Origin of the sequence: Helicobacter cetorum MIT 00-7128, assembly GCF_000259255.1 — a bacterium.
In the GTDB taxonomy this organism is placed as follows: domain Bacteria; phylum Campylobacterota; class Campylobacteria; order Campylobacterales; family Helicobacteraceae; genus Helicobacter; species Helicobacter cetorum_B.
Genome location: NC_017737.1, coordinates 863432 through 921102 on the forward strand (window position 1 = coordinate 863432; position 57671 = coordinate 921102).

General features: G+C 33.3%; 42 protein-coding genes and 2 pseudogenes (2 of these 44 running past the window's edge). 12 read left to right on the plus strand and 32 right to left on the minus strand.

Translation table 11 applies throughout. The features are described 5' to 3' along the window. On the minus strand, window positions 1-160 hold the 5' portion of the coding sequence (murJ, locus tag HCW_RS04055; RefSeq protein ID WP_014660952.1) for a murein biosynthesis integral membrane protein MurJ. Its footprint begins 1301 nt before the window's first position; 160 of the gene's 1461 nt are visible here — the first part of the coding sequence; it begins with the start codon at window positions 158-160; its stop codon lies beyond the left edge, outside the window. Between the two features lie 118 nt (window positions 161-278). Here murJ and HCW_RS04060 point away from each other — a divergent pair, with 118 nt between their 5' ends. The 6 genes from HCW_RS04060 to HCW_RS04085 all read left to right on the plus strand — a co-directional run bounded on the left by HCW_RS04060 (window position 279) and on the right by HCW_RS04085 (window position 6419). Next, on the plus strand, window positions 279-2144 hold the full coding sequence (locus HCW_RS04060; protein WP_014660953.1) for a FapA family protein: 1866 nt from the start codon (window positions 279-281) through the stop codon (window positions 2142-2144). After that, window positions 2141-2692: a Holliday junction branch migration protein RuvA gene (gene ruvA / locus HCW_RS04065; protein ID WP_014660954.1), complete on the plus strand. Its 552-nt coding sequence runs from the start codon at window positions 2141-2143 to the stop codon at window positions 2690-2692. Before HCW_RS04060 ends, ruvA begins: the two co-directional genes overlap by 4 nt. Before the next feature lie 33 nt (window positions 2693-2725). Then, complete coding sequence (gene ruvC / locus HCW_RS04070; RefSeq protein ID WP_014660955.1) at window positions 2726-3205, plus strand: crossover junction endodeoxyribonuclease RuvC; 480 nt, start codon at window positions 2726-2728, stop codon at window positions 3203-3205. A gap of 382 nt (window positions 3206-3587) precedes the next feature. Next, entirely contained in the window at window positions 3588-5075 is a 1488-nt protein-coding gene (locus tag HCW_RS04075; RefSeq protein ID WP_014660956.1) for a catalase, read from the plus strand. Window positions 5076-5239: 164 nt separating this feature from the next. Continuing rightward, complete coding sequence (locus tag HCW_RS04080) at window positions 5240-6115, plus strand: hypothetical protein (RefSeq protein WP_014660957.1); 876 nt, start codon at window positions 5240-5242, stop codon at window positions 6113-6115. 76 nt (window positions 6116-6191) lie between these two features. Beyond that, window positions 6192-6419 (plus strand): hypothetical protein, encoded by a 228-nt coding sequence (locus HCW_RS04085; RefSeq protein ID WP_014660958.1) that lies wholly within the window; start codon window positions 6192-6194, stop codon window positions 6417-6419. Window positions 6420-7236: 817 nt separating this feature from the next. Here HCW_RS04085 and HCW_RS04090 read toward each other — a convergent pair. The 6 genes and pseudogenes from HCW_RS04090 to HCW_RS09995 all read right to left on the minus strand — a co-directional run bounded on the left by HCW_RS04090 (window position 7237) and on the right by HCW_RS09995 (window position 15514). Beyond that, the gene (locus HCW_RS04090) at window positions 7237-7569 is read right to left on the minus strand and encodes a zinc ribbon domain-containing protein YjdM (protein ID WP_014660959.1); all 333 of its coding nucleotides are present in this window, start codon (window positions 7567-7569) and stop codon (window positions 7237-7239) included. Between the two features lie 156 nt (window positions 7570-7725). Continuing rightward, window positions 7726-8382, minus strand: coding sequence for a hypothetical protein (locus tag HCW_RS04095; RefSeq protein ID WP_014660960.1), 657 nt, complete (start codon window positions 8380-8382; stop codon window positions 7726-7728). Window positions 8383-8397: 15 nt separating this feature from the next. Next, window positions 8398-9471 carry an AAA family ATPase gene (locus HCW_RS04100; RefSeq protein WP_014660961.1) on the minus strand — a complete coding sequence of 358 codons (1074 nt, stop codon included), beginning with the start codon at window positions 9469-9471 and terminating at the stop codon, window positions 8398-8400. Between the two features lie 106 nt (window positions 9472-9577). After that, window positions 9578-10836, minus strand: a pseudogene (locus tag HCW_RS04105) (restriction endonuclease subunit S). Further along, window positions 10829-12451, minus strand: a complete 1623-nt coding sequence (locus HCW_RS04115) for an N-6 DNA methylase (protein ID WP_014660962.1) — start codon at window positions 12449-12451, stop codon at window positions 10829-10831. The pseudogene HCW_RS04105 and the gene HCW_RS04115 overlap by 8 nt, the downstream one beginning before the upstream one ends. Beyond that, window positions 12444-15514, minus strand: a pseudogene (locus HCW_RS09995) (type I restriction endonuclease). The gene HCW_RS04115 and the pseudogene HCW_RS09995 overlap by 8 nt, the downstream one beginning before the upstream one ends. Window positions 15515-15668: 154 nt before the next feature. Between HCW_RS09995 and HCW_RS04130 the strand changes: the two are divergent. After that, the gene (locus tag HCW_RS04130) at window positions 15669-16184 is read left to right on the plus strand and encodes a CopD family protein (protein WP_014660964.1); all 516 of its coding nucleotides are present in this window, start codon (window positions 15669-15671) and stop codon (window positions 16182-16184) included. A gap of 15 nt (window positions 16185-16199) precedes the next feature. Here HCW_RS04130 and HCW_RS04135 read toward each other — a convergent pair whose 3' ends face one another. From HCW_RS04135 to HCW_RS04170, 8 genes are all read right to left on the minus strand, one after another. Further along, complete coding sequence (locus HCW_RS04135) at window positions 16200-18320, minus strand: hypothetical protein (protein WP_014660965.1); 2121 nt, start codon at window positions 18318-18320, stop codon at window positions 16200-16202. A gap of 367 nt (window positions 18321-18687) precedes the next feature. Next, window positions 18688-19428 carry an HpaA family protein gene (locus tag HCW_RS04140; RefSeq protein ID WP_014660966.1) on the minus strand — a complete coding sequence of 247 codons (741 nt, stop codon included), beginning with the start codon at window positions 19426-19428 and terminating at the stop codon, window positions 18688-18690. Window positions 19429-19701: 273 nt separating this feature from the next. Continuing rightward, a complete protein-coding gene (lepA, locus tag HCW_RS04145) occupies window positions 19702-21492 on the minus strand; it encodes a translation elongation factor 4 (RefSeq protein WP_014660967.1) in 1791 nt (596 codons plus the stop codon). Window positions 21493-21524: 32 nt separating this feature from the next. Then, window positions 21525-23378, minus strand: coding sequence for a 1-deoxy-D-xylulose-5-phosphate synthase (gene dxs, locus HCW_RS04150; protein WP_014660968.1), 1854 nt, complete (start codon window positions 23376-23378; stop codon window positions 21525-21527). Between the two features lie 2 nt (window positions 23379-23380). Continuing rightward, the gene (fliH, locus tag HCW_RS04155; RefSeq protein ID WP_014660969.1) at window positions 23381-24154 is read right to left on the minus strand and encodes a flagellar assembly protein FliH; all 774 of its coding nucleotides are present in this window, start codon (window positions 24152-24154) and stop codon (window positions 23381-23383) included. Further along, window positions 24147-25178 carry a flagellar motor switch protein FliG gene (fliG, locus tag HCW_RS04160; RefSeq protein WP_014660970.1) on the minus strand — a complete coding sequence of 344 codons (1032 nt, stop codon included), beginning with the start codon at window positions 25176-25178 and terminating at the stop codon, window positions 24147-24149. The genes fliH and fliG overlap by 8 nt, the downstream gene beginning before the upstream one ends. Before the next feature lie 3 nt (window positions 25179-25181). Further along, entirely contained in the window at window positions 25182-26882 is a 1701-nt protein-coding gene (fliF, locus tag HCW_RS04165; protein ID WP_014660971.1) for a flagellar basal-body MS-ring/collar protein FliF, read from the minus strand. 80 nt (window positions 26883-26962) lie between these two features. Further along, a complete protein-coding gene (locus tag HCW_RS04170) occupies window positions 26963-27661 on the minus strand; it encodes a phosphatase PAP2 family protein (protein ID WP_014660972.1) in 699 nt (232 codons plus the stop codon). 254 nt (window positions 27662-27915) lie between these two features. On the opposite strand from HCW_RS04170, the gene pyrG reads away from it, so the two are divergent. The 3 genes from pyrG to HCW_RS04185 are packed head-to-tail and all read left to right on the plus strand — an operon-like array spanning window position 27916 to window position 31970. Beyond that, window positions 27916-29532, plus strand: a complete 1617-nt coding sequence (gene pyrG, locus HCW_RS04175; protein ID WP_014660973.1) for a glutamine hydrolyzing CTP synthase — start codon at window positions 27916-27918, stop codon at window positions 29530-29532. A 12-nt stretch (window positions 29533-29544) separates the two neighbouring features. Further along, window positions 29545-31095 carry a single-stranded-DNA-specific exonuclease RecJ gene (recJ, locus tag HCW_RS04180; protein WP_014660974.1) on the plus strand — a complete coding sequence of 517 codons (1551 nt, stop codon included), beginning with the start codon at window positions 29545-29547 and terminating at the stop codon, window positions 31093-31095. Next, window positions 31095-31970 carry an RluA family pseudouridine synthase gene (locus tag HCW_RS04185; protein ID WP_014660975.1) on the plus strand — a complete coding sequence of 292 codons (876 nt, stop codon included), beginning with the start codon at window positions 31095-31097 and terminating at the stop codon, window positions 31968-31970. Before recJ ends, HCW_RS04185 begins: the two co-directional genes overlap by 1 nt. A gap of 639 nt (window positions 31971-32609) precedes the next feature. Here HCW_RS04185 and HCW_RS04190 read toward each other — a convergent pair. Further along, complete coding sequence (locus HCW_RS04190; RefSeq protein ID WP_014660976.1) at window positions 32610-32936, minus strand: TRL domain-containing protein; 327 nt, start codon at window positions 32934-32936, stop codon at window positions 32610-32612. 79 nt (window positions 32937-33015) lie between these two features. Further along, window positions 33016-34809: a relaxase/mobilization nuclease domain-containing protein gene (locus tag HCW_RS04195; RefSeq protein ID WP_014660977.1), complete on the minus strand. Its 1794-nt coding sequence runs from the start codon at window positions 34807-34809 to the stop codon at window positions 33016-33018. A gap of 849 nt (window positions 34810-35658) precedes the next feature. Here HCW_RS04195 and HCW_RS04200 point away from each other — a divergent pair. Then, on the plus strand, window positions 35659-36612 hold the full coding sequence (locus HCW_RS04200) for a hypothetical protein (protein WP_014660978.1): 954 nt from the start codon (window positions 35659-35661) through the stop codon (window positions 36610-36612). A 134-nt stretch (window positions 36613-36746) separates the two neighbouring features. On the opposite strand, the gene HCW_RS04210 is transcribed toward HCW_RS04200, so the two are convergent. From HCW_RS04210 to HCW_RS04270, 13 genes are all read right to left on the minus strand, one after another. Continuing rightward, on the minus strand, window positions 36747-37076 hold the full coding sequence (locus HCW_RS04210) for a hypothetical protein (protein WP_043902785.1): 330 nt from the start codon (window positions 37074-37076) through the stop codon (window positions 36747-36749). Window positions 37077-37093: 17 nt separating this feature from the next. Continuing rightward, window positions 37094-38119, minus strand: coding sequence for a hypothetical protein (locus tag HCW_RS04215; protein ID WP_014660980.1), 1026 nt, complete (start codon window positions 38117-38119; stop codon window positions 37094-37096). Between the two features lie 48 nt (window positions 38120-38167). After that, complete coding sequence (locus tag HCW_RS04220) at window positions 38168-38560, minus strand: hypothetical protein (RefSeq protein WP_014660981.1); 393 nt, start codon at window positions 38558-38560, stop codon at window positions 38168-38170. Between the two features lie 14 nt (window positions 38561-38574). Beyond that, a complete protein-coding gene (locus tag HCW_RS04225; RefSeq protein WP_014660982.1) occupies window positions 38575-39015 on the minus strand; it encodes a hypothetical protein in 441 nt (146 codons plus the stop codon). Next, window positions 39012-39479 (minus strand): hypothetical protein, encoded by a 468-nt coding sequence (locus tag HCW_RS04230; RefSeq protein WP_014660983.1) that lies wholly within the window; start codon window positions 39477-39479, stop codon window positions 39012-39014. The genes HCW_RS04225 and HCW_RS04230 overlap by 4 nt, the downstream gene beginning before the upstream one ends. A 181-nt stretch (window positions 39480-39660) precedes the next feature. After that, window positions 39661-40203, minus strand: a complete 543-nt coding sequence (locus tag HCW_RS04235; protein ID WP_155802233.1) for a hypothetical protein — start codon at window positions 40201-40203, stop codon at window positions 39661-39663. Window positions 40204-40246: 43 nt separating this feature from the next. Then, window positions 40247-40447, minus strand: a complete 201-nt coding sequence (locus tag HCW_RS04240) for a hypothetical protein (protein ID WP_014660985.1) — start codon at window positions 40445-40447, stop codon at window positions 40247-40249. Between the two features lie 27 nt (window positions 40448-40474). Next, window positions 40475-40777, minus strand: a complete 303-nt coding sequence (locus HCW_RS04245; RefSeq protein WP_014660986.1) for a hypothetical protein — start codon at window positions 40775-40777, stop codon at window positions 40475-40477. Next, window positions 40777-41448, minus strand: a complete 672-nt coding sequence (locus HCW_RS04250; RefSeq protein WP_014660987.1) for a ParA family protein — start codon at window positions 41446-41448, stop codon at window positions 40777-40779. The genes HCW_RS04245 and HCW_RS04250 overlap by 1 nt, the downstream gene beginning before the upstream one ends. Before the next feature lie 15 nt (window positions 41449-41463). After that, the gene (locus HCW_RS04255; RefSeq protein WP_014660988.1) at window positions 41464-41688 is read right to left on the minus strand and encodes a hypothetical protein; all 225 of its coding nucleotides are present in this window, start codon (window positions 41686-41688) and stop codon (window positions 41464-41466) included. Between the two features lies 1 nt (window position 41689). Further along, window positions 41690-42031: a hypothetical protein gene (locus HCW_RS04260; RefSeq protein WP_014660989.1), complete on the minus strand. Its 342-nt coding sequence runs from the start codon at window positions 42029-42031 to the stop codon at window positions 41690-41692. 180 nt (window positions 42032-42211) lie between these two features. After that, window positions 42212-43210, minus strand: coding sequence for a tyrosine-type recombinase/integrase (locus HCW_RS04265; protein ID WP_014660990.1), 999 nt, complete (start codon window positions 43208-43210; stop codon window positions 42212-42214). A gap of 241 nt (window positions 43211-43451) precedes the next feature. Then, a complete protein-coding gene (locus HCW_RS04270) occupies window positions 43452-54476 on the minus strand; it encodes an SNF2-related protein (RefSeq protein ID WP_419470988.1) in 11025 nt (3674 codons plus the stop codon). Between the two features lie 1218 nt (window positions 54477-55694). Between HCW_RS04270 and HCW_RS04275 the strand changes: the two genes are divergently transcribed. Continuing rightward, the gene (locus HCW_RS04275) at window positions 55695-56993 is read left to right on the plus strand and encodes a hypothetical protein (RefSeq protein ID WP_014660992.1); all 1299 of its coding nucleotides are present in this window, start codon (window positions 55695-55697) and stop codon (window positions 56991-56993) included. A 106-nt stretch (window positions 56994-57099) separates the two neighbouring features. On the opposite strand, the gene HCW_RS04280 is transcribed toward HCW_RS04275, so the two are convergent. Next, the gene (locus HCW_RS04280) at window positions 57100-57495 is read right to left on the minus strand and encodes a type II toxin-antitoxin system PemK/MazF family toxin (protein WP_014660993.1); all 396 of its coding nucleotides are present in this window, start codon (window positions 57493-57495) and stop codon (window positions 57100-57102) included. A 5-nt stretch (window positions 57496-57500) separates the two neighbouring features. Next, window positions 57501-57671 carry the end of a type IV secretion system protein gene (locus HCW_RS04285; protein WP_014660994.1) on the minus strand. 1065 nt of this gene lie beyond the right edge of the window, so 171 of the gene's 1236 nt are visible here — the last part of the coding sequence; its start codon lies beyond the right edge, outside the window; it ends in the stop codon at window positions 57501-57503.

Sequence of the window (57671 nt, forward strand, 5' to 3'; positions counted from 1 at the left end):
AAATACGCCTGAATAGATTAGGCAATTTGAAAGCCACAAAGAAAATATCGCTATACACCCCTGCCCCTAGAATGCTAGCCATCATCAAATCTCGTAAAAAGCCTAAAATTCTGGAGCATAAAATCCCTAAGCTGTTGGTTAAAAACAATCTTTTTATCATGTCAGTTTTAACTATTACCTAATTTTTAGCTAATTTTTGTTAGGATTCACCCTTACTTTTTCATAATTTTGTAGTATACCATTAAGAATTAAAAATGCTTGAAAGAGGAGTTTAAGAGATGAGTTTGGAGCATTTTGCCCCAAAAACCATTGCGCAGTGCAAGGATATAAAAAAAGAGCTGGAAAAAGTCGCTAATGAAAATCAATTAGATATTCAAGAAGTATGGTTTGAGATTTTAAAGACTTCTATTTTTGTTAAACCAAGCGCTAAAGATGAATTTAGCGAGGCTTTGAGTGGGGAGTTACAACAGCTAGAAGAAGATGAATATTATGAAAAAAAGGAGCTCTTGATTTATCAAGCGCATGATATTAGGGTTAAGGCATTACCATTTGAGCGCTTTTTTAAAGTGGAGGTGAGTGCTGAGGCAGACAGCCTAGATATTGTGCTAGATGATTGTTTTATTGTATTAGATAATGAAGAGTATTTTCAAGAAATATTTGGCTATATCAAAGAGTGCATGGCATTTGAGGGGGTTATTATGCGCCAACTCCCAAAAATGTATGAGCGCCTAAAAACCTTATTAAGACAATATAAAGATAAAAAAATCACTTCTAAGCGTTTGAATTTGCAAACTTCATCGCATTTTATTCCTAATGTTGAAGAAAAGCCTGTTTTTTTGTTAGAAGAAGAATACATTCCTACCCATAAAGCTCCTTTAAATGAAGAAGAAAGCGCTCCAAGGGAATGCTACTATGCCTCTAAAGAAAATCAAGTGGTCGCTAGAGTCGCTTACCCTAAGCAAGGGGTTAATGGGCGCAATTTAAAAGGGTTTTATATTGAAGTGCCAAAAGCCCCTAATACACCTACGCCTATAGGCTATGACAAGAACTTTTTTGAAGAGAAAAATCAAGCCGGAGCGCTTATTTATTGCTCTAGGGCCTTACAATATGTCAAAATGGAAAAAGGGCGTTTAGTTGCTAAAAGAGATTTTGAATTTGAGGAAATGAAATCCACTAACACGCCTAATCTTTTAGGGGGTGTAGAAAGTGGCATTACTTTAGAGATTAAGGCTAAAGATGCCTTAAGCGATGCAATAGATTCTAATGTGATTTTAGAGGCTAGCACTATTAATGTAAGGGGGAATGTGGGTAAAGATGTCATTCTTGTAGCTGATGAAATTATGATTGAGGGGCAAGTCCATCATGAAAGTTATATTTATGCTAACAAGGTGCATATAAGCAATCATAAGGGTGTGTGCTATGCCAAAGAATTTGAATGTAAGTATTTAGAGCGTGGGAAAGTCTATGCGGATAATGTCAAAATGCAAGTGAGTGCAGGAAGTGTCATCTATGCCAAGCATATTGAATTAGAAAAACTCAAATCAGATAATAAATTGTATTTTTCAGAACAATGCTTAATAGATGAGGTAGATGGCAATGGTAATCGTTTCATTTTCTATGCTTTTGGAGGGCATGAAAACCAAGAAAAATTAAAAGAGGCAAAAATTTTATTGAATCAATTTGGCTTAAAATCTAAAAAGATTATTTCCCAACACCAAGTATTAAGCCGTTTAGTCCAAAATAACCAAGAGACTATGCAAAAGCTTAAAAACGCCACTGAAGAAATTAGGCGTTCTTTAATGCAACAAGCAAGCGTAAAAGAGGCTTATAATGAATTTATGATAGCTTTAAGGCGTTTAAAGATTTTAAAAGCTCAAATGCTAGAGTTACAAAAACTCCATAACGAATGCTATGCTAAGCTTGTTAGCATTGAAAATAGCATGCCAAAAGCAAGCATTCTTACCAAAAGCCCTTTTAAACAAGAAAATATTGTGATTTATCATCGCAACTACCCTAAAGTAAGCAATTTAACCACCATGCTTAATCACAATGAAAATGTAAATATTGTCTATGAGCCCAAAGAAAATAAAATCAAAAAACTCTTTAAGGGCAATATAGCACCTAGAATGGGAGGTTCTAAGTGATTGTAGGTTTAAAAGGCATTGTAGAAAAAATTTCAGCCCTAGAAGTGCATATGGAAGTGCATGGGGTTATTTATGGGGTGCAAGTTTCTATGCGCACAAGTGCCGCATTAAAACTCAATCAAGAAACACATTTAAAAATCTTGCAAGTGATTAAAGAAGACGCTCATCTTTTATACGGATTTTTAGAAGAGGCAGAAAAAATTCTTTTTGAAAGGCTTTTAAAAATTAATGGGGTAGGGGGGCGAATCGCACTAGCTATTCTTTCAAGCTTTGCGCCTAGTGAATTTGAAAATATTATTGCCTCTAAAGAGGTTAAAGCCCTCCAGCAAGTTCCCGGAATTGGCAAGAAACTTGCTGATAAGATTATGGTAGATTTAATTGGCTTTTTTATTCAAGATGAGACTAAGCCTACTTATAATGAGGCATTTTTGGCTTTAGAGAGTTTAGGGTTTAAAAACACAGAGATTAATAAGGTTTTAAAAACTCTTCAGCCAAATCTTAGCACTGAAATGGCAATCAAAGAGGCTTTACAGCGCTTACGCTCCTAAAAATCCAACAAAAGTATTTTATAAGGAAAGTTTATGCAAATTTTAGGGATAGACCCGGGCAGTAGGAAATGTGGCTATGCGATACTTGATTATACGCCTAGCAAGCTTTCTTTGGTTAGTGCAGGGTTTATTAATATCACTACACGCAGTTTGCAAGAACAAATTTTAGACTTAGTAGAGGCATTAGACCATATCTTAGATACGCATGCGATTAAAGAGGTTGCCATTGAAGACATTTTCTTTGGATACAACCCAAAGAGCGTGATTAAGCTCGCACAATTTAGAGGGGCATTAAGCTTAAAGATTTTAGAAAAAATAGGCAATTTTAGCGAATACACCCCCTTGCAAGTCAAAAAGGCACTCACAGGAAATGGCAAGGCGAGTAAGGAGCAAGTGGCGTTTATGGTTAAGCGTTTGTTGAATATTGCAAGCGAGATTAAGCCTTTAGACATTACTGATGCAATGGCAATTGCTATAACGCATGCACAGCGCTTGAAACTTCAGCGCCAATAACTTGCAAGGTGAAAAACCATAAGTATTAGACTTAGTCTTTTATATTTTATAAATTTTCTTTTGATTTATTTTTATAAAAATATTTTTTAATATTTTTGTATAAAAACTTCAAAGATTTTGCAAACTAAAGAAAATAAAACTATATTATTAGATGTATCTATGGCTAATATTAAAAAATTATAAAATTAAATTAATTGTTTTAGTTTTTATTAATTAAACTTATTGTTACGAATAGAAATATTTAAGGGCATTTTTTATCGCAAAGGGAGTGATTTTGCAAAAGAGCTTGTCGTTGTTTATGCTTAAGAAACTATAATTTCAAGTAAGTAAGTTGGCCGGCAACAATTTACGAAAATGAATTTTAGATTTAAAAGGATAGAAAATGACTCACAAAGATTTCAAACAAACTAGCCCTTTTGGTGCTCCAATTGGCGATGATAACAATGTATTTACGGCTGGTCCTAGAGGTCCTGTTCTTTTACAAAGCACTTGGTTTTTAGAAAAATTAGCGGCTTTTGATAGAGAGAGAATCCCAGAAAGAGTGGTGCATGCCAAAGGAAGTGGCGCTTATGGCACATTCACAGTAACTAAAGATATTACCAAATACACTAAAGCAAAGATTTTTTCTAAAGTAGGCAAGAAAACTGAATGCTTTTTTAGATTTTCTACCGTAGCTGGTGAGAGAGGAAGTGCGGATGCTGTAAGAGACCCTAGAGGTTTTGCAATGAAGTATTATACTGAAGAGGGTAACTGGGATTTAGTAGGAAATAACACGCCAATCTTTTTTATCCGTGATGCAATTAAATTCCCTGATTTTATCCACACTCAAAAGAGAGACCCTCAAACTAACTTGCCTAATGGCACTATGGTATGGGATTTTTGGAGCAATGTGCCTGAGAGCTTACACCAAGTAACATGGCTTATGGGTGATAGAGGTATTCCTAAGACTTTCCGTCATATGGATGGTTTTGGTAGCCATACTTTTAGCCTAATTAATGCGAAAAATGAGCGCTTTTGGGTGAAGTTCCACTTTAAAACCATGCAAGGCATTAAATGCCTAACTAGCGAAGAGGCAGCTAAAATCAGAATGCATGATATGGATTCGCACCAACGAGATTTATTTGAGGCGATTGAGAGAAAAGAGTTTCCTAAATGGCGCATGAGCATTCAAGTAATGCCAGAAGCAGATGCCAAAAAATATCGTTTCCACCCATTTGATGTTACTAAGACTTGGAGTCAAAAGGATTATCCATTAATGGAAGTGGGCATTGTAGAGTTAAACAAAAATCCAGAAAACTACTTCGCTGAAGTAGAGCAAGCAGCGTTTAACCCCGCTAATATTGTTCCCGGAATTGGTTATAGTCCAGATAGAATGCTACAAGGACGCTTATTTTCTTATGGAGATACCCAACGCTATCGCTTAGGAATCAACCATTCTCAATTACCGGTTAATAAGCCTCGCTGTCCATTCCACTCTACCACTAGAGATGGCTTTATGCAAAATGGTCATTATGGCTCTTTGAAAAACTATACTCCTAGCTCACTACCGGGTTATAAGGAAGATAAGAATGCTAGAGAGCCTAAGCTCAACTTAAGCTATCTTGAAAAAGAGTATGAAGTATGGAATTGGGATTATAGAGCTGAAGATAGCGACTATTATACCCAAGCAGGTGATTTATATCGCTTGATGAAAGCTGATGAAAAAGAAAGATTGTATAACAATATTGCGGGTTCTATGATGGGTGTTCCTAAAGAAATTATTGAAAAACAAATGGAGCATTTCAAAAAAGCTGACCCAGCTTATGCAGAAGGCGTTAAAAAAGCCCTTGAAAAGCATGCAAAAATGATGAAAGACATGAAAAAAATGTAAGCCATTCTTTAAAATACCTTTTTGAGCGAAGACTTAAAAAGGTATTGATACCTTAGAATTTGGATTTTTGAAACTTGCTAGTTTTTGTTATTTTTAAGGCTTGTGAGAGTCTTTTAGCACTAAACGAATTATATAAATAAGATTAAATTATAAAAGAGATAGTTATGAAACGAAGAGATTTTATTAAAACGACTGCCTTAAGTGCTACGGGTGTTGTTCTTGGGGCGCAACTTTTGCAGGCTAAAACAAAGGCAAATAGTAGCACAAAATATCAGCTAGAGGCGCATTATAGCATTGATTTTAACTCTGCTGAAAAGACCTCACTATTTATCCCTATGCCAAGCGTTATAGCAAGTAATGTGAAGTTAGAGGGGAACTATAGTGCTTATAAGAGTAAATTAGTTGAGGGCTTGCCATATTTGCAAGTAGATTTTGAAAAAAGCACTGCTAAAAAGCAAGCTAAACTCAGCTATGAAGTTTCTCATATGCAATTAAGCGAGCGTTTGTTTGAGCAAGAAGAGTTTGCAAAACTTGGGCGCTATGAAAGAGAAGATTTAAGTGTGCAAAATATTGCTAAGCAACTTAAGGGAATGAATGCCAAAGAAAGCGTGCGCAATATTTATGCGTTTGTTAAGCATGAGATGCCAAAAAGACAAAAGACCTTAGAGGGAAAACAAAATTTATCTAAAAGAGAGAGCTTGCCTTGGTTTGCAGAGATTTCACAAGAGAGTATGTTTGTATCCTTATGCCATGCTTGTGGGATTAGTGGTGCTGAAGTGCAAGGTTTAAAATTGGGTAAAAATAAGGTTGCAAAAAGCTCTTCTATGGTGGAAGTGTATCTTAAAGATTCATTTTTAGCTTTTGATTTCAAAGATAATCATAATGAGGTTTTTATCCCATTAAATCGCCATAAAGATGTGCAATTAGACTCTGCATTATTACCTACTTTTGGTGAGGCGTTTGCGCTTGTAGATGGTAGGAATCTAAACAACTATGAGCCTAGCTTATTTGAAAAGAGAATGCAATATAACACCATTTAATGTTTTTAGATTAAGATTACTTGTAGGCAACATGCCCTTTTTAAGGGTGTGTTAGAATATTCAAAAGGAATATTTAATGCAAGATTTTTTAAAGAAAATAAGCAAGGAATACAAAACTAAGCTCTTTTTGATTTATTGGCTTAGGTGGATGCTAAGTGCAGTGGTGATGTTACCTTTTATGCAAGTATTTGATTATTTTAATTTTCCATTATGGCTTAATCTTTTCTTAGGGCAAACTATTGGAGCGCTTATTTTTTTTAAACTTGATAAGCTGATTTTTTCTAAAAAAGAAAATTCAAAATAGTTTGATTGAGATAGATTTTCTTTCAATTTTTTAAGTAGGCAGTTTTTAATCAAACTGAGAAAGCGTCTATTTGATTAAAAATTATTTTTTACTTTATTCTAAAAAGTTTTGAGTTGTTTTTAGCCTCTTAATAACTCTGTTAAACATTATAGTATTGATATTTTGATACTTTGGTCTTGCAGTATTAATGGTGCAAGCTGTAAAAAATAAGTGTTTTTAAAACAAACTAGAGAAAACTTATTTTTTCAACAAAAAGCTTTAGCTCTACTCTTTATTAAGCAAGGATAATTTCTTTTAATCGTATAAAGCTCATTATTAAATAAAATTCTTCATAAAAAAGCTAGAGAGTGATGACCTTATAATAACTCTTTTTGTGTTTTAATATGTTTTTGTTACATAAGAAATTATTGGATTAGTTTTTGGCATTTGGCATATGAATATTAGGGGATTTTAATAGGGGTGTATAGAATTTACTATAAAAACTTGTTTTTAGTTCAAATAAAATTTAAGAGTCTATTAAAAACATAGCGTTGTTTTTAATGGGGCTAACTACTAAGGAATAAGGTTTTATGCAAAAACAAAAAGAGAAAGTTTTTTTAAATCAAAAACTTAATTATCCTTACAATAAAAAAGGTTTAAACATTGATATTTTGTAAAATAGAATTGAATTTTAATGAGAAAACTAGGGTAAGGGGTTAAAAATAAGTTTAGTGTGTAGAGTAAAGTATAAAATGAGGTTTTAACTAGGGTTTGTTCTATGGCCCGTGCGAATAAAATAACTAGCCTTATAAAGACTAGGTTGCTTAAAGGCTTTAAATCAAGCCTTTTTTAGAAATTCTGATTTTAGTGCTAGGCTTTGTCCCTCAACCTTGCAATCTACATTGTGGTCGCTATCTACAAGCTTGATATTTTTAATTTTTGTGCCTTTTTTCAATACAAGCGATGAGCCCTTAACTTTCAAATCCTTAATAAGAATCACCGAATCGCCATTTTGCAAGATATTGTTGTTGCTATCTTTGACAATAAAATCTTCATCATTAGAAGTATCGCTTTCGCTCCATTCATGCGCACAGCTAGGGCAAACTAATTGCGTGCCGTCATGGTAGGTGTATTCATCTTTGCACTTAGGGCATGGGGGGAAATCTTGCATGATTTTTTCCTTAAATAATTTTTGATTATTGTAATGTGTTAGGGCTTAAAATGAAATTTAAAAAACTCCATTAAGGAGTTAAAAATAATTTCTGTTAAAAAATATTTTTTTCAATAGCTCTTTAGGGCTTGTTAGATAAAAATCTTTGTTCAATGATTATTCCTCTTGATTTGGCAAAGTTTCATCTTTTAAAAATTCAATGAGTTTTTCAAGCTCAGTATTTTTTGAAGTAAAGTTAAAAATATTTTCAAAATTTTTATCATAAATAATGTTATTAGACTTATTTTTGAGTTTTTTGCAATCAAAAATCTCACAATAAACATAAAGCCATTTCTTTTTAAAATCTTTTTCTGTATTTTCATATATGGATTGATTGTTTTTGGCTACCTCAAAATAAAAATCACGAAATAATTTTTGAAAATCTGCATGAACCGCTATACTTTGCAAAAATGTTTCTATTTCATCTTCAAAACAAAAGATTATGTCTTCAATACTCTTATTTTTATTTTGTAGTTGTCGGTCTAATTTTTGTTTTGCATTCTCGTTTAAAATGTTTATATATCTTTTGATAATACCCTCTTTACAATTATCTGTCCCTTTCTTATCGGCATCAACGATAAAATAAACTTCTCTACCCTCATTAGTCTCGCGCTCTATTATTTCAATGGTATTTTTTTGTTCTAATTTTGCAATTTCAAATACATTGATATTATTAATATCTATTTTTAAATAATAATGCAAAATACTTTTTATAATAATAACATCACTATTACCTTCTACAAAGTAGGTTTTTTTAGTAATTTCTGTATTCATAGCTTTGTTTGTTTCTTAAGAATTTCTTAGTTCTATATTGTTTTCAAGCATTATTTTTGACAACCCATAATCATATCTATTAGCTCTAATCTGATTGTCCCTATTAAATAATTTAAAAATACTCACTTCATTTTGTAGGGTTTCTAGTGCGGATTCTAAAAATTCTTGATTGTGTGTAGTGACAAAAATCTGCACCTGATATTTTTGACTTAACTCCATAATAGCCTTAAGGAATACTTGCATATTTTTATGGTGTAAGCCATTTTCTATTTCATCAACAAAGATGTATTTAATTTTGTTATTAATGATAATACATGCTAATGTCATGAACTTAATGAAACCTAATCCAAACATATTTACACGATATTTTTTCTTATCTTTAAGCTTTAAAAATACAACTCCACCGATTTCTTCTATTCCCATGATATTGTTATCAAATTTTTTAAGACATTCAATCACTTCTTCTTTTTTGTCTCTTAAAAGCGGTCTTAAAAAATCTAACACATTAATGTTTAAACTAGCAGGGATAAATGTGGAACGATTAGGATATATTTGATTGAGTTTAAGGTCAGGCTGAATGATATTTTGTAGATTTGGCAACAAGACATTTTCAATTTTATTTTCTTGTATGGATAGATTAAAGGGAAGTATTTTTTCAAAAGGTTCAAAAAATTCTTTCTTGCTTTGAAAGGCAAATTTTAAATGTATTTGTTTTTCAAAGTTGGGCATAAACTCATTGTTTAAATTTAGGGCATTGAAATTATCAAGGACTAAGTTTGTGCTATCGTTATAAGTGATTTTTAAGTTGATTGTATCATTATCAAATTCTGTATTTAAATGTAACGGTTGTGTTGTATCAAGGTGGCTGAAAAAATCTTGAATGCTTGTGCTATCTATCCTTGTAAGGCGTATATTTGCTAGTTGGATAAGATTATGTATAGGGTTACCAAAGCTATTAATGCAAATTGCCTCCAAAACACTTGTTTTACCGACATTATTTTCGCCAGAAAAGAGATTAAAACTTGTAAAACCTTTGATAGTGAGGTCTTTGAGTGCTTTGTAGTTCTTTATTTCTATGCTTTTTATCATTTTGATATTTCCTAATTAGTGTGAGTTGTAATTCTTTTAGGATTGTAGTATATTTTTTGTTTGGTTTGTGTTAATGATATAGTTAAGAAAAGATAATATTAGGTAATTATCTTGTCTTAACTTGTTGTTTTAAAAGCAAGGGGAGTAAAAAGTCTCTAAGTATGGTTAGGGTTTTTGTTGCTTGCATGTTAGACACAAGTAAATTGATGATATTTTCGCATATTTTTGAATATTGTTTGACTATTTTATGGTTGAAAGGAATTTGAATTTTTAAAGTATCAATAGGGCTTAAATTTTTTTGAGATGAGCCTATGGCATTTCTTTGTAGTAGGGTTGAAAATTGGGAGCTTTTTATCAAAGAGTAATAAAAAGGGTTTAACTCTTTTTCTTTTGGTAAAACCACGCCGACACGCTGATTTAAAATGCAATTTTTTGAATACACTAAGGCACAGCGTCCTACATGCCCTGTTAGTGTGATTAAAATATTAGTTGGCTCTAATAGGCAATATTTAGGGAGCTTTTTGGGTAAAAATGCAAGGTTGGTTGTAACGCTTAAATCAATCAATGAGTGTTGGACATTTTTATTTGTGATTAGAATATAATCATTCTTATTATCGCTATATGTGTTTGATTGAAAAGAATAACCACTGAAAATATCTACTAATTCCCCTAGCGTTTTAACTTCAAAGTGTTCGGGGATAAGGCGGTTTAATTCTTTAGAAAATTTCATTTTTCCGCCGTTAGTTTGGTAAGGCTTGTTATTTTCATCTAAAAAATCAAAACGCACGAAGTATTGCTCATAAAGAAGTTCTAAGATTTTATGTAAAAGCGTGTTGATTTTATGGTTGTTCTCTATTTTTTGGTCTAAGATAGAAAGCGTGTGGGCTATTTTTTGTTGTGTTTCTAGTGGATAGAGTTTAATTTTTACATTAAGAAAATCTAAGGGCGTGATAGAAGGATAACTAGAAGTTCCACATTCTGCAATGCGTTGTAAGTAATGAATAATTTCATCTTGTGTAATATAATAATATAAAAATTAGGGTCTAATTTTTCTAAATCTATAATATCTATTACTATAAAAGCGGTAGAAACTAAAAAATTTTTTGGAATTTCTTTTATAATTCCAAAGTGGCGTTGATTGGGTCTTACGCTAGAATAGATAATACTATTAATAGAACATTTGCATTTAGCTCTTGATGGTAACTTTTCTTTTGCTAAATCAATCTCTAAAAAAGCGTTTATTTTGTTATTAGTAATGTTATCAGTGTCTAAATAATAAACTTTTTTGTAATTATCTTTTTTAGTGTAGTTGTTTTGATTGATGGCGATTATTAAGTTATTTTTTAAATCTAAAAGTTTAATCATAATTAAGATTTCCTAAAGTCTCTAAAATCTCTTGTTGTAAGTTATGGCTTTCATCAAAAAGGCTTGTTAGTTCGCTTGAATATTCTTGCATTAAATCTTCAAATTCTGCTTGGCTTAAAGGCTCAGTAGAATCTTCTATAGTGAAATACTGCCCGGGGTTTAGAGAATAATTTTTTTCTATAATTTCATCAAAAGAGACTAAAGCGCAAAAATCAGCTTTTGGGGTTTTATGATTAAAAGTTTCTAAAATCAAGTTTATATCATTTTCTCTTAGACGAGTTTTCTTATTCTTATTTTCAGTATATTCTTCGCCTAGTTTGGAAGCGTCCATTAAGATGACCTTATCCTTGATAGGGGCTTTTGAAAAAAGGATAATGCTTACATTAGTGCCAGTGTTTGCAAAGACTTGAGCTGGCATACAAATCACACCATAAACTAGTTGATTATTGACTAAATGCTTGATAATCTTATTTTCTACCCCACTTTTAGCGCTGATAAACCCGGTTGGCACTACAATAGCCCCCTTACCCTTTTCATTGAGCATGTTCAAGCAATGCTGGAAAAAGAGCGTATAAATGGGCATTTTGCTTTTATCTTTGTTAGGGATTTTGGGAACACCTAAGAAAAAATCTTGTGTATTAGTAGAAATCTCTTTATGTTCGTTAGAAAAATCTAGTTTGAAAGGGGGGTTACTCACAATGTAATCAAACTTTTCTTTGGAATGATAGGGGTTAGTTAAAGTGTTGCCCTCAATGGCGTTTTTTAAAGAGTGGGTTAAATCGTTTAAAATAAGGTTGAGTTTAAGCATTTTTAAGGATTTTTGCGAAATATCTTGGGCATAAAGGGTGCAAGAATCAGTGCCTATTTGGTGGGCTAACGCCATTAAAAGCGTGCCTGTGCCAGCACTTGGGTCATAAATCTTTTTATTTTGTGTGGGGCAGGGGATTAAAAGCTTTGCCATAATGCTTGCAATGCTTAAGGGGGTGTAGTATTCGGCGTATTTACCCCCGCCGGCGTTATTGTAATCTTTGAGTAAGTATTCAAAAATAGGGGCGAAAAAATCATAGCCTTGTTTTTCTTGCAGGTTTAAAAAAGCCTCTTTAAAATTAAAACCTTTGAGTTTGTCTAATAAAGCTCTTATAAAATTAGCTCTTTTAGTCTCTTCATTAATGTATTGTGAAATGCTTTCAAATAAAGCGATAGTCGTTCTATCGGTGCTTATGGTGTTAAAAAGCTTTGCGTTGGTGCTAGAGATACTACTAAAAATATTATCTAATTGAATGTGTAAGTCATTATCATTAAAATGTTCTTCATAAAGATTGTTTAAAAGCTCGTTATAAGAGAGTTGTGGGAGCTTTTTATCTCTTAGGGTTAAGAAAAAATCTTCTTTTTCTTCAGCATTAAAATCTTTATAATCTTTGATTTCTTTATTGGGATATTCTTGTTTGAAAAGGAATTCAAATTTATCGCATAAGAATTTGTATAAAAAACATTGTGTGATAATCTTGTATTCGTTGCCATCATTCCCTAAACCAAAGCTCGCACAAGTTACTTTCAAATCATCAATAAGCTTGAAAGTGTGGGTTTTAATCTGTTGTAATTTGTCATTAGGCATTTAAATTTCCTTGATAATTTTGTGTGAGTTCGTTAAAAAGAGTTTGAATGATGAAGTCTTTTTTTTCTTGTAGTTCATTGAAATTGGGGTTTTGTTTGAAAGCGTCTCTTAATTCTACTTTTATGGCATCTTTTAGGGTGCTTTCTTCATTTAGGATTTCTTGTCGTCTAGAAATGCGTTTATCAAGAGCTGTTTTTAGAGTGTTTAAAAGCGTGAAAATATCTATTTGATTAGAAATATTTTGTTCCATAAGGCGTTTATGCACGATTACATATGATTTATTCTTGTATTTATTAAATAAGTTAGCGTTTTTCTGCTTGGTCTTTTCTAGTTGCTTGTCTAAAGTGGTGCAACGCCTAGAAACTTCATTAAAATTATCGCTATTTAGGCGTGTTTTAAATAATTCTATAAACTGATTACAGATTTTTTGAATTTCTTTATCTTCTTTATCGGTAATCTTTTCTAAACTCTCTTTAAGTTTCTTGTATTTTGCTGTGATTTCTTCTCTTTCTTTAAAATGCAACTCTTTGCTATCTTTAAACTCTATTTTGAAGTCTAAAAGAGTGATTAAGTCTTCTAAAGCGATTAAATCGTTTGGGCTTTTAGGTTTATTGATGTTGGTTAAAGCATAAAGTTGTTTAGCCTTTGAGCTTAACATAGAAGAAATTTTATTGAGTTTTTGACTATCAATTTTATCTTTTAATTGAAGGATTTTTTCATCATTAGAAGTGCGTATTAGGTTGTAGCTAGTTTTAAGCGTGTTAATAGCATGTGAAATTTCTTGCAATTCTTTAATATCACTAACATTATTAATGGCGCTAGTCATGTCTTCTATATCATTAAGGGGGTAGTCAAAAAGGGCGTTATAAGCATCTTTAATGTCTTGTTTTAAAATCTCAAGACTCACAAAAATTTCTTTAATATTAGAATTATCTTGATTAAAGTCTTTTAATTCTTGCAAGTAATCATTCGTTGTTTTTTCAAAATTTTCTTCAATGCCTGCAAAATCTATAATGTAGCCAAAGGGCATATCTTTATAAGGGCGATTCACTCTTGCTAGGGCTTGTAATAGATTATGAGCGTCTAATTTTCTATGGATATATAGGCGTTTAAGACTTGGCAAATCAAAGCCAGTTAAAAGCATGTTAAACACAAAAACCATATCTATATCTTTATATTTAAAGGCATCAATTTTTTCTTTGACTTCTATTTCGTAATATAAAATAAGGCTAGATTTTAGCTTGTTTAGAATTTGTAGGTTAGGGTTTTCTTGTAAGACTTTTTGTTGGATTTCATCAAAAAGAATATCAGCTAATTTGGCTTGTTCGCTTGAACAACAAACAACCATTGCCTTTAAATTTTCATCATTGTGTAATTGTCTAAAAGTTAGAAAGTCTTTGATGAGATAAGATAGCAATTCTTCAACATATTGTTTGTTTTTGAAAATATCTTCTTTTTTAATCTCTTTGTTATCAATAATTATGCTTTCATCTAGGGCGTGATAGACTTGTTGTAATTTTTCTTTATAGCTGGTTTCAATGCTTTCTAGCATAAGTTTTAGCGTGTGTTTATCATTGATAGATTGCGAATAAGAGTAAGTATGCAAGTAGTTGCCAAAAGTGTTTTTAGTGGCTCTATCTTGCGTGTTTTGTTCTAATAGGGGTGTTCCTGTGAGAGCGATTTTAATGGCTTGTTTGTCGCATTCTATCAAATTAGCATAAAAGCATCCTTTGGGGTTATAGCTTCTATGGGCTTCATCTATAATGAATACTCGTTGTAAGTTGTGGTCATCTTGGATAAAAACTTGTAATTCTTGTTTGGTAGTGTCTTCAGAAGTGCCTTCAAATCGTTGGATATTCACAACAATGATTTCATTATTCCCTTGAGTGCCACTAAAAATATTAGGGCTTTGTAATTCTTTGCTTAACTCTTTTTTATTGCTTGGGGTATGCACTTCAAGCCCTCTTTTTTTTAAACTCGCTTGTGGCTTGTTCTAATAAATCTAATCTATCTACAATAAAATAAAATTTGGTCTTTTTATTTAGGGAGATAAAAAAGTCTTTGATAATTTTAGTTAAATGATAAGTTAAAGCCGTTTTTCCACTTCCTTGTGTGTGCCAAATAACGCCTTTTAGGGGGATTTTATTATTTGAACTAGCTTGATAATGCTTTTTTAATTCTTCTAAAACATTCAAGCTTGCAAACATTTGTGCATAACGCCAAATGTGTTTTTGAAAATGCGATTTTTCTTGTAAAAAACTAATGCCATATTTTAAGATAAAGCATGATCTATCAATAGAACAAAACGAAGTTAAAAAAGAGTTTGTGGGGGTGCTTTTATCTTGTGTGCAATGAGTATCTGTGCTAGGGAGTTTAAATTCTTTTAAGATACTTTTTTGAATGTTTTCAAGCGATTTTGAATCTTGGGTTTTTCTGGGGGGGGGGGGTAGTATTACTTGCTAAAGATTCTTCTTCAAAAAAGCGTTGAAAAATAGGCGAATAAGAAGTGCTATAAAATACGCCTTGATTAAAATTGTTATTGCTATAAGCTAAATTATCGCTAAATATCCAAATTTGTGTGAGATTATAAAACATTCTATTAGTAGAATTTGAATAGCGTTTAATGTGGCGTTCTTTTTCATCTTGAATATTTTTTTGTGCTAAAGGCTGTTTGACTTCTATGCACACTAAAGGTAAGCCATTGATAAAAAGGGTTATATCAGGTCTTAAAGATTTATAACTTAGTTCAGTCATCATCTCATAAATATTATTTGTAGGGTTATCAAAATCTATGATTTTATACTCGCTTGTTAACAAGTATTCATAAAAACTCTTGCCTAAATCATCGTTATTTAAATACTTTTTGATGTCCTTAAGCACTTCTTTAGTGCTTTTAGTAGGGTTAGGGTTTAATTGATTAAAGGCTTTTTCAAAACTATCTGTTAATATGTTTGTGCTTTCATCTAGTATGTAACTATCATTTTTAGAAATAAAATGATAACCAAGCGTAGCTAAATGCATTAAAGCTGGAACTTGAACCCTTGTTGTTTCATTGCATAGCATTTCTTAGTAGTGCTCCCTTTTTAATTGTGGTTATTATAGTATAAATTTTCTTATGTGATTTGTTTCTGAAAATAGGTCTAGTGATGTTAGAAACGATAGAATGCAAAAAAGATTATCATAACAAAGAATAATAAAAGGTTTTTGGAGATAACTTATGCGTGAGATTATTGGTGCTTATTATTTATGGGTGTTGAGTTTTCATATTATAGGTTTTGTGCTATGGTCTGCAATGTTACTTATCTTACCACGATTGTTTTCTATCCATAAAGAAAGTTTGAACAATCAAGAATTGTGTGTTATTTTAGAGAAATTAGAGCTATTTATTTATCGTTATATAGGGAGTTTGGGGGTTATTTTGGTTTTTATTATGGGGGGATTGCTTTTATACCTTAATCCTAGTTTGTTAAACGAGCGATTTTTCCAAGCAAAGCTTGTAGCAGTAGGTCTATTGACTTACTATAGCCACACTCTAGGTTATTATAGAAAAAGAATTTATAAAGTTAATGCACGATTCTTTAAAGCATATCATTTGGTAGCTTTAGCTTTAATTGGCTTGATTGTCTCTTATATCTTGCTCAAAAATGTTTCTGTAATTTTTAGTGTTGGTGTGCTAGGTCTTATGGGGCTATTGATAGCTGGCATTTATTATAAAAATAAGCCCCACAAGTAGGGGCTTATTGAGTTTTTACTTTCGCTTTTCTTGTGGTTCTTTTTGTAGCTCTTTTTGCAACCACTCTAAAAGTTTGTAAAAATTTTCTTTAGTCTCTTTTTCTATTAAATGAGGATTTAAAAGCACATCATTTTTTAAAGCGCTTGTATAGGCGATGTGTCCGGAATTGCGTTTGTTTTCCAAGTCAAATCTCTGATAATCAGACTTGCTGAAAACGCCCTCAATGTCTTTTGAAAGTTTTTCATTGTTGAACTTGATAGACTTGCAATCTGTAAGTTTCAAAAGTTTGAGCTTATTTTCTAATTTTTCATTAATTTCTTCGCATAGCTGACCCTTGTCATCACCATCTACTAATAGTGTTGTATTGGGTTCTTCTTTGTCTAGGATTTTTAACTTTTTTTCCATCTCTTCTTTCCATATTTTCTTTTGCTCTTCATTACTAAGATTGCCCTTTCCTAGCCCATTAATGGGTAAAAACACCATGCTTAGAGACTTCTCTTTTTCTTTTTCATAGAGCAATTTAAACGCACTTAGATAATTGTAATCACTAATGCCTTCTACAAACACACATTTTGAGCCGATTAAATGGCGTTTTTCTACACCCAAAGCCTTTTTGATATGTTTTAAGGAGTCGCTATCATTTGGACTGACAGATGAAAAATAATTGATACTCACATTACGCAAATTTTCATCTAAGCTTAAAATCCTTAATTCATCTAAATGGTCTGCATCCACCAAAAAGGGGTCATGCGTGCTGATAACAAAGGTAACCCCCTTTTCTTGCCCCAACTTTTTTAAAAAATTGCGATACTCTATGCGTGTAGGCACAGAGAGATTAGAGCCAGTCTCATCCATTAAAACAATAGAATTGGGTGCTATTTTAGGGCTACACAAAAGATTAAAAAACAAATCAAAATACCACCTAAACCCCTCGCTTTGGTGGTCTAATTCTAAAACTTCCTCTCCACCTTTCTTGTTTCGCTTAAATAGTGAGAGTGAGACTTTTTGGCTATCTAGCTTAAAATCAAATTCATAATACAAATCTTCATTTTTATTTTGAAAATACATTTGGTTGAAATGCTTAGAAATTTCTTCATTAATAAGCTTTTCATACTTTCTCCCCGCTTGATTTAAATAAGCTTCTGATTTATCCTTAGCTTTAATATAAGCGTTCTTTATTTCTTCAAAAGCATTTTTATTGACAGCATTAAACAAGAGATTAAAAAACTTGCTTTTGGTCAAATCATCTGGCGTTGTCATCAAATCTTTGGAGCTAAAACTTGTTGTAGGTTTGTAATAAATGACTTGAGCAAGTTTAGAATGCAAGAAATACTCAATTTTATTCAAAGGATAATCTTCTAAAATATTCTCTATACTCTCATAATCCACATGCGAACTTAAGATAGGCTCTTTTAAATTGATTGTAGGGAAAGTTGGGGGATTTATTCTATTCCAATTACTACGATTGATTTGGTCGGTATATTCGTTTGCAAGTTGCTTGAATTGTTCTAAATTCTCTTGCATGCCTTTTAGTGTTGTGCCTTCATCACAAATAGTTTCTATTAAAGGTTGCAAGCTATCTGCATTATTCAAATATCTTCTAAGCTCTTTTTGAATTTTTTCTAACTCTTGCTTTAATCTTGTCTTGAAAGTAGTCAAATCTTTTTTAAATTGTTCTTTTATGTCATTAGATTTCTCATTATCTTGATAACGCAAAATTTCATTAAAGAGCTTTAATAAACTATCTGCATTGCTAGTGCGATTGAGTTTGTTTTTAAAGTCTTCTTGAATGCTTGTTTCTGGGTCTAAATTATTAAGCACTTTAAAACAAACGCTTTTAAGTTGTTCAGTTTCTGGAGCTAAAGAATACGAAATTTTATCATGTTCAATCTCTATACTTGCTTTATTTTCACTCTTTTCATCTTTCCCAATTTTTTCTTCTATACACAACCCTAAATGTGTGATTGTATCTTCAAAGCCTAAATAATTAGGGGTGCAATTTTCTTTAAACTCATCTAAATGCTCACTAAAACACCCTAGGGCTTTCAACAAATTGCTCTTACCGGTATTATTCTCACCTATAATAAGAACCAAACCACCTAATTTATCACTGCTAAATGAATTGTTAAGATACAACCTTTCGCATTTTTCTTGTCCGTCCTTAACGCCAATATTCCTAAAATTCTTAATCTCTAAAAAGCGTGTGGTTACTTCTTTGGGCGTTACACTTTCATGGTTACTTGCGGGGGGGGGGGGTAACTTGGCTGTTTTTTGTTGTGTTGCTCATATTCCTATCCTTTTTTAAAATTAAAATAGCTATTATAGTATTACAAAGTTAAATAATATTAAATTTAAGCTTTGTTTATAAAACAATATGGATTAAGCAAAATATTTTATATTTTAAAAACTTTATGGAATTTTTATCATCAATATTTTGCTTTAATGAGAGATTTTATCAGTTATTTTCAATCATAAAAAGGATAATTCCCCCACTAATTAAATCTTAATAGTGGGTTTTAGAGCGGATAGAGACGCTATTTTTTTCATAGGTTTCTAAGGGCTGTTTTTGGATTTTATTATCTAATTGTTGCATAAGCTCGCTAAAAGCACTATTCATCAAGGCATGGGTTTTGTCATTTAGGTTGCTCTTACCTTTCATAAAAGAGCTCATCCAACTTAGCGTGCCATTAAAAGCTTGGTGTTTATAGGCATAAGACTCTTTGTCTAAATTATCAGCTTTAATTTCAAATGCTTGTAAAGTGGTGTTGCTTAATGGCTCTAAGAAAGTGCCTTCAATACTACCCACTAGAGACATTTTGCCCTCTTCAGTCCTTAAGCCTAATGAGCCAATGAAACTTAATCTCGCACCGCCACTATCTTCATATGAAATATTTTTAGCAATATCTAGCTCGCCATTGAGTATTAATTCAAAAGCGCTTTTTTGCTTTTGTTCATAGCTAATACTCTCTTGTTTGCTGACTTCTATAACGCTATAGCCTTGATTTTCTAATAAACGCTTGATGTTTTCTTTTAGCTTGGCATTAAATTCTTGGCTCTCTTTACCATCGCCTTTAAAACGCACCTTGTTTAATAAAATCACCGATTTGTGTAGTTGTGGCTCTGTTTTAGTGGGGCTTTTATAGGCGAAGTTTATGGGGGTATTGTGGCTTACTTCTATTTTAGGAGCGCATGCTATAAAAATAACACTTAAAAAAAGAGACTCTATGAAAATAAACTTTTTCATCAACATTCCTTAGATTTTAAAGCATTTGTTCGTATTCTAGTATAAGAGCACTAATTAAAATCTAACAAACGATAACTTTAATCTAAGGGGGAATAGCTTATTTAAAAAATAGGGGATTGATTAACACGCTTTTTAAACTTTGAGATAGGGGAAATGCGTGTTAAATATTTATGAAAACGATTTAATAAGCTTGCTCATATTTATTCCTTCATTCTTCACTATCTTAAGCTATGAGCATTGATAGAATTATTAACTAGAATTTTAAACCATTGTTTAATCAATCTTTAATATTGCTAAAAACGCCTCTTGGGGGAGCTCTACCTTACCAATAGCTTTCATGCGTTTCTTACCTTCTTTTTGCTTTTCTAAGAGCTTTCTTTTTCGTGTAATATCGCCTCCATAGCACTTAGCTGTTACATTCTTACCGACGGATTTTACAGTCTCTCTTGCGATGACTTTATTACCTACACTGGCTTGAATGGCGACTTCAAAAAGCTGGCGTGGGATGAGCTCTTTCATCGCCTCTACTAAAGCACGCCCTTTTTCATACGCCTTGTTTTTATCTACTATAATAGAAAGTGCGTCCACAATATCGCCCGCCACTCTCACATCAAGCTTGACTAAATTACCTTCTCTATTTTCTATAGGCTCATAATCAAAGCTCGCATATCCTTTAGTGCAAGATTTGAGCTTGTCATAAAAATCCATAACAATTTCATTGCTAGGCAACGAATAAGTGAGCATGACACGAGATTGGTTTAAATATTCCATTTTTTCTTGAATGCCACGCTTATTATTTAATAAATGCATTAAATTACCTAAAAACTCGCTAGGGGTAATAATAGTCGCTCGAACATAAGGCTCTTTGATACAAGCGATATTGTTTTCAGGGGGTAATTCGCTAGGGTTTTGGACATATTTCACATCGCCGTCGGTTAAATGCACTTCATACACCACAGTGGGAGCGGTGGCTATTAAGTTAAGGCTAAATTCTCTCTCTAATCTCTCTTTAATCACTTCCATATGGAGTAAACCTAAAAACCCTACCCTAAAGCCAAAGCCTAGTGCAACGGAGCTTTCAGGCTCAAAATTCAAAGCGCAATCATTGAGCTGGAGTTTGAGTAACGCTTCTCTTAAATCTTCAAATCTATCGGTTTCTATAGGATAAAGCCCTGCAAAGACAAAGGGTTTAGCTGGCATAAAACCTTCAATAGGCTCAGTAGTGGGGGTTTTAGCGTCTGTTAAAGTATCACCCACAGCAATATCCGTAACACTCTTTAGCCCTAAACTTACAATGCCAATTTCCCCACACTCTAAACTTTGAGTAGGAATTTTTTTCAAAGGATTTGGGTAGTAGAGCCCTAAAACGCCGTGTTTTTTACCCGTTCCCATTACTAAAATTTCTTGCTCGGTGCTGATATTGCCATCTATTACACGCACCAAAGCTAATGCCCCTAAATAATTATCAAACCATGAATCATAAATGAGCGCTTTTAAAGGGGCATTAGGATTGCCACTAGGAGCTGGAATGGTAGTGATAATTTTTTCTAATAAGTCCTTAATGCCAAGCTTAGTTTTAGCGCTCACTTCATTAGCATTAGCACAATCAATCCCAATCGTATCTTCAATATCCTGTTTGACTTCTAAAACATTTGCATTAGGTAAATCAATCTTATTAATCACGGGTAAAATTTCTAAATCATTATCTAAAGCGATATAGACATTTGCAATCGTTTGTGCTTCTACGCCTTGAGTAGCGTCCACGACTAATAGCACCCCTTCGCATGAACACAAAGAGCGAGACACTTCATAGCTAAAATCCACATGCCCTGGAGTGTCAATGAGATTTAGCACATAATCTTCTCCATTAAGCGTGTAATTCAAACGCACACTTTGGGCTTTTATGGTAATGCCCCTTTCTTTTTCAATATCCATAGTGTCCATGACTTGACTAGTCATTTCTCTGTTGCTAATAGCGTTGCATTCACTAATTAAGCAATCCGCTAAGGTGCTTTTGCCATGGTCAATATGAGCGATAATAGAAAAATTGCGGATATTTTTCATGGGGGTTTGTGGCGGGATTTGCGAGATTTGTTTCATTCTATGTGTCCTAAATCTTTTAAAATAGCGTTAGTTAAACTCTCTGTGTCTAAGCCTAAGGATTTTTCTACTAAGGCGGTGTTTCCATGCATGATGAATTCATCAGTGATTTCAAAGCTTTTGATAGGTTTTAAAATGTTTTGTTCACTCAAAAATTCTAAAATCGCACTAGCCACTCCCCCAAGCTTGTAATTATCGCTAAAAATATAAAGCTTTTTATAGGGGGCAATCATTGAACTTAGATTTTTATCTAAGGGCTTAAGAAACCTTAAATCTAACAGAGCGCATTCTATGTTTTTCTCTTTTAAAGCAAGCTGGACTAAATGCGCCCTTCCTACGCCATTACCATAGCCTATGAGTAGAATTTCGCCTTCTTTTTTTAATAATTCACTTTGCCCCAAAACAAATTCACTAGGCTTAAAAACATTGTCTTTCAACACAAATGCCCCCCTTGGATAGCGGAACGCACAAGGACTTGTTTGGTAATCGCTCGCAAAAACAACGGCGTTTTTTAAAGTCTCATTATCTCGTGGGGCAAAAATGACCATATTAGGAATGGAGCGCAAATACGCTACATCTAAAAGCCCTTGGTGGGTCTCGCCATCTTCACCCACAATGCCCGCTCTGTCAATGGCGAGTTTAATAGGTAGGCTAGAAATGCACGCATCATGGACAATTTGGTCATAGGCTCGTTGTAAAAAAGTGGAATAGATAGTTACAAAGGGCTTAAAACCTTCTTTAGCCATAGCACTACTAGAAGTTAGGGCATGTTGTTCAGCAATGGCTACATCAAAAAAGCGTGAAGGATAAGCTTGAATGAGTTTGTCTAAGCCTGTGCCACTAGGCATTGCAGCGGTTACGCCTACAATTTTTTCATCTTTTTTGGCTAATTCTAAAAGGGTGTTAGAATACACTTCAGTGGGCGATAAAATGGCACTCTTAGACTTCTTAGACAAACCGGTATCTAAATCAAAAGGCCCTACGCCATGCCATTTTTCATATTTTCCCTCAGCCTTTTCATAGCCCTTACCCTTTAAGGTTTGCGCATGGATTAACACAGGCTCTTTAAGCTCTTTGGCTAATTTTAAGGTTTCAACAATAGCGTTTAAATCATGCCCATTAATAGGTCCTATATAATTGATACCTAATTCTTCAAAAAACACGCCCGGCGTTATAAGTTTAAAAGATTCTTCAAAGCGACTCGCCAAGTAATTCACACTCTCAGGTAAGGTGTTTAAGATTTTTTTGACTTTAGAGCGAAAGGATTGATAAAAAGGGCCTTTCATCAACTGGCTAAGGGCTTTTGATAAGGCTCCAATAGGCGTGCTGATACTCATTTCATTATCATTGAGAATGATTATCATAGGATATTTTCTATCGCCTAGCTCATTTAGTGCCTCATAAAAAAGCCCCGCACTGATACTTCCATCACCAAGTAAGGCTATAGGAATACCACTTTCTTGCTTTAAATGAAAGGCTTTAGCCACTCCCACGCCTACAGAAACAGATGTAGAGCTATGCCCCGCAATAAAGTAATCGCACTCGCTCTCACTGGGTCTAGTAAAACCACTCAAACCTTCAAATTGTCTCAAAGTGCTAAATTCTTCAAAGCGATTGGTTAAAAGCTTGTGAGCGTAAGCTTGATGAGAAGTGTCAAAAATAAAGGGGTTTTTTTGACAATCAAACATCGCATGCATGCCAACAATTAGTTCTACTGCTCCTAAAGATGAGCTTAAATGCCCTCCATTTGCACTCACCACTTCTAAAATACGCTTTCGTAATGTTGCGCACACTTCTTGCAAATTTTCAATATTGCTAGGGTCTAAGTCAAAAGTTTGCTTATTTTGCAAAATCACACCTTAAAATTATCCAAAACACTTTCTTTGAGCGTCTTGTAGCGATTCATTAAGTTTCCATCAACGCTCCCATTAGAGCTATCAATCACAACGCCCCCCTTAGCAATAGCGTCATTACTCTCTAGCTTGATTTTGGAGGCATTTTGCAAATGTTCGTTTAAATAGGGGTAATCTAAAGGATTAACTTTTAAATGAATGTTAGTCGCATCAATGACATTCTTTAATAATTCTTCGGCTAGAGCTAGGGCTACTTTTTGGCTATTATCTTCTACTTCTTTAACAATCACTTCTTTAGCAATATCTATAGCAATCGCACTTAGTTCTTTTTCTAAAGCGCTTAAATGCTCTTCAGAGCTTTTCATTTTTTCATGTAAGGAAGTGATAGCATGCAAGAGTTGGTTTTTTTCTTCATTAATGCTGTTGATAAGCTCATTGCGTGCTTTTTCTTCGCCTTCTTTAAAGCCGATTTTATAGCCATCATTCTTAGCGCTTTCTATCAAGGCTTTGCTCTCTTCTTGAGCCTTTTCAAATTGCATTTGTAGATTAACTACATGGCTAGAGAGCTCATCAGTTTTTTTCAATAAGCATTCTATCAAGTCATTTTCTATTGCCTTTTGCTCAACTTTTTCTTTTTTAATAGGCGAATCTTGCACAAAGTTGGGTTGTTGTGGGGTATTTGAATGAAAATTTGCCATATTTTTAAATTCATATTTTTGAATATCATGTTTGTCTAGGCGGTCTTTATGAATTAAATTTTCTTGACTATTCAATTACATCTCCATCTTCACCGGTTTGGATTAATCCTTTTTCTTGCAAGTTCTGCACAATTTCTATAATCTTTCTTTGGGCTACATCTACATCTTTGATTTTGACTGCCCCTAAGTATTGCATTTCTTCTACAAATTGTTCTGCGGCTCTGCTACTCATATTAGCCAAGAATTTATCACGCAATTCTTGAGTAGAGGTTTTAAGCGCTAAAGAAAGGTCTTTCTTATCCGCTACTTTTAGGATTTCACGGATTGCAAAATTATCTAGTTTCACAATGTCTTCAAAAGTAAACATCATTTCTTTAATATCACTAGCAAGCTTATTATCTACATTTTCAATACGAGCCAAAGTGGTTTTGGCACTCTTTTGCCCTAGGCGGTTAAAGATTTCAGCCACCGCTCTTAAGCCACCCACTTCAATCTTATAGCTAGTGAGTGATTCTAGTTTGTTTTCTAGCACGGTAGAAACACGCTTGACTACTTGAGGCGAAATATCGCCTAAACTTGCCATTCTAATAGAAACTTCAGCTTTCATCTCATCAGGAAAGTAGCTCAAAGTTTCAGCTGCATTAGAGGCCTCCATGTGCGCTAAGATTAAAGCAATGGTTTGAGGGTGTTCATTAACGATAAAGTCTGCTAATTGTTGGGGTTTGATTTTGCTTAAATAAGAGAAGTTTTTTTGACTTTGCAAACTTCTAGCAAGCTTATCCATAACCTTTCGTGCTTCTTCATTGCCTAAGGTTCTAGTTAAAAGCTCTCTAGCGTATTCTAAACCACCGGTATTGATGTATTGATTAGATTGAAAAATAGCAAAAAACTCTTCTAAGACTGCCGCACCAATTTGTTTGTCAGTGCCATTTAATTGCACGATTTGCTTAGAAATTTCTGTGATTGAATCAATATCTAAATGTCTTAAAATCTCGCCTGTTGTGTCTTCGCCCACTTGAATGAGTAAGATAGCGATTTTTTCACTCATAGAAAGTTCGTCTAATTGAGCCTTTTGTTTAGGTGTGAGTTTAACTGCCATTTTTTAGCCTTTTGCTCCCTCAGAGCCGATTTCGTCCTTGATGAGTAGCTTAAATAAGGTAGCGATTTCATCAGGGCGCTCTTTGAGTGTTCCTTTGATTTTTTCCAACATAATTTCGTATCTTACTTCATCTTCGCTAAAGCCTCCATTAAGCCCAAGCTGGTCTTCTACTTTTTTTCTCAAATCACCAAACTTATTCAGCTCATCTTCTTCTTCGTCAATATCTTCAAACATAGATTTGACTTCATTATCTTCATCAGGAATCACTTCCAGCATGCGTTCGCTGAAAGGCACAATAACTTTCTTATAGAATACAAAGAGCACGATAGCTACAAGAATGTATTTAATTAAAGGCGTGAAAGGCCCTAAGATTTTTTGGGCTTTATTAGCGATTTTTTCAGCTAAGGTGGCGTTATTGATTGTTGGCACATAAGGGTTAAATTCAAAATTACTCACCGTTACATCATCGCCTCTATTTTGGCTATAGCCAATAGCTTGTTTGACAAGGGCGTTGATTTTTTTTATAGCCTCATCGCTTAAAGGAACATATTCTAAAGAAGTAACATCATCTTTGGTAACACTTCTATATTTGCCATCAACAACTACTGCAGCATTCAAGCGCACTAAAGTGCCAAATTCACCCTTAATTTCACTGATAGTTTTACCCACTTCATAATTAGTGGTGTTTTGAGATTTTTCGTATTTTTCTTGCTCCTTATTGTCTTTGAGACCTTGCACAGGACCAATATTGCTCACAACGCCGGGAACTCCACCAACTTGTTTTTTAGGAGCGCCTTCTTTTTTCTCTTCTAAATTTTGCTCGCTTCTCACCACATTATTAGGGTCAAAAGTCTCTTTAGTGCTTTTCTTTTGGCTAAAATCAAATTCTGCATTCACTCTTGCTACGACTTTATCCTTGCCCCCTACAATAGGCGAAAGGATATTCATAATCTTACTTTCTAAAATGTTTTCAAAATTTTGTTTATAGTGGAGTTGTTCTAAGGCTAACTCTCTAGAATTATCTAAAGTATCACCCTCACCTAGTGGTTCGCCATTTTCATTCACAATTTTGACATTTTCTACAACAAGCTTTGGCACAGAGGCAGCAATCAAATTTTTAATCCCTAGAATTTGAGTAGGAAGAAGTCTCATGCTAGGTTTCATTTTTAGCATAACAGAGGCCGTTGGGGGCGTTTCTTTAGAGACAAATACGCTATCTTTAGGCACAGCAATATGCACATTAGCTTTAGAAATAGGATTTAAGCTTTCAATGGTGCGTGAGAGTTCGCCCTCAATCGCACGAATGAGTTTGATATTTTGGTCAAAATCAGTTGCCCCAAAGTCTTTAGTGTCAAAAATTTCAAAACCTACTTTACTTGTGCGGGGGATTCCTTGTGAGCTTAAAGCAATTCTTTCTTCATAAATCTTGTCCCTAGGAATAAGAATGGTATCGTCTTTAGGGATTTGATAGGGGATTTGATTTTGTTGGAGATGTTGTAAAATGAGGGCATTATCGCTTGCATCCATTCCCTCAAAAAGCACTCCATAATCACCAGAATACTTTTTTTCATGCACAGGATAGACCAACAAAAAAACAATTAATGCCATGCCCAAAACGCTTGTAGCAATAATGGCAATTTTTTGTTTTTTATTGAGCTTAGCAAATAAATCAATAAATTGCTGTAATAACGCCTTTAAGTCCAATGCCTAAAAATCCTCTCCTAAAATAATCAATCAATGTGTATAAAAATTTATACTCACAAACTCCAACTCTTACTTAAATATTAAAATTTCTTAAATACGCCCAAATAAGCTCCCACAGAAAAACTTGCACACAAAGCACCTAAACAAAAGCCCCCTAAAACATCGCTAGGATAATGCACTCCTAAATAAATGCGTGCTAATCCCATTAAGAGAACCAAACCAAGCAAGCTGTAAGTGAGAGCATTTCTAATCTTTTGATGAGAAATAAAATGGGGCAACAATAAAATAATTAGCCCATAAAAAATGGCTGAAGAAAGCGAATGCCCGCTAGGAAAGCTATAGCCATGCGGATTTGAAAGCCATTCACTAGGATTGGGTCTATCACGCATAATAAGGATTTTTAAATATTTTCCAATCGCAACAGCTAATATTACGCTTAGTAGAAACCATACGCCAAGCACTAAATTCTTGCGATAAAGAGCTAAGAATATTCCTACTAACAAACTTAAAGGCAAAATGAGCTTTGAAGAACCCAAAAAGGTAGCGTAATTGACGATTTGAGCTAAAGTAGGATTAGAATCAAAAGGGTGTGAGCGCACCACATTAAAAATCGCATTATCAAAAGGGCTTACATGATTAAAATGAACAAGACAAGTGATAATGCCAAAAAGTCCTAGAAAAATCGCACCCAAAATCAAGAGTAGCTTAACTTGAGTGTAAAATAGAGGCTTTTCTAACTCTTTAGAAAGATTGCTTGTTGGCGTGTTATTCGTTGGCATGGCTATTTGGTATTCCTCAATTTATCAAGTCAATTTTGCAATCTTGATTTTTTAAATCAAACTTTCTCAAAAATTTATAAAAAATAAGAGCTTTATATTTTAGTAAAAAAAAGCTGATAATAAACTAAAAAACAAAAAACCTTATCCTATAAAAGATTTTTGAAAGCATAATGAGATTTTATCGTTTTTCAAGGCTTTTTAACCCTTTTTAGACTACAATTTGAAATACAAAAACAAAAGGACTAATAATAACAATGGATAGAGCCAAATTTATATTCGTTACAGGGGGTGTGTTAAGCTCTCTAGGAAAGGGTATTTCTTCATCTTCAATTGCGACTTTGTTGCAACATTGCAACTATCAAGTTTCTATTTTAAAGATTGACCCTTACATCAATATTGACCCGGGCACTATGAGCCCTTTAGAGCATGGCGAAGTGTTTGTAACAAGCGATGGGGCAGAAACAGATTTGGATATTGGGCATTATGAGCGTTTTTTAAATAAAAATCTCACTCGTTTGAATAATTTTACTACCGGTCAGATTTTTTCAAGCGTGATAGACAATGAAAGAAAGGGCAAGTATTTAGGCAAAACGATTCAAATAGTGCCTCATGTTACTGATGAAATCAAACAACGCATTAAAAATGTCGCTAAGGGCTGTGATTTTTTAATCGTTGAAGTAGGCGGAACCGTGGGCGATATGGAGGGCATGTTTTATTTAGAAGCTATTAGACAGCTTAAATTGGAATTAGGAAGTGAAAGAGTGATTAATGTGCATGTAACCTTAATCCCTTATATCCAAACCACTAATGAATTAAAAACTAAGCCCACGCAACATTCCGTCCAAGAATTACGCCGACTTGGAGTTACACCTCAAATTATCTTAGCTCGCTCGCCTAAGCCATTAGATAAAGAGTTGAAAAAGAAAATCGCTTTAAGTTGTGATGTAGAACAAGACAGCGTGATTGTTGCCACTGATGCTAAAAGCATTTATGCATGCCCGATTCATTTTTTACAAGAAGGTATCCTTACCCCCATTGCTAGACGCTTTAATCTAAATAAACTGCACCCCAAAATGGCAGCATGGAATACTCTAGTAGAAAAGATTATCGCACCCAAACACAAAGTAAAAATCGGTTTTGTAGGCAAGTATCTAAGTTTAAAAGAATCTTATAAATCTTTAATTGAAGCCCTAACGCACGCAGGAGCGCATTTAGATACGCATGTAGAGATTAAATGGCTAGATAGTGAAGATTTTAATGATGAGACCCATTTAGATGAAATTGATGCGATTTTAGTTCCCGGAGGCTTTGGCGAGAGAGGTATTGAAGGCAAAATGTGCGCTATTAAAAGGGCTAGATTAGAGAAATTGCCTTTCTTAGGCATTTGTCTAGGCATGCAATTAGCTATTATTGAGTTTAGTCGCCATGTTTTAGGCCTAAAAGAGGCTAATTCTACCGAGTTTGACAAAAATTGTAAAACACCTATTGTGTATTTGATTGAGGATTTTATTGACCAAAATAACCACAAGCAAGTGCGCACTTACAATTCGCCCTTAGGTGGCACTATGCGACTAGGTGAATATGAATGCAAGATTGCGCCAAATAGTAAGCTAGAAAATGCGTATAAAAAATCTTGTGTTAAAGAGCGTCATCGCCACCGCTATGAAGTGAATCCTATTTATCGCAATGAGTGGGAATCTCAAGGCTTAAAGGTGGTAGGCATAGGGGCTAATAATTTAATAGAGGCGGTTGAATTAGAAGACCACCCTTTCTTTGTGGGCGTGCAGTTCCACCCAGAATTTACTTCTAGGTTGCAAAGCCCTAACCCTATTATTTTAGATTTCATTAAACATGCCCTCAATAAATCTTAATTAAATTAAGAAATGAAACAAAAGCTTAGGACTCAAATTAAAGAGCAAGTGGAGTCTATTGCCTATGATAAAGGCTTTCCCTCGCCCTTTTTATTCAAAGATTTAAAAAAGGGTGCCTCTAAAATTATAGAGGCTATGCAAACTAACACTGAAATTTTAGTCGTGGGGGATTATGATGTAGATGGTGTGGTTAGCACAGCGATTATGGCAAAATTTTTTGAGGCTTTAGGTTATAAGCATGCTCGTTTTATTATTCCTAATCGCTTTGTTGATGGCTATGGTATTTCTAAGGCTTTTTTGCAAAAGCATTCAGCACCTATAATCATCACCGTGGATAATGGTATTTCGGCATTTGAGGCGAGCGATTATTGCAATGAATTAGGTTATACGCTTATTATTACAGACCATCATTGTTTGCATGATAATGAAGTGCCTAACGCTTATGCAGTGATTAACCCTCAGCAAGAGACATGCAATTTTCCGCAAAAAGAAGTTTGTGGAGCGTTGGTGGCATTCTATTTGTGTTATGGGATTCACAAACTTTTAAACCAACAAAAGAATAAAACAAGCGAACTCTTATGTTTAGCCGGAGTGGCTACGATTGCTGATATGATGCCTTTGACCTTTTTTAATCGCTTTTTAGTCTCTAAGACATTATATTTTTTGCAACAACAACCAATAGGCTCTATGGGGTTTTTGCGAGAAAGAGAAGTTTTTAGAAAGCGCTCTTTAAAAGCGAGTGATATTTCTTTTAATATCGCTCCTTTACTCAATTCTGCAGGACGCATGCAAGACCCCAAGCTCGCCTTAGATTTTTTAAACGCTAAAGAAGAAGACCAACGACAAGCTTTTTATCAGCAACTAAAAGCATGCAATTTAGAGCGAAAGGCTATTCAGCAACAAGTTTTTGAAGAGGCTTTAGAATGTGCTTTAAGGGGAGAGAAGGTTACGATTGCTTTTAAAGAGAGTTGGCATGAGGGGGTTTTAGGGATTGTAGCCTCTCGTTTAGTGGAGGCCACTCAAAAGCCAAGCCTTGTATTAGGGCTTAAAAATGGGGTTTTTAAAGGTAGTGGGCGTAGTTTTCAAGGGCTTGATTTAATTCAAGCATTAAGCAGTGTGGCACATCTCTTGCTAGGTTATGGGGGGCATAGAAAAGCTTGTGGACTTAGTTTAGAACAAGAGAAAATCACACAAGTTTTTGAGGCGTTAGAAAAGCACGCATGGCAAACAGAAAGCGTTTGTGCTATTACTATAGAGCCTTTAAGATTGCAACTCAAAGATATTGATGAAGAATTGTTGGAAATTTTAGAATATGGCGAGCCTTATGGACAAGAAAATCCTGAGCCTTTGTTTATCATTAGAGATGTAGAGGTTATAGAGGAGCGCATAATAAAAGAAACGCATCAAACTATGCGCTTAAGAGATAATGAGAATATTAGGGGGGCGATTTATTTTTGCGCAGAGCGCTTTGTAAAGGTGGGCGAAAGAATAAGTGCGCTTTTTAGCGTGGAATTAGATGAATACACTAACGAGCCTAAAATATTTATTAAAAGTCTATTATAGTGCCTTTTATAGAAGAAGAATTTAAGATTAGTGAGCCCAAGAAAGCACTTTTTGTGGTGCGTGATATTTTAAACTGCTCTTTAAAAGAGGCGCAACGCCATATTGACAAGCAACGATTAAGGGTTGATAATAAGGTTGTTAAAAAATCTCAAATCATTCAAGGCATGGTTAGCTTAACTTATTTTAAGCCTGTAAATAATACTCAAGAGCTTGTTTTTGAGACTAAGGATTTTGGCGTGTTTAATAAAAGCGCTCAAGTCTATACCCACCCTAAGGGCTATTTTTACCATAAGAGTTTGCTAGATTGCATTCAAGCAAGCTTTGGTAGGGGGGCGCACCCTGCTCATAGACTAGATTATGAAACAAGTGGTTTGGTATTAGTAGGTAAGAATTTGCAACATACCAAAGCCTTAAAAGCGCTTTTTATGCAACAAAAAGTTAAAAAAACTTATTTAGCTTTAGTGCATGGCAAGCTTATACAATCATTGCGTATTGATGAGCCTATCTTAGTGCCTCAAACTATCCAAGAGGATTTACGCATTCGCTCTTGTATCTCTCCTTTAGGCAAGCTTGCAATCACGCTTGTTGAGCCACTAAGCTATAACGCTTTACTAGATATTAGCCTAATTAGAGTAACCCCACTTACCGGGCGCACGCACCAAATCCGCTTGCATTTAAGCTATGTGGGGCATAGGATTATAGGCGAGGGGCTTTATGGGGTGAGTGATGAAAATGCGAGAGAGTATTTAAAATTAAAGCGTGAAAATCAAGCGCCCTTACTTATGCTCCATGCAATTAGCTTGGAGTTTAATTTTAAAAATGCAAATTATAAAATCGTTTCACAAATTCCTAAGCGTTTTTTATCTTTTTTATGAATAATTTTAACTTTTAGCTTATTTTAAGTTTCAAAAAGCTGGGTGCATTATACCAAAAGTTTTCTAAATGCAAATAAATGTTTCAAATTCCCTTACTATTATAATCGTGGAAATAAAATTCCTTATATTTAATAAATTAAGGGAAAGAAAGGTTTACCTTTCTTTCTAAGCCTATTAAAAAATATTATTAGTAAATATCATGTCATGAGTGGGGATTTCTTTTTTAAAAACTATTAAGTTATGTAAGTAGGAATTTCTAAACAAAGAAAGCTCTCAATTAAAAAAGGACAAGTTCATTAAAGGGGCTGTAGGAATAGTGTCATTTTTAGTTAAGGGCTAGGTTTAGTTGATTAGAACTAGCAAGAATAAAAAACACCACTTCTTAATCCTATTGAGTATTTTTAAGAAAATTTTAAGTTTTAAAAATTTTTGAGTGCCACTTAAGAAAAATTTAAGCTCTAAAAGGCGTTTTAAAGCGTTTTTATTTTAAATTGATAGTCTGTCTTATCCTATGGCTTTATTTTGATTGTAGGGTATTTTTAGAGTGATTTATTTTGATATTGCTTGAATGAACTAGATTGCAAAAAAAAGAAAACATAATGAACCCCCCCAATAAAAGCAATTCATTATATTTTTGAGCTACTTAGCATTTCCCTCAACAACAGTGCAAGCTTTTAAAACAACCCCCATGTAATTAGTTAAGGTTTGTTGCACGACCATATCTTTTAAACTGCTACCACCATTTTTTAGAGCATCTTTGATAGCATCTTGAATGCTGTTATCTTTGCCCACAGGGATAAAACCTAATACTTTCCAACTGCAAGATTTACCTACCGCACTAAAGCTACTTTTTGTTTGCGCATTAGCTACATAACCATAACCATTCCCAAAATAACTGCCACAACCACTCAGCAAGAAAGCCATTGCGCCAGCTGTTACTCCTAGTTTAAACAAAGTTTTAAACATGTCATTCCCTTATGTAAATATAAAAAATAATATTGTATTTTACAAGAATTAAAATTAAGTAAAAATTAATAATAGTAATTTAGAACATATCTTTGCCATTATCCTTTGATTTTCTTTGGGTATAGGGGTTAAAAAGAGAGTGGCTTTTATCTTGCAATACCTCTTTAATGCTTGGTGCAGTCTTATTTTGGAATGAGATATTGTTGTTTATGGCTTGTCCTTTTTCTAGCTCCTTGTTTTGCTCTTTGTTGTGTGTAGAATTGTTTTCTATAACTCCCAAAGATTTAGCAACTAAAATTTCTTTTTGCATAAAATTCAAACTTCTCACTTTTCTTTGAATAAGTTTGTCTAATTTGTTGTCTTCTTCAAGGTTTTGGCTGTTGTGATTGGCGCAAAAGTCATTCAGTTTATTATGGAATGCCGAGCTCTGCTTATTGTGCAAATCTTTTAGTTCTTTTTCTAGCTCTTGATACCTTGTGATTAAGAATAAAGCTCTCTGCTTAATAAGGGCTAATAGTTCTTGTTCCCTTTGTTTAAGAGTGTTGAATAGTGGAGTAAAATCATCGTTATTTGGTGTGTTTTGCTTAGGCTCTTCTTTGGGTAAATCATTTGTAGATAAAACTTGTAGCATTTTTTGTGTTTGTTTGGTGTAATTGAGCTGTTTTTTTAAGGCGAATAGATTGGCTTTTAAATTCAAAGATTGAAAATCCAAATACTCGTTAACAACAAGAGTGCTTTCTTTAATTTTAAGGCTATCCTCTTTGACTTCATTTGTTAAGGCGTTTAGATTTCTTACTAGGGGAGTAGAATAGTGGTGTTTGCCCAAACTAGAAAGAGATTGCAACAACGCTTTTTTCTTTTCTAACACACTAAAATTTTGCACAACATAGCTAAAGGTATCTTTAAAATCTAATGTTTTAAACATCTTGTCTCTAATGTCTTTAATCTTTTTTATCGTTAAGGTGTGTTGCTCTAGTAATTTTAAGTTTTTGTTGTATTGTGTTTTTGAAGTTGGGGTCTCTAATATTTCTAATTGTTGTTCTAAATTTTCTTTTTGTTGTTTAAGGGGTATTAGGGCTTGATTGAAGTTTTTAAAAGCCATGTCAAAAAAACTATGAGCGTTTAGCGGAGTTTCTTTTTGTTTGGTTTTTAGCTCTTGGATTTCTTGTTCAATATTGAGCAAATGCTTTTCAACATTGGGGACATTAGAATAGTCTAATTCCGCCCTAGAATTAGTGAATAAAAAATCTTTAAAGTCTTCTCTTAAATCATCAAAAAATTCTTTGCATTCAACTTTGCTTTTAAAATGGAGTTTCTTGCCTGTGAGTTTATTGGTTTTATTTAAAACAACATGCACATGGGGCTTGTTTTGGTGGGAGTGTGTTTGGATAATGAAAGGGTAGTCATAGCCTAAATGATTGATTAAGGTTTGATAGACAGAATATTGTAAAATGTTGAGATTTTTTTCGGTAATAGGTTCATCTATACTAAAAACTAAGTGCATTGCCATATTCTTAGAATTATGTTTTTTAGTGATTAAAAAATCTTGCTCCCACTCGTTTAAGGTCTCATCTAAATTAACTTCTTGATAAAACTCGTTTAAAACAAATTCTTCATCTTTGACAACATATTCCCCAGCGTTTCTAGTATGCTCTATGCTAAGGTTGCCAATATTTTTAATGACAACTTGTTTTTGAGTAGATTTGAAAGGCTTAGTATTGTTTTTAATATGATTGTTGGCTACTCTTAGAGCGTAGCGTAATCTTTGGGTATAAGTAGTTCTAGGTCTTAAAACTTTTTTAGGCTTAATTTCTTCAAATTTAAAAAGGGGTTCTTCATCTTCTAAAATGCTGTTATTTTTGGTTGCCACCATTCTAGTTTTTCCCCTTATTAAAAATAGTGTTTTTAAAGTCAAATTGCTTTATTTTTAGGCACTTCTAAAAGTTTTGACTTTATTATGCTTGAAAATCTTTAAAAGCGACTTAATCAAAAAAGTGCAGGATAACCCCCCTCATATATACGAGTGGAGCTTTTAGACCCTAGCGAGTAGCTTAGTAGGGGGATTAAACAAAAACTTAAAAAATGATAAAATACTTCTTTAAAAAAATTTACATTTTTGGTCTGTTTATCTCTATAAGTTTTATTTTAGAATGGCTATGGATAATTCTACTAAGAAAGAGCTAAGAAAACCATATAAGAGATAGCTAAAAAATCTATTCAAAAAAGAGTGTAAAATTCATTGTAAAAAATAGCGTTAAATCTTCTTGAATTAGCACTTTTCATTCCATTACAAAAAGAGCTTATAACCCTTTTTAAAATACAAAATAATGCACTATAAAAAGTAGCTTAAAATCTTTGCAAGAACAACAAGGATAGCCTTACAAAAAAGAGCGTTAACATAACAAAAATTAGCTTTAATGCAAAAATAAAAAATAGCAAGAAATCTCAATAAGGATAGCCCACATTCCTTAGAGAAATAGCTTAAAATCTACTAAAATAAGAGCTTAAAAATCTAAAAGTAAAGATAATATTTAATCCCTTTAAAGATAGTTATAAATTCTTATCATTAAGTGAACTTTAAAATAGAATAATCTAGAATTGCTTTGTTTAATTTCATTTTTAAAAGGATTTTTATGAAAGTCAAAACCCTTTCTCTCTCTCTCTCTCTCTTAAGTAGCTTGATATTTTTTGTAAATTGCGCCACTAAGGTGGGGAAATAAAAATGCCAAAACCAGTTTATGTGGTTAATGATACCACTTTGTTGATTGTAAATATTTTTAAGCTTAGTCTTTTTTTAATGCCCTTTGTTTTTATTTATTGGATTTATAGTGGCATTACTGATTGGTGGCACAAGAAAGAGTTTGTGTCTCAAGTGGAAAAATGTTTGAAGTTAGATTATAGCTCTAGTTTGGATATGCAAAACATTCAAAATAGGGAATGTTTAAAGGCTCTAATCAATAGTGCTATGCCTAGAGAGAAATTACCTATACTTATTTCTCCAACTTATGAAACTTATGAAAAAGTGAAGTCAAATAAAGTGAAGACTTTGAATAATGAAAAAGGTTTTAACTTATTTGACAACAACCTTGATATAGAAATTCTTAAAGAGAATTTTAAAGATAAGTCTCAAAGGGATATTGCACTTAAAAATTGTATGCCTAAAATGCAAGAAAGCTTGGATAAACAAAGTGATTACTCTTTATTAAAAAGACGTTTGCAAGCACAATGTGTTAAAGCGATATGGGATTTAGATAAAACTTACGCACCTAAAATTATAGCCCTAGAAGATAAGCAAGAAAAGGCTTTAGAACTTCAAAAAGAAAAAGAAATGAAACATGCTAAAGGCTTAGAAATTGGAGCGTGTTTAGAGTTATATGATAAAAGTTTAAGCGAAAAAGGAAATATCTATGATGCTTTAAGTAAGGAAGATGAAGAAAAATGTGATAGTGTTTTAAAAAACAACCAAGTTTTACACTATGCCTATGATAAGAAAGTCTATGATGAGCAACTTTCTGTGTTGAAAAATCAAGACTCTAAAGTTTTTGATAATATTCTAAAAAATTGCTTAGATGAGTTTGCTCATGCCTTAAAAAACAATCTTGATACACTAGATAAAAATCTATCTAATAACGCAGTATGTAAGGGGGCTTTCTCTATTGCTAAAATACCTTTTTAGCAATAGGGGTTTTGTATTTTTTCACTTTTTTCAAAGTTCAAAACCCAACCAAATCTTAGCAAAAATGAACACACACAAAGGGAATACGCTCTCTCTCTGCTTATTAAAAAAATCTTTGAGTTTTTGCATGCTATTTATTCTTGGAAAACTCTTTGATATTTCAAAAAAGTTGGGTTTTTAAGCATTTTTCTAGCAATCTTTAAAGATTTAGGGGGTGTTAGAATAAGGGTGTAGTTATTATCCTTATTGTTTAAATAAAAAAATATGCCTATAATACTTTTTTGGCTTTCTAAATGTGTAAATTCTTGATGAATAGGAACATACATGCCAGATTCTATCCCTAGATTTTTTAATAAATCTTCTATAGCTCTTTTTCTTATTTTGACAATCTTTTCATAATCAGTCAAGCTTTTAAAATCCACGCTTAAAGCAAAAGTTTTATCTTTTAGTTTGATAAATTTCATGGGTGCTTCTTCCATATCTACTTACATCTTCTATACTGCCATAGTTTCATTTCTTTTAATCTTTCTAGGACTTTGGATGTGGTATCTATAAAGTTTTCTTTGAACTCCAAATAAAGATTATCAAAAGGCATAACTTCTTCTCTTAAATCTTTCTCTATCCATTTCCTTTTTGCTATGTCTTTGGATAAATCCTGCTTAATTTTTTCATCGTATTTAATCTCAATATAAAGAGACTTCTTATCACTTTCTTTTAGCTCTATGTCTTTAATATCTTCTTTGGTTAAAGGCACGCCATAGCGATTGAAAATGACTAGGAATTTTCTAAGCTCATAGAAATTCTGATTTTTCTCATAAATTAATAGCGATAAGTTTTTACCATTATTTAAACACTCTAAAATCTCATTTTGGTAATGATATACTAAGTAGAGCAAGCAAGTTTCTCGTGTGCCACCTGAAGTATTAAGATTATCGTTTCTATTCCTATGAGTAATGGTTAGCATTTCTTCATACTTAACTAATGGGGAGCAATAATCTATTAAAATTTTATTCAAATCAGAAACCGAGCAAATCTGGGGGTATTCTAAAAAATTGTTATAAAGTCTCTTTGCAAGGAATTTATCATTACTTGTTTTTAAAAACTCATCACGCAAATGAGCTTCATCTTCATAATCAAAGCATTTATGGAGCATAAAACGCACCAGCTTTTCGGTGTCGCTAGGGTTAGGATTGTGGCTAAAAACCATTTGTTGTGGGACAACTTCAAAATCTTTGGGAATTGTTTTTTCAATATCAATAGGACAAAGTAAATTCATAAGCTCCACTTCAAACCTTACCATAGCCCAGTCAAGCTGGGCGGTCTCAAAAGCATGGGGTTTTGAAGTTTCATATTCAAACACTTCCGCACAAAGAGTGTCAATGATTGTGATTTTTTGCTCCAAAGAGCTATTAGATAATGACAAATTTAAATCATCTGTGAAATGACTTGTCGGCGTGTTCTTTTTAAAATGAACCACATTTTCTACAAAAAAGTATCTTGTTTTCATTAATTTACTCCTTAGTTCTTATTTCTTGAATTTTATTTTCTATAAGCACTAAATTTGCTTGTCAAAAATTTTTTGGTGCAGTTTTTGACAAACTGCCGAATTTTGTTTTTCTTTTGCCATATCATAAGAATTAGCCACAAAACTCATAGCAACAAATATTGTAAGTCCCATAAAAAACGCTTTCACTTTTCGTGCCATTATTGTATTAATCGTATCTTGTTGAACAACACTAATAACAACATGAACACAAACTATTATAGAAATTGCCTCAAAAAATAGATAAGCAATTTCAAACCCAAGAAAAGAACACCCATTATTTTCTTGTTGATATAAAGAATTTGCAATATAGATAAACAAGCTAAGAATAAAAGGCATTGCCTTTTGACCTATATCCATTGTCCAACCTTGTTGCTCTTGTATGTCTGTGTTGTTAGTATCCATAGTAACTTCCTTTCTTAGAATTTTTGAGAAATATACAAGGGGCATTGTATTTCTGGCTCTTCAATGTTAGGCTTTGTAATGTAGAAACCATAAACAATTTCTTCTAGCTTGTTTTTGTCTAGCTCTAAGATATTGAATAGGTTTTCTGCAACCACATCAAAGATTTTTGCTTGGTGTTTGCTAAAGAGCTGTAAGACTTCCATATGAAAAAAGACATGCCAAATTTTAGGGTTGTCTTTATTTTGAGCTACTTTGTAAAAATACCCCCCTTTATATCTCATAAAATCTTTATCTACAAGATTAGCTCTGTATATCCTATGGATAAACACATCAAACAAGGTTAAGCCGATACAATCTTTATCATCTTCATTATGGACTATCTTAACTTCAGCTCTTGCTGGCTTAATCTCAATATTATTCAAATCGTTTGCCTTAAGCAAGTAGTTAATATTCATGGTTGTCTCCTTAAACTCTTTTTAATATGCCTAGTTCTTGCCAAGTCTTTTAGATGCTCTCTTTTACTCTCTTGATATAAAACTACTATTACAGCATAAAGAAAAATTAAGGGGGAGAAAATCATAGCAAGAATAAACCTTACATTAGAGATAATGCGAGAAAGTAAGGGCTTTTTAGAAAAAAAGCGAATGCTTTTAATAGGTTTAGTAAAAACATAACTAGGCATTATGTCATTTAATTCTTCTTTCAAGTCTTCTAAAACGCTCTCACTATGCATTTGATAAAAGAGTTCTAAAGTGTGGCTGTGTTTGCGTTTTAAGGTGTTTTCTAAGCGATAATTCTTTATTTTATAGCCTAAAATATCGCTAAATTCAAAATTAGGATTAATGTGGTGTTTGTTGAATGCTCTCCTAACGACAATGTAGAGTTGCTCTCTTAAAAAAGTGTTATAAATGCTTGACATGTTTTGTTGCTCCTTACTTTATTTTTTTGTCTTTTTAATTTTTTCACCAAATATCACCAATCGTCACTATACCCCTCCCTAGACAAAAACCAAGCTATATAAACCTTCATCGGTAAAATAAATATCAAATACAATGGCGCTAATACATTGTTTATTAGGTTATATATTATTTATTCTGTTCTCACACTAACTCCTTATGCCTTATTTCTTGAATTTCATGTTCTATTTCTTTAAGCTGGATTTGCAATTCAATTTTTCTTTGTTCTAGGCTTTTTAATCTAGGGTCAGAACTTAAAAAGTCGTATCGTGGTTTTTTTCTTGTGGCATAGCCTTTTCTAAGTCTGAAATAATTCGTTTCAATTTGAACGCCCTTAATTTGTTCAATATAGCTTTTAGCTTTACTATGCAACCTATAACCAGAAAGATTTTCAAAGACTTCTTTGTAACCTAATATTTCTAAAGCCTCTATTGCATAAGACATTCTCAAAGTATTTCTAAAAGTTGTAGCATGATTTGCTGATTTTCTTAATTCATTCAAATATTTTTCATCTACTCTATTTCTAAAAGTCATGCCATTATGCACACGACTGCTAGTAGCTATGCCTGTAAAAACCTTTTCAAAAATCAAATCATTTTCATAAAACCCATCTAAAAATTCATGGATTTCTTCAATGTTCTTTAATAAGAATATGTGAGAGCCTTTTAGAACCACCAATCTATCCACAATAGAAATATCCTTTTTTCTTAAAGAATTTAAATGTTGCTTATTAAACATGGTTAGAGAGAGTTTGTAATACACTCTCTAAAAGTGTAGCTTGAGATAAAAGAGTGTTGATTAGATAAGGCGTTACTTTTAATCTAAGGACTTCATTGATGTATTTCATATTCATAATCAATGAATTCCCACCATGATGTATTTCAATATTAGAAATAACTTCTAATTCGGCTTTGGTTAGTTCTTCTTTCATGTTTTTGCTCCCTTTTTAGTTGTTTTATTACAATTTTTTTATAAGTTCTGACAACCTTTCTTTCAATGTGCTTTTTTTGCGTCTCAAATGTTCTTCTATGGCCTCTTGAACAAATGAGCTCTTATTCTCATTGAATATGCCAAACTCTTTGAGATAATCTTCTAAATCTCGCATGGTCTTTACAGATAAAGAAATAGTGAAATTTTTCTTTTCATCTTTTTGCTTGGTGTTTTTGTCGGTAGAGTTGTATTGTTCATCAAATTTTTGCTCTAACTCGTGTAAATCTTTTGCATTATTTTCTTTCAAATGCTTGGTATTCTTAAAATTCATCATTGTTCCTTCATCTCTAAATTTAAATAGTTCTCTAGCTCTTTATAAAAGAACTCCCACTCCTTTTTAGCTTTGCTATTACCATATTCCATAACTCCAAAGCCTTCTGAAACAGAACGCATGTAGGCTATCCTTTCGCTTAATATACTATCCATTAAGAACACACTTTCATTTGTATTGTTTTCTTTGATAAAGTCAATGAGAGCCTTTTTCTCTTTGAGTTTTGGAATAGTAGGAATGCGGTTCATTACAATATAGACTTTTAAATTTTCATTGAGCGCTTGAATATTGCTTACTCTTTCTAGCATTTCTAGTAGCACCGCTATGTCTAGTTGGCTAGGTGTGGTAGGAATTAGCACAATATCGCTTAATAGCATGGCTTTTTGACTCTCTTTGCTATTTTCACCTTTGGTGTCTATTAAAACATACTCATACTTTTTAACCATTTGCGATAGAGTGTCGGTAATGTTGCTTGTGCGATTAAGATTAAAAAGCGTGAATTGTGGCAAATTAGTCCCACTCCTAATATCAGCAAATACCTCTAAACTTTTTTGATTATCAGTATCTAGGGCTACCACATCTTTTTGATTCAATAAAAGCTGTATGGCTAAATTTAGACACAAAGTGCTTTTGCCAGAGCCTCCTTTTTCGTTTGCAATGGTTATGGTCATAAAAGCCTCCTTAGTTTAGTTTTTTAAACCCATCTGTTTAAAAAGAATGAGATTTTTGGCATTATCCCCATTATTTAAGCGTTCTGTATAGTGTTTAGAAATCTCATCAAAACACTCATCAATATTTAACCCTTTAAAATTAGGGTTTGTCTTGAATAGATAGCTCAATAGAATATTTAGACAATGATTAACTTCGCTATCACAAAAATTATGCCTGTTAGTGTCAAAATCTAGGTGCATTTTATAAGCCCTCCTGCTCCATAAGCTCTATCATTCTTTTGCCATACGCACTATTTCCTGTTTTTAAAAAAGTGCGTGATAATCTATCAATTTCTTTACGCACCTCTTTGGCTCTTTGCTCTAGGTGTAAAAATGCTTGTTGTTGGTTCTTTTGATAGTCTTTATCTATATCGTTATAATAAGTCTTGTATTGCTCTTTAACGCTTTCTAAAAAAGCTTTTGGCTCTAGCGGAGTATTATGCTTTGTGAGATAGAGATAATCTAGTAAAAACTCTATGCTTTCAAAAACTTCTTTTCTTTTAAAATCTAGCGTAATAGGTTTAGTATTTAAATCAATAATCATATTCTTACTCCAATATAAAGTTCAATGAATTATAGCATATAATGGAATTATTGTTGTTAATTTATAATAGAATTATTGAAATTTATTCATAATTATTGAGAGATAATCACAATATATCATAATAGAATATAAAATTGTTATTCTATTATGATGTAAATTATTGTAATTAGGTTCAATATTTCAGAATAGGTTGGCTACGACTCTTCCATAATCGCTATTAGTGTGGATATAGATTTTGGTAGTTTCTAAATTGGAATGACCCAAAGCATTTTGCGTAAGGATTAAATCTTTAGTTTCTCCATATATGTAGCTCCCAAAGGAATGCCTTAACATATGCAACCCAACGCCTTTAAAATGACTAAGCAATCCAATCTCTTTTAAGGTTTTGTTTAGAAAATGTCTTATGGTAGCCCCCTTAAAAGGTTCATTGGCAGTAGTTTTTCTATTTCTAGTTTTAGAATTGAGCCATTCTTTCAAAAAGGGTTCTATAAGTTCCTTTTTAATTAAAGTAATTCTTTCTTTATTGCCTTTACCTCTAATAGAAAAAATATAGTTACAATCATCACTTTGAATATTATCAAGTTTAAGATTTTTAATCTCAATGGTGCGCAACCCACTATATGCCACAATTAAAGCTATAAGCCGACTTCTTTTTTCAAAATCTTTTTTACAAGGAAGACTTTTTAGATAGTCTATATAGTTAAAAAATTGTTCTTTGGGTAAAAATTTAGGCAAATTCTTATGCTTTCCTAATGCTACTTTTAATGTGAAATCAAAATTCATTTTCTTGTGTTTGTCTAAAAATTTAAAAAAAGTTCCCATATTGATTTTGAAGTTCATCATAGAAGAAGATTTGTAAGTTATGCTCAAGGTGTATAGAAAGTTTATCACATGGCTTTCTTGTAGCAAGCGTAGCTCTTTGACCTTTATCTCTTTGCGGTTATTCTTGATGTAATTAAAAAAGTGGGTTAAAACACCTAAATTGAGCATAGATTTACAACCTAGATTAACAAGTTTATTTCTAATTTCATTTAACTCCTCTATGCTTTTTGCCTCTTTAATTTTTGCTTGAATACTTTGGTATTGTTGCAGGTCTTTTACATTATATTTTGAAAAACATTTGGACTTAAAGTCCGCATACTCCTTAATAGCTTGTAGTAACTCTTTTAATAAAATCATTAAAACTCCTTATAATATAATAGTTCTATTAATTACAATTCTATTGTATTGTAAATAGAACTATTTTGTTAATACTATTATAGATTTAATAAAAATAAGCTGTCATGCAGTATGTAAGCATTGTGTTTGGAATTAAGTTTTTTAATCTAATGAAAGTGGTAGTGCAAAAGAAAGTGTTCTTAGAAAGAGACTGAAATTTAAGTAAGCCCCACTTTAGAAAGTGAGTGCAATTAGATATTTATTAGATTGTGAGATGTGATTCTTGGGAAGATTGCTTATTGGTGGGTGCAAATCTGTTATATGGCGCAGATACAATAGTTTTTTTATTTTGCTCTATTGCATTATCTGTTTCTAAGCACACTTCATTATTAGCATTATCTATTTTCTTAATTTCTTGTTCTTTGTTTTTAAGCTTATTTTCCTCTTGCTCCTTACTCTCACCCCCTAAACTCGCTTTCTTTTCAGCCTCCAAATTCTTTAACACTTCTTTAGACTTAGGGTTAAATACTGGCTTATACTCTCTGTCTTTACCCATTTTGGCTAAATCATCTATTAAGGTTCTATGGTCTAGTTTTAAAGCTTGTAAGTATTCTAAGCGTGGGTATTCTTCTTTTTGCTCTACTAATCTAGTGTATTTAGCGATATTTTCTTTGGTGTTTGTAATGGAATTTTCTAACTCTTTGATTTTCTCAGGGAGTTTTGTAATGGCATTGTCTAGCCTTTTTAAAAAGCCATCAAATTTAATCTCACCACAGAAATTATAAGAAGTGGCAAACACATTTTGATTTTTAAACACTAAATTCTCAGGGGTATAAGCAACCTTTAAATTATCCTTAGGACTAAGACTAAACTCTACTTGATACTTAGATTTAAAAGCACTCACTACAAAGCCCTTGTATTCTAAGACTTTATGCTCTTCATCTTCTTTATAAAACAAATTAACCATATCTGTAATAAACTGTTCTCTAATTTCATCTAGCATAATCTTGTTTTGTTCGGCTACTTGCTTGTTTTGTTTTTTGAGCTTTTTATGTTCTAGCTCTTCTTTCATGGTGGCATTTTCTTTTAAAGGCTCTACTTCCTTAACTTTAATTAGTTCGTAATCTTTGCTCGTTTCATTTCTTAAATCATAGAGTTTAATCTCTGTATTAGTGGGGATAATTACAGAGTTTTTTAACACTTCTAAGTCTTTTAATTCCTTATGTAAAAAATCTAGTTTAGAAGTATTGTTTTTCAAGCTCTCTTCATTGAAATAATACTCTTTATTAAAGGCTTTATATTTAGCCTCTTCGCTCTTAATAATTTGTCTAAGCTTGACTTCTTCAATGATTAAGGGATTACCAGTAGCCTCTGCTTTCATCTCACTCGCATTGCTACTTCCCATATTAAAGTCTTCTAATTCATTTAAGCCTAATTTATGGGCATTCCTAAATTGCTCTATGCCTTTAGATTTGGTCTCTATGATTTGCCACATTCTACTATCATAAGTTTTTTCAGTCGCATAGCGATAGATTTTCATGCTAAAGTTTTCAGGGTCTGCTTGATGTAAGAGATTACCTTGTCTAATCCCACGCCCCTCCATTTGCAACAACTCATCTGGTCGCCACGGACAATCTAATTCATGCATAGCCACTAATCTTTCTTGCACATTAGTGCCTACGCCCATTTTAGCTGGACTGCCTAGTAAAACCCTAACTTCGCCACGATTAACTCGTTTAAACAAATCTTGCTTTTGTTCTTCGCTTTTTGCATCATGGATAAAGGCGATTTCATTTTGGGGGATACCCATTTTGACTAAGTGCCTTAACACATCACTATAGACATCAAACTTACAATTCTTGGCTAGTTCTTCATCTAAATCAACACTCTTAGCCTTTTTCTCATCAAGCTCGTTTTCTAACTCTTTCTTGCTAGGAGTTATAAGTTTGCCATTTTCATCGTATTGCGAAAGGCTTTCTAGCAATTCTTGGGTTTCATCTATAGCTTTTTTGTTTTCTAGTTCGTTAGTGTTTTCTAAGAGATTAAGATACTTCTCATAATCCTTAGTATTCTCGCTTATGTCATGCAAGAGTTCATTTTCAAAATCATCTATGGAGTTTTCTTCTCTATACTCATTCAAACTCATTTCAAGGGGGAAAGTTCCAGCTTTAATTTGTTTGATATTGTCTAGGTGCATTTTAATGAAGTCATTTACAAAGTTGCTCTCTAAGTTAACCCCACTCCCATATCTATCACTAAATTGCTTTTGAATTTTTTCTTTAATCTCATTTAACGCTCCCAAAGAATAATCTACTTCTTCTAGACTCACTTTTTGAGAATGCACTTTAGGGGTAGATAGCCCTATAAAGCCAAGCTGTGTGCCTTTGACTTCATTAGTTTCTATATAGTTTTGATAGATATTTTCTGCCATAGCATAGCTTTTAGAAAACTCTTTTTCTACTTTAGCGCTTGGGTCAATCAATCTGTAATCTAAAGCCACTTTTCGTGCGTCTGTAGTGCATGAAAGGATATTGTCTTCGCCTTTTTTGTTTTTCTTGCCCTCGCATTTTTGCATTCTATCAATGATTGAGCCTTCGTTGTATTTGCCATTCTCATCAGCAATACCGATATATTGTGCGACTTCTTCACTTCTTGGCACAACCACATTGATAGGTTTTCCTCCATAAACCTTTGGCACAAAGTTAGGGTTATGCTTTAAAATATCATCGTTAGAGACAATATCAGCAAAAGCTCTATACATCGTGCTTAAACCTTGCACATCGCTAAACTTAGAAAAGCGGTTCACCATTTTGTAGCTTTGAGCTGAAGTGTCTAATTCAAAATCACTCACCACTTCCCCATAAGTCTTAGCCCAGTCATCAAAGTAATCTAATCCCCTTTCTTTTAAAATCTCAGGGGTTAAATAGCGTTGCAAGTGATACATTTCACTTAAGGAGTTAGCAATCGGTGTGCCTGTTAAAAACATCATCTTTTTATTGTTTTTATGCAAGTAGCGAGTTTTAATAAATAAGTCTCTAGCACGATTACTTCCTTGTTGATTACCAAGCCCTGCAATTTTTTCCATAGAAGTTTCAAAGGCTAGGTTTTTAAACAAATGCGCCTCATCAACAATTAAGTTGTCAATCCCCATTTGGCTAATATCAATGTGAGAGCCTTGCTTTTCTAAAATCTTGTCGTATTTATCATTGATTTTGTCTAGCTTGTTTTTATGTGCTTTTTCATTAGGTTTTTTAAACTCTTTCTTATTGGCTAAGTATTGTTTTTCTAGTCTTCTAAAGTTTTCTTCAGCTTTATTTAATTCTTCCTCCCTTAATTCTTCTACAATTTCTCTAGGATTAGACAATAATTCTAAATGACTATGAGCGATAATCACAGCGTCATAATTGTTATTAGCAATTTGGTTGTATAAAAGCTCTCTTTCATTTTCTGTAATGTCTTTACTATCTACCACTAAGACATTCGCATTAGGATAGGCTCTATAAAACTCATCGCCCCATTGTTTAGTCAAATGGTTTGGCACAGCAATGAGAGTTTTATTGACTAGCCCCATGCGTTTTTGCTCCATACAACTTGCAATGGCACACAAGGTCTTACCAGCGCCAACTTGGTGGTCTAAACACACCGCTCTATCTTGGATAGTTCTAAACACCGCATTCTTTTGGTGGGGTCTTAAAGTAATGTTAGAATTAAAGCCCTCTAATTCTAAATGCGTGCCATCATAGGTTTTTAAAACGGAGTTATTAAAAGTGTCATTATAGATTTGTTCTAAATGCGTTCGGCGCTCATAATCTTTGTAAATCCAGTCTTGAAAGGCTTCTTTTAATTCTTCTGCCTTACTTCTAGCAACATTGCTTAATTCTTCATCGGTTACTTGAATGGTCTTTTTAGGCTCTGTAGGATGGGGCTTCTCGTATTTAACACTCAAATCCTTATTGTTTAAGACTTTAGCTAATAGATGACTAAAAGGCACTTTATAATAAGAAGTATGGACTTTATCTCTTATGCCAAAGAGTTCATCTAATCCATTATTAAAACCATTTACTACTACTCTAAAAGTCCCTTGAAAATGATAGATGTTAATGTCTTTTTTTATGTTTTCTATTTGAGCGTCATTCATTTTGTAGCCATATTGCTTTTCATAATGATTGCTTGCTAATTCAACTAAAAACTCTTCTAAATATTTGGTAGGTATCCAAGGACTATTGATATTAGCCATAATCTCAGTAGCCTTTAAATCTTTAGGGATAATGCGTTCTAGGTCTTTTAAATTATTCTCTAGCCCTTCAACACCCCTTTCTATTGCCTCTTTGACTTCCTTTAATTGCTTTTTGACATTACCGCTTAGATAGTCATTGGCTAGAATGTAATCACCATTATCGCTATGGTCTTTATAGATAAGCTTTTGCTCTAATAACTCGTTTATGGTGGCCTCTAAGCTTTGGGTTTTAAAATTATCTCTTATGAAATGCAAGTCTAGTCTGCCCTTTTGATTTAGACTTGCTATCAAAGCCTCTTTAGCATTAGTGATAGAAAATTCTTTTTTAGGGTTTAAAGTCCTTTCAAAAAAGATTTGAGCCTTTTTAGCACTTGGTTTTCTTGGGGAAATGTTTTGAGCTTTGGCAGACTTAAGAGTGATTTCTTTTTCAAAGTCTTTTTCTAGTCCTAAGACTTTTGCCCCATACAAATCTTGTCTAATGTCTTTGCGGTTTTTATTTTCATTGAGATAGCCAAATTTTTTGACAAACCCCTCATAAACAGCATTGAGTTTAGCTCTCTTATTTTCTAGCTCTAAATCAGAACTTAGGGGGTTTAATTCGGCATTCGTTAAATCATTTAAAGCAACTTTTAATTTCAAATACTCAACAATCCTTTTTTCTTGGGTTTTGCCAGCAATTTTAGTTGGGGCTAAAAAAATAGCGTTTTCATTGTTTTGTTCTAGTTTGTAATAGCGATTATCAAATTTGACTAATTCGCCTACTTCTAAATCTTTGATGAGCCTTGAGACTTCTTTATAGCGTTCATCGTTTCTATCAATAATAAGAGCGTTAGTTTTTATGGTTTTCTTGTGGTATTGATAGACATTCTTAGGCAAGTTTTTAATGATTTTACTAATGGCGTTAGATAAATCTAAGTCTTTATTTTCTAAAACTTGTAACTCGTATTTGTAAATCCGTTTGCCATTAACTTCTTCACTATAGCGAGTTTTTTCTAAACTGAGATTACCTAGAATGTTTTGTGGGTGGTTAGTAAAGTATTCATTTAAGGTTTGTTCGTTTAAATCAATCTTATTTTCGCCAACTTTATCAATGAAATCTTTTATAGTTTGGTAGTCTTCTTCGCTATATCCAAAAGTAGAAGTGTCAATATTATAAAAGTCGCTCTGTTCGTTTTGTGGTTTTAAATTGAAATAATTAGCAAGAATATTGATAATATTTAGTTTGGCTCTATCAACCAAATTATCAAGCTTATTTTCTTGTAAAATTTCTATAGCTTTTGCATGGTAATTGTTTAAAGCTTTAATCAAATCTTCATAATAAAGCTTAGAGTGAGTGAAATCTTGATTGATTTCACTATTCACGCCCTTTTTAAAAAACACAATATCGCTTGTTACTTCTGCCCCTGTGCCTTTAAACACGCTATTAGGTAATCTTATCGCTCCTAAAAAGGTGGCTTGCTTGGCGATGTGTTCTCTCATTTTAGAATTTTTAGCGTCTAAAAACCAAGAACTCACCACAAACGCCCCTATACCATCCTCTTTTAATTCCTTGATAGCTTTGCCTAAGAAGTAATTATGGATACTTGCCCCACTTAATTCCATGTCATTAGAGCTATAAATTTTATGCTGTCCATAAGGGGGGTTACCGATAAAGGCATCATAATCTTGGTAAAAATCATAGTTTTGTAAGGCTTTGTTTTCTATTCTCTGATTAGGATAGAGAAATTGAGAAATCCCAGCACTAATGGGGTCTAATTCTGTGCCTACAAAGTGGTAGTTTTTATCACTTGGGGCATAAGCTAAAAACTTGCCTGTCCCACAGCTAGGTTCAAAGATTTCTTTTTTATTGTCATCATTATTAAACCCTAATTGCTCTAAACCTGCATAAATGCTATCAATGACTAATTTAGGAGTATAGTAAGCGTCTCTTGTGCTTAACAAGGCTTTTTCAAATTCTTGTTTAGTCAAAAGAGTTTTTAATTCTTGGTGTTCTTTAGGATTTTCTTGTTTAAAGTAGCTCTCAAGTCCGCCCCAACCACTAAACTGAGCTAAAATTTCTTTCTCTTCTTTAGTGGCATAGTAGTGCAAATCAGAGTTAATGTCCTGTAAGGCTTTTTCTCTAATTTGCAATTCTTTTAATAACTCAATGGCTTTGATGTTTGCCTTATAACGACTGACTTTTCCATTAATCAAAATTTCTTCGTTAGGTTTAAAATCAAGCTTAGGATTTTCTTGGACTTGTTGTGGAGTTTGCTCTTCTTTAGCATTTTCTGTGGCTTGTGGCTCTGTGCCATTTTTTTGCGTAATAGTTTCTTGAAACACTGCATTAAGCAATTCATTCTCGTTTTTAAAATTAGGAATTTCAGGGGGAGCTGGGTTGTAATTTTTAAGCAAACTCTCAAAAAGTGGAGTAGTTTGTAATCGGCTAGTTTGTGAGAGTTCTTGTGCGTTTGGCTCTTGTATAAAATTAGAGATTTCTTGGTTGCTATTTTCTGCAATAGGCTCTATAGTCTGTAGTTCTTGTGCGTTTGTCTTTGATGATAAAACTTCTGCGTTGGCAGAAAAGATAGCCTCACTTAGATTGACATAAGAGCTTAAATCTAATTCTTCATTAAAAAGGCGCTTAACATCTTTTAGTGTGTTTTCTGTTGTTCTAGGACCGATAACTAAATTATCGTATCTATCAGTGTTTTTTCTTAGATTGGCAATCTCTTTAGAAATGCTATTTTCAGTCAGTATAATCGTATCTTTCTTTTTAATATTCTCATAGACTTTTTGCTTAATTTCAGCTTTTAAGAGAATGTCATAAAATTCGCTTATTATCCCATAGTAATAACTACCACTATCAAGCTTTTCTTTTATATCCAAATAGAGTGGGTTCTCTAATGGTGAAAAAATAAAAGGGGTTTTCAAAGCCTCTTTTTTATCTAAAGTTGAAATGGTTTTATCATAGATAAGTCTTTGCTCATGTTCTTTTTGCATTTGAATGACTTCTTGCAAAAGCATTTTTTCATTATCGCTAAATTCAATATCTTTGAAATCTTGCTTTTTAAGATAAAAAGGCAAATCTTGCACTTTTGCTACAATTCTTGTATATCTCGCACTTTCAAGCCCATCTAAATCACTTAAACTTTCTTGCATAATATAAAAAAGTTCTTCTAACTTATTATCAGTATCTATTTTGAGACTATCTACTAATTCCTTTTTTTCTATGCTTTGAATTAAGAGTTCTAGCTTTTCACTCATGGTATAAAGTCTAAGATTAGAGATTTCTTGCTCATTTTGTTTTTCTAGGATAGGCTCTTGCTCTTGTGTTTTTTGAGAGCTTTCTAAATCTTTTAAAGTTCCCTCTAAAAGATTTTCAAATAAACCTATCACTTCTTTAGAGCTTATTTTCTCGCCCCATTCATCAATAAAAGTTTTAGTAGTAGGGTTTTCTAAGAGTTGTTTGCCTAAATGATGAGCGCTTAAAGTAGGGTTGGTTGAGATAGCTTGTATGAGCCTCTCTCTAAAATTAGGCTCACTCGCTATAGTGTTGTTTTTAATGCTGTGGAGTAAGCCTTGTAGGTTGTCTAAATTTGCCTGAAGTCTTGTTTTTTTATCCCTGCTTTCTCTAGCACTTTCCAATCCTCTTTCCACGCTTGGCTCTCTGTAATTCTGCTTATTAGTAGATAGTGATACTGATTGATTTGAGCCTCTTTGAGTAGCTCCATATCTGTCATCCCTTGCGCTCTCTTGATTTGAGATTGCATGCTGTCTAGGACTTCTAGTTCCATCTTGGTTTGATTCTCTATCGCTGTTGATATGCTCCCTAGAACTTCGTTCTCCATTGATTTCATCGTTTGTGGGAAATAATGCACCCATCTCTCTAGGATTAGATAGGCGTAGTAATCCAAGTCCCTCTTCTCTGTCATCTGCTCCATGAGATACCATATCGTTGCGTTGACCTGATTGACTAGGTTCTTGTTGCGATAAGGGTGGTGTTCTTCTCTCATCTTGGGATAAATCCCTCTCTTCTCTGCCTCCAACATCATTTTGATGTCCGCTTGTTTCTTCTCTTCTTTCAGTCTCATTTCCTCCTGTGCTGGTTCTATGACCATTTCTAGCCAAGTGGTCATTCTCCACATGCTGTCTAGGGGGTGTTCCCCTGGAAACAAGTCTTGGGTCGCTAGACTGAAGAATTCTTTCGCTTGTTGTTTCTCTAGGCTCATTATGTAGGGCAAGGTCTTTGTTTTGAATGTTTTGTTTGGGTATCTTCTCTTGAATGCGTTCGCCCATTTCCTTTTGAGTGCGTTCTTGCGTCTCTCTGGGTATCCGTATGGTATGTAAGTCTCTATGAACTTCTGCTCCATCTCGCTCAATCCTTGCATCATTGTTGTTTGCATTTTGCTCTCCTAAATTTTGTTGTTCTAATTCTAAACTAGCATTACTTAAACTTGGATTATTATTATCATTATTTTCAGTAATACTATTGTTAATAGATTGATTAGGCTCTATTGTATTATCAATAGTTTTATTATCCATAAGGCTATTTTCACTAATTAAATCCCCCACAATAACGCTAAGGCTTTGTGTGATTAAGGCATTAAATTCCTTGTTGTTATAGTAGAGATTTTCAAAATCCATACTCATATCTTTTTTAAAGTCATTTAACACCATCTCAGTAATGTCTATATTTCTCTTAAAGGTGTTGATAATGGCGTTATTAGATACAATGGCATTAAGCTTTTGATTAAACTCTTCTTTTAGAGTTTCTTTGTTTGGCTCATTGTTAATTAAATCTTGTAGTTGCTCTAAGGGGGTTTTACTAGCTTTGAATGGCTGGTTTAATGGATTATTTAAATCTATTAAATCTATGCCAAACTCTTTGTGAAACTTAGCACAAAACTCTCTCATAAGCGTTTCTAGTTTGTCTAGTTTAGTTTCTAGGCTCTGATGATACGCTCCATTCAAACGCACCGCATTTTTAAACTCATAGTATTCTTGCATAGTAGGAATGGTTATGATGTCTTTTGGGGTAGCTGGGTTGAGATTATCAGCCCCCATTACATCAAAATTGATTTCATAGAAATGATTTAAAAAAGGATTGTTTAAAGCACTTGCTTTTGCCTTTAGGGGTCTAAGTGAGCTTTCATCTCTTAAAGTATTTCTGTCTATTAAAAGGCTATTAAAATTACGCTTGCAAATATCAATATCCCATAACAAATCTTCTAAATTTTTAACAAACTCATTGCTTGTAGAAGGTGTGCCTAATTCCTTAGCTAGAAACTCTTTCATAGCACCATTAGGTTGATTGAGTATAGAAAGGCTATCTCTAGTTTGCAAGTTTTCTAAGCTTTGGTTGTAATGCTCTTTGAGTTTAGAAATCTCTTGGCGTTTTTTCTCTTGCTCTAGTAGGTTATTTTTAGCGTTTTGAATGCCTTTAGCCATTTGAGTGAGCTTAAACTCGCTTAAATTCTCTGGGTTCTCAAACATTTCCTTATAGAGATTATCCGCTTGAGTTTTGTAATCAACGCTGTAAAATTCTTTTTCTACTTGGTCTAATTCTTCAATAGCTGTTTTAATCTCATTTATCATAGGATTTGGGGGAGTAGAAAGCGTATTTTCTTGTGGGGTAGTGTTTTCAATAGGTCTGTTTAACTCTTGGGATAATTGGTAATTTTCTCTTACTTTTTCTTGGACACTATAAGCAATATCCATAAGCGTGTCATTAGGATTGATTTCATTATCAACAAACTGATTGATAGTTTCATTAGGAAATAAATCTAAAACATTATCAAAAACCTCAAATTCGGTGTTCGCTATTACATAAGGCTCTTTTTGAGCGTGATTTAATTCTAAAAATCTTAAATCTTTAGTATTTTTATCTATCTTTTCTAAGGCATTTGCGACTTTGTTTAACATGCTTTCTACATGTTCTAAAGACATGTTTTCATTCTTGATGTAGTGTTCAAGGGTTTTTTTAATAATGCCAACCATTCTGTCTTCTAAATCAGAAAGTCTTATATAGTTAAAGTCTTGGGTAGTTTGATAAAGGCTTGTTTGATAAACAAAAGGCATTACATTGTAACCTTCTGTTGAGTATTTATAAGGTTTATTTTGTTGGTAAGTTTCTTTTGCCTTTTGTAATTCTTGCTTACTAATCCCAAAAATCTCTAAATCACTAAAAAGACTTTGAGTAGATAGGGTTGGGTTGGGATTGTTTTGTTCTTTGAGAGTATTCTCAATAGAATGGTTAGTATGGTTTAACTCTGCATTATTTAGAGTATCATTATTCAATCCTAAGGTGTTTTCATTGGCATTTTCAAATGCTTGATAAAGGTCAAACTCCCTTAAATCTTCAAGGGTTTTTTGAATTTCTAGCTGGGCTAAAACGCTTTCTAAATGCCCTAAAGACAAGTCTTTGTTTGAAACATAGAGCATAAAGGCATTATCTAAAAGTTGTAGAATTTCTGCGCCATTATCTTTAGGGGCGTTGTTGTATAAAGTAGAGTTAATACTAAGTTTGATGAGTTCGCTTTGGTATTTTTCTTTCATTTGAGAAAACTTAAATCCTAAAGGATATTTTGCCTCTATCTCTTCATCACTCCTAGCAAAAAGCATAGCGTTTTGCTCTGCTTTTAAGTTTTTATAATCACTAAAAGTAGGGTTATTTTCTGTAGCATAGCGCTCTTTTAAATCTTGTAAGGCTTTTAAGTCAATAAAGTATGTTTCTAAAAGAGTTTGTTCTTTTGTTCTAGAATTTTCAAGGTCATTATTTTTGCTCTCCTTAGCTTGAATGATTGTTTCATTCAAGCTGATAAAATCATTGTAACGCTCTTTGTAAGCTTTTTCAAAATTGTCTATATCTCTTAGAATGTCTTCAAACGGCTTAATCTCTCTTTCTTTGATATTCCATTTGTCCCATTGACTACGCCCTTTGACATAAACCTTTTGATAGTATTCTTGTAACTCCATTTTAGCCTTAGATACTTCTTCTAAGCTTAGAAGTTTGCGTGGCGTTTTTCCATAAAAATCTTTCATCAATGAATAATCTAAATCATCTTGCATAGTCTCTTGTTCTTCTTTAGTCCAGCCTAAGATATGATTATTATGAGAGATAAACTCTTCAATTCTAGTGGCATTTTCAATGCTAAGGTTATTTTCTTTAGCAATAGAATTTCGTAGCAATTTGTATATTTTCCAAGAGAAACTAGGATAGGGTTCATGTTTATCTAGCCACGCACCATAACGAGTTGTTCTAGCATTATCTTCAATATTTCTTACAAAATCTTGCACTTTTTGAGCTAATTCAAATTCTAATGTTTTAATAGGGGTGTTAGGATTTTGAGTAGAGAGAATAGTATTAGAAGTGCTGGGTTCTAATATATCATTACTCATAGCATTGTCATTACCTTGAGTTTCAAAGGGCAATTTGTTACAGAGCTTAAAATACTCTTTGCTAGACATAGGGGGGACTATCTCTTTTACTAATTCATAATTGCTTGTTCTTTCTACTTCTGTGTAAACATCAGCAATATGGTCGTATTCTTTGGTGATTTCATTGCCATTTTCTAAGACTTTCTTGTGTGTTTCATAGTGGTGGGTTAGCTCTACTTCTAAACCTTGTTCTTTTAAATCTTCTAAGCTGTTTGTATAGGTTAGTCTTTCAGTTTCTTTGTCATTAAGTGCTTGATTAGTTTTTGTATCAATAAGCTTGTAGTTTTTAGTTACACGCTTTTTAAACCCCTCATTATTGATTTCATAATAGCGTGAGCTGTCTTTTACTTCACCATTAGCAAAGAAACTAACCTCTTCTGTGCTATTGTCATCATATTGGCGTTGTTCAGAGCTTAGATACTCCGCCCATTCAATAGGGTTTCTGTTAATCATGCTTAGCGTGTTGCTTTTAAACTTCACTTGATAATTAAGTGGCTCTTGTTCTTTGCTAGGCAATGTTGTGGTTGGCTCTAGTGTAATGTCAGTATTTTCTTGTTTATAGGGGCTAGTATTGATGACATCGCCATCATCTAAGATACTGAATAAGTTGGGTTGTTCTCTTAATTCGTTTAACTTCTTTTTACTAGGTTTATATGCCATTACCATATCCTTAATATTTAAAATAGTCTTAAATATTGTAGGATTTTTCAAAAATTAAACAATACCCATAACTCATCGGCTGTAAGCTCGTAATTTAGGGTTCTGTAGCGTTTGGTTTATGGGTCTTGTTTAAAAAAGTTAATTAGGTTAAACTTTATGTAAGGAAAATCTGGTGAAAGGACTAATGCTATGAAAAAATTAACTCTTTTTTCTTGTCTTTCTATGAGTGTTGTTAGTGCTATGGGAATTACTTGGGTCTATAATCCTACTTCTAATATCAAACAGGCACAAATGCTAACGAGCATGTCTAAAAGGATTGACCAAGGCACAGTGATGATTAAAAAATACACCACTATGATTGAAAAAGCCCAAGCTACTATCAATCAATTAAATCGTGTCAATAGTGTGTTAAATCAGACTCAATCCTTTTTGACTGGGAGCGCTATCAATATCGCAAATCCCATGCAAGTGATTGAAAACACCAAATACATCTTGGAAAATATGCAACAAAATGCTGAAAACATTAAAGAGAGTGTGTCTCAATACAACGCTAAACAAGCCTTACAAGGCAGGTATTTAGCTAGTCAATGCCCTTGGTTAGATTATTCTAAGGTTGTGGCTAAGGCTAAGAATTTGCCCTTTGTTAAAACAGGCAAGCAAAATACCGCAGTTTTTAAGAGTGCGAGAAATTTTGCGGATAGTTTGTCTTATAATCTAACTAGTCAAACTGATAGCATGATGGGGACTTTAAGTGGTAGGGCGTATGCCTTAGAGATTTGCAAACAAAATAAGAACCAACAACTAGCCTTGCAAATTAGAGAGCAAGAAATCCAAGCCAAGACCGCCCTTTTAAACAATGATTTGCAAGCTTACCAACAATATAAAGCCATTCAAGCAAAACTTTCCGCTCAACTAGAAGCCAATATCCAAGCCGAACTTTTTGCAAGAAGTGTGCCTTTAATCAACAGACAAATCCAGCAGTTAGAAAGCTTAGGGGTAGAGGATATGAAATATCAAGGCAAATTTTGTAAAAAGATAGTGGGCGATAATGGTAAGACTACATGTTATCCTATGAAATATAGTGTAGAAAGGCTTAATAGTGAATTGCTTAATTATAAGGCAGAATTAGCCAAAGAACTTCAAAAAGCAGGCACAAACAAGAGCACACAAGCTCAAGTCTATGCCAACATGAAACAAAAATTTGAAATGCTTACCATTGACTATATCAAGGACATTGCAAGCAATCTCACTTTTTTAAATGAAACGATGAGCTTAATTTCTAGCATGTTGGCTAGAGACTATCAAGAGCAACATGGCTATGTGAATAATGTTAAGCCCGTAACAGAACAGAACGCACAAATGCAGAGATTAAACAATCAGTTGAGTCAAGCCTATCAAGCAAGCCTTAATCAATATGGTTTCCCTAATTCTAAAGCTCAAAGTAGCTCTAGCAGTGCTAGTAATAGCTCTAAATTGAAGATTGAATAAGAAAGTTTAGAAAGTTTGTAGTATAATAGTAAGCGTAACCCATTGAGTTGGGCGAGAGCTTACCTTTAAGGTTAAGTTACCCTACCTTGTAGTAGGGAGTATTTTCTTATATGATTTCTTCTTTTATTCTTTCTTTTAGACTTTTTAAAACTTCACTTGATACTTCAGCGAGTTTGTTGCGCCTACGCCTAATATCAAACACTCTTATTTGGTGCAATAAAGCAATTTGCTCTGTATGGTTGCTGTCTATAAAAGAATAATGATAAAGGCGTGCTTTTTTATGTGTTTTACTGCTTAAGGGAATACCTAGAAAAAGAGATTTAGAAATTTTTCTCACTACTAAGACAGGTCTTACAAAGTCGTTAGACTTTCCATAGACTTCATAACCTATGTTATAGCCAATGCTAACCCAATAAATACTCCCAGCCACTATAGTGCGTCTAGGGGGCTTAGTATTGATTTGTTTCTTTTGTTCGTTCCATTTGTCAAAGGGTGTATTCATACCAATTATTCCCAATCTCTATGGGGGGCTGAAAATCTTTCAACTGAGATTTTAGGTTTGAGCATGTTAGAGGCTTTTGAAATACCCTCTTGGGCTAGATGAGAGACTCCGCCTGTAGCAACACCTAACGCACTATTACCCACTGCACCTACCACACCTTTTGCAACGCCCATTGC

Bases quoted from the DNA above. Each gene is read 5' to 3' on its own strand.
- HCW_RS04060 (WP_014660953.1), top strand. From the start codon at position 279: ATGAGTTTGGAGCATTTTGCCCCAAAAACCATTGCGCAGTGCAAGGAT.
- ruvC (WP_014660955.1), top strand. From the start codon at position 2,726: ATGCAAATTTTAGGGATAGACCCGGGCAGTAGGAAATGTGGCTATGCG.
- HCW_RS04075 (WP_014660956.1), top strand. From the start codon at position 3,588: ATGACTCACAAAGATTTCAAACAAACTAGCCCTTTTGGTGCTCCAATT.
- HCW_RS04080 (WP_014660957.1), top strand. From the start codon at position 5,240: ATGAAACGAAGAGATTTTATTAAAACGACTGCCTTAAGTGCTACGGGT.
- HCW_RS04085 (WP_014660958.1), top strand. From the start codon at position 6,192: ATGCAAGATTTTTTAAAGAAAATAAGCAAGGAATACAAAACTAAGCTC.
- HCW_RS04090 (WP_014660959.1), bottom strand. From the start codon at position 7,569: ATGCAAGATTTCCCCCCATGCCCTAAGTGCAAAGATGAATACACCTAC.
- HCW_RS04095 (WP_014660960.1), bottom strand. From the start codon at position 8,382: ATGAATACAGAAATTACTAAAAAAACCTACTTTGTAGAAGGTAATAGT.
- HCW_RS04100 (WP_014660961.1), bottom strand. From the start codon at position 9,471: ATGATAAAAAGCATAGAAATAAAGAACTACAAAGCACTCAAAGACCTC.
- HCW_RS04115 (WP_014660962.1), bottom strand. From the start codon at position 12,451: ATGCCTAATGACAAATTACAACAGATTAAAACCCACACTTTCAAGCTT.
- HCW_RS04130 (WP_014660964.1), top strand. From the start codon at position 15,669: ATGCGTGAGATTATTGGTGCTTATTATTTATGGGTGTTGAGTTTTCAT.
- HCW_RS04140 (WP_014660966.1), bottom strand. From the start codon at position 19,428: ATGAAAAAGTTTATTTTCATAGAGTCTCTTTTTTTAAGTGTTATTTTT.
- lepA (WP_014660967.1), bottom strand. From the start codon at position 21,492: ATGAAAAATATCCGCAATTTTTCTATTATCGCTCATATTGACCATGGC.
- fliG (WP_014660970.1), bottom strand. From the start codon at position 25,178: ATGGCAGTTAAACTCACACCTAAACAAAAGGCTCAATTAGACGAACTT.
- HCW_RS04170 (WP_014660972.1), bottom strand. From the start codon at position 27,661: ATGCCAACGAATAACACGCCAACAAGCAATCTTTCTAAAGAGTTAGAA.
- pyrG (WP_014660973.1), top strand. From the start codon at position 27,916: ATGGATAGAGCCAAATTTATATTCGTTACAGGGGGTGTGTTAAGCTCT.
- recJ (WP_014660974.1), top strand. From the start codon at position 29,545: ATGAAACAAAAGCTTAGGACTCAAATTAAAGAGCAAGTGGAGTCTATT.
- HCW_RS04190 (WP_014660976.1), bottom strand. From the start codon at position 32,936: ATGTTTAAAACTTTGTTTAAACTAGGAGTAACAGCTGGCGCAATGGCT.
- HCW_RS04195 (WP_014660977.1), bottom strand. From the start codon at position 34,809: ATGGTGGCAACCAAAAATAACAGCATTTTAGAAGATGAAGAACCCCTT.
- HCW_RS04200 (WP_014660978.1), top strand. From the start codon at position 35,659: ATGCCAAAACCAGTTTATGTGGTTAATGATACCACTTTGTTGATTGTA.
- HCW_RS04210 (WP_043902785.1), bottom strand. From the start codon at position 37,076: ATGAAATTTATCAAACTAAAAGATAAAACTTTTGCTTTAAGCGTGGAT.
- HCW_RS04215 (WP_014660980.1), bottom strand. From the start codon at position 38,119: ATGAAAACAAGATACTTTTTTGTAGAAAATGTGGTTCATTTTAAAAAG.
- HCW_RS04220 (WP_014660981.1), bottom strand. From the start codon at position 38,560: ATGGATACTAACAACACAGACATACAAGAGCAACAAGGTTGGACAATG.
- HCW_RS04225 (WP_014660982.1), bottom strand. From the start codon at position 39,015: ATGAATATTAACTACTTGCTTAAGGCAAACGATTTGAATAATATTGAG.
- HCW_RS04230 (WP_014660983.1), bottom strand. From the start codon at position 39,479: ATGTCAAGCATTTATAACACTTTTTTAAGAGAGCAACTCTACATTGTC.
- HCW_RS04240 (WP_014660985.1), bottom strand. From the start codon at position 40,447: ATGAAAGAAGAACTAACCAAAGCCGAATTAGAAGTTATTTCTAATATT.
- HCW_RS04245 (WP_014660986.1), bottom strand. From the start codon at position 40,777: ATGAATTTTAAGAATACCAAGCATTTGAAAGAAAATAATGCAAAAGAT.
- HCW_RS04250 (WP_014660987.1), bottom strand. From the start codon at position 41,448: ATGACCATAACCATTGCAAACGAAAAAGGAGGCTCTGGCAAAAGCACT.
- HCW_RS04255 (WP_014660988.1), bottom strand. From the start codon at position 41,688: ATGCACCTAGATTTTGACACTAACAGGCATAATTTTTGTGATAGCGAA.
- HCW_RS04260 (WP_014660989.1), bottom strand. From the start codon at position 42,031: ATGATTATTGATTTAAATACTAAACCTATTACGCTAGATTTTAAAAGA.
- HCW_RS04265 (WP_014660990.1), bottom strand. From the start codon at position 43,210: ATGATTTTATTAAAAGAGTTACTACAAGCTATTAAGGAGTATGCGGAC.
- HCW_RS04270 (WP_419470988.1), bottom strand. From the start codon at position 54,476: ATGCAAGATGATTTAGATTATTCATTGATGAAAGATTTTTATGGAAAA.
- HCW_RS04275 (WP_014660992.1), top strand. From the start codon at position 55,695: ATGAAAAAATTAACTCTTTTTTCTTGTCTTTCTATGAGTGTTGTTAGT.
- HCW_RS04280 (WP_014660993.1), bottom strand. From the start codon at position 57,495: ATGAATACACCCTTTGACAAATGGAACGAACAAAAGAAACAAATCAAT.